This is a genomic window from Bradyrhizobium sp. USDA 376, from assembly GCF_054063675.1.
The window spans coordinates 8,396,768-8,454,438 of sequence record NZ_JBSSGN010000001.1 but is presented as its reverse complement, the minus strand read 5'-3'; the positions used below and the strand labels follow the sequence as shown (position 1 = coordinate 8,454,438).

Here is a 57,671-nt window from a genome sequence, read left to right as displayed (position 1 = left end):
TTGCCCGAACTCGCGGCGGACTGGCGCGAGACGAGGCCCGCGGCCGATGCGATCGCGTTCCTCCAATACACGTCCGGATCAACCTCGGAGCCGAAGGGCGTTTGCGTCTCTCACGGCAATCTGGCGGCCAACGAGCGCGCGATTGAAGCGGCCGGCGGTGGAACGCCGGACGACGTCTTTGTGAGCTGGCTGCCGCTCTATCACGACATGGGACTGATCGGCGGGCTCCTGAATCCGCTGTTCACTGGCTTTACCGGCGTCCTGATGTCGCCGCGGAATTTCCTCGAGCGGCCGCGACGCTGGCTCGAGGCTATCGACCGTCACGGCGGCACGATGAGCGGTGGCCCTGACTTTGCGTACTCGCTGTGCGCCGACCGCATTTCGGACGAGACGATCGATCGACTGGACCTGAGCCGGTGGAAATTCGCATTCTCGGGGTCCGAGTTCGTCCGCCGGACCACCCTCGAGAAGTTCGGCGACCGGTTCGCGCGGGCCGGGTTCAATCGACGGGCGTTGACAGCCTGCTACGGCCTGGCTGAAGCGACGTTGCTGGTAACGGCCGGCGACATCACCACCGAGACCAACAGCTATACGCTCGACACTGCGGAGCTTGCCGCAGGCCGCGTCGCGAATGCCGGCGAAGGCACCGACCTCGTGGCATGCGGTCGAACCGCTGCAGGTCACGTCACGCGCATCATGCGTGTCGACGGATCGGCCGTGGCCGAGCCGAATGAGGTGGGCGAGATCTGGGTGAGCGGTCCAAGCGTCGCACTTGGATATTGGAACAATCCTGAAGCCACGCACCAAGCCTTTGTCGAGCGGGATGGCGCGCGTTGGCTGCGCACCGGTGACGTAGGCTTCATTCGCGACGGCGCCCTTGTCGTAGCTGGGCGTCTCAAAGACCTGCTGATCGTTCGCGGACAGAACGTCTATCCGACTGATGTCGAGCAGGCAGTCGAAGCCGAGGTCGAATCCGTCCGCAGCGGGCGGGTTGCCGCTTTTCCGGTCGAAATGGACGGGCGCGAAGCCATCGGCGTGGCGGCGGAGTTCAGCCGCGCCGTGCTCAAGCGCAGCGACCCGGAAGCGCTCGCACATGCGATCGGCGAAGCCGTACTCCGGCAGGCGCAGGAATATCCGGCCGTGATCGTCCTGCTGAACCCGCAGGCGATGCCGCTGACCACGAGCGGCAAGCTGCAGCGGTCGGCCTGCGCGGCACGCCTCGCCGACAATACGCTCGACAGCTTTATGGTGTTCGAAAGAGGCCGTCGCCGCGGCGGAGCATCCCTGACGGCGCCGGCGACAAATACCGAACGTGCCGTCGCGTCGATCTGGTGTGACGCGCTTGGGGTTGCGGTGGTCCATCGCGAGGACGACTTCTTCGTGCTGGGCGGAAATTCGATCGCGGCCGGTCAGGTCGCTGCTGCGATCCGCGACCGCTTGAACGTGGAAGTGGAGCTGCGCACGTTCTTCGACGCGCCGACGCTCGCAGTCTTCGCCGGCCGGATCGATGCCCTGGCGGGGACCGGTGCCGGGCGAGCGCTGCCGCCGATCCCGTGGGCCGCCTCGGCCGATCGTGCGACGCTGTCGCACGCGCAGGAGCGGCTGTGGTTCCTCTGGAACATGGATCCGGCCGGGACAGCGTACACTGTTGCAAGCACGGTCCGCCTGAAGGGGCAGCTTGATCATGCCGTTCTGTCTCGCGCTCTCGGCGAGATCGTCCGTCGTCACGAGATATTGCGCACCACATTCACCGCCAGGGACGGTCGTGGAACGCAGCTCGTCCACGATGTCATGGGCATTGGCATCCGACACGAGGATCTCCGCTCTTTTTCCGCGCGGGAACGCGCCGAGCGCGCGGAGATGCTCAAGCGAGCCGCGCTCGGCAGGCCGTTCGATCTCACGAACGGGCCGCTGCTGCGCGCGGTTCTGCTTCAGCTCGCGGACGATGCTCATGAATTGCTGCTGCTTGCCCATCACATCATCGTCGATGGTTGGTCGCTCGACGTGTTGCTCGAAGAGCTGGCCGCGCTCTATCGCAGCGGCATCGGTCAGGGCGCGGGCGCGCCGCCGATTCCGGCGATTCAATACGCGGACTTCGCGGCCTGGCAGCGAAACTGGCTCGCTGGAGGCGAGGGCGATCGGCAGCTCGCGTATTGGCGCGCCAAGCTCGGCGATGTTCATCCGGTGCTGGCGCTGCCGCATGATCGGCCTCGCCCGGCGCTCCAGAGCCATGCCGGCGATACGGTCAGTCTTGCGATCGACGGCGCACTCGCTGTCCGGCTCCGGGAGATCGCGGCAAAGCAGCGCGTCAGCGTCTTCATGCTGCTGCTCGGCGCATATCAGGTGCTGCTCCATCGCTACACCGGCCAAAACGATCTGCGCGTCGGCGTGCCGATCGCAGGGCGTCGGCATACGCAGCTCGAACGGCTGATCGGATGTTTCGTCAATACGCTGGTGCTGCGGGCTGAGATTGCAGGCGAAGCGAGCTTCCCGAGCCTGCTGCAGCAGGTCAAGGAATCGGTGGTCGAGGCGCTGTCTCATCAGGATCTTCCGTTCGAAACGCTGGTCGACAGCCTCAGACCCGAACGCAGCGGCGGCCACAATCCGCTGTTCCAGGCGAAGTTCAACTACATGACGATGCCGGGCGGGTTCGCCGGCGTCGAAGGGCTCACCGCCGAAATCGACATCATCGATCTCGCGGGTTCGCATTTCGATCTCGCGCTCGACGTCATCGATGGCGCCGTCGGCATGAAGGTGACGTTCAACTACGCCACCGATCTGTTTGACCATTCGACCATCGCACGGCTGGCGGTGCAGTTCGGTTCGATGCTGCGCCAGATCGCCGACAATGCCGAACGGCGGATATCGGACTTCGTCATCGACGATGGGCACCGGCAGACTGTGCCGAAGCAGGCCGCGGCGTTCGGCTTCACCGATGTAGTCAACCTTCACCGTGCGGCGACCGCAGATCGACAGACCGCCATGGCCATCCGCTGCGGCCGGGAGCAATTGACCTTTGCTGATCTCGAGCAGCGGTCGAACCGTGTCGCGCGTGCCCTCATCGCCAAGGGCGTGGCGCGCGAGATACCGGTCGCGCTGTGGATCGAGCGCTCGCCGGCCTTTGTCGTCGCCTTGCTCGGTGTGCTGAAGGCCGGCGGCGCTTACGTTCCGCTGGATCCGAAATGGCCGTTGGAGCGCATTCGTCGCATCCTGACGGACGGCGGCATCGACATCGTACTGGCGGCGGATGAGAAATTGTCGAACGCGCGTGGGCTCGGCTGCCTGGTGCTCGATGCGAAGGCGGAGGCCGCGTGCGAGGAGGCATCGAGCCTGCCGGTCGGCACGGCGATCCACCCGGAGCAGGCCGCCTACGTTATCTATACCTCGGGTTCGACCGGCGTACCGAAGGGAGTCAGCGTCTCGCACGGCGCCTTGGCCAATTACGTGCAGGCTCTGCTGCAGCGCCTGGAGCCGCGTCCGTCGGCGAACATGGCGATGGTCTCGACGGTGGCGGCTGATCTCGGTCACACCGTCCTGTTCGGCGCGCTCGCGTCCGGCCGGACGCTGCATCTGCTACCTCCGGAGGCCGTGTTCGATGCGGATGCGTTCGCGCAAGCCATGCGCGAGGGCGAGGTCGACATTCTCAAGATCGTGCCGAGCCATCTGCGAGGGCTGCTTCACGCCTCGCGCTCGGCCGACCTTCTACCCCGCGAGACGCTCATTCTTGGGGGAGAGGCTTGCGACCAGGCACTGCTGGACGAAGTATGGCGCTTGCGTCCGGAATGCCGGGTTCTGAATCACTACGGGCCAACGGAAACGACCGTCGGTGTGGTGACGCATGAATGCGCGGCTGAACGCGACAACAACCCGGTGCCGATTGGACTGCCACTTGCCAATTTGCGCGCCCATATCCTGGATGATGCGCTGAACGAAGTGCCGATCGGGGTCACCGGCGAACTCTATATCGGCGGAGCCGGGCTGGCGCGGGGCTATCGCGGTGCAGCGGACCTGACTGCGGAACGCTTCGTGCCGGATCCGTTCGGGGAAGCAGGCGAGCGCCTCTACCGAACCGGGGATCGCGTCCGCTGCGATGGGGCGGGCCGGTTGATATTCCTGGGCCGTTCCGATGACCAGATCAAGTTGCGCGGCTATCGCATCGAGCTCGGCGAGATCGGGCGCGTCATCAAGGCGCTGCCGGGGATCGATGATGCCGTGGTCGTTCAGCACGCGATCGGGGCGAGTGCCGAGCGCCAGGAGCTGGTTGCCTATTGTGTGCCCGAGAGCGGCAGTGATCTGCAGGCCGCTACAATCAAGCAACATCTGGCTGCGATCGTTCCGGACTATATGGTGCCGTCGCACGTCGTCATCTTGGCGCGACTGCCGCTGACGCCCAACGGAAAGGTCGATCGTCGCGCGTTGCCGGAGCCTGCTGACGAGACGTCTGGCGGCTATTCCGCGCCTGCGGGCAATATTGAAGTTACGATCGCGGCGGTCTGGTGCGAGGTGCTCGGTCGCGAGCGTGTGGGCCGCAATGACAACTTCTTCGAGCTCGGCGGCGATTCCATCCTCAGCCTTCAGATCATCGCCCGCCTGCGCAAGCGCGGCATCCGGCTGACACCGAAGCAGATCTTCAGCCAGCAGACGGTTGCCGGACTGGCGACGGTCGCCGTCATGTCGACGGCGGCAACCGCGAAAAGAGAGAAGCGGGGCACGAAGACCTCGACCGACCGCGATGTTGAACCTGGCATGCGTCACCTGATGCCGATTCAGGCTCGCTTCTTCGCCGAGGATATCGACAACCGAGATCACTGGAATCAGGCGGTGCTGCTGCTGCCCCAGATGCAAGTCGACTGGGAGACGCTGCGGCGCGCGCTCGCAGCGATCGTGGAGCATCACGATGCGTTGCGCCTGCGGTTCAAGCAAGTGGATGGCGCCTGGCGGGCGGAGCTGGGCCCTGCGCCGGTGCCATCTGAATTGTTGTGGATGCATGCGGACGTCGGTGGTGCGACGGAGATCGCCGGGTTCGCCCGCGCCGCGCAGGAAAGCCTTTCGCTGTCTTCGGGGCCGCTGCTGCGCGCCGTCGGCATGGATCTCGTGGACGGCAGCCAACGGCTGCTGCTTGCGATCCATCATCTCGTTGTCGATGGCGTATCCTGGCGTATCCTGCTGGAAGACCTGGCTTCGGCCTATGACCAGCTGCAATGCGGCAGTCCCGTCACGCTGCCTCCGAAGAGCGACTCCTATGCTTCGTGGAGCGAGCGGCTGCATGCCTATGCTGCGACCGCGGAGATTGAGGCCGAATTGCCCCACTGGTGCGATTGCGGTGCCGGCGCGCGCTTGCCGTGTGACGATGACCATGGCGGCGTCGATCGCGTCGGTGACGGCGGCGAGGTGTCGTTGGTGTTCGATGCCGACCTGACGTCGCGACTGCTCGAACAGGCGCCCTCTGCCTATCGGACCCAGGTCAATGACCTCTTGCTGGCCGGTCTCGCGCGTGCGGCGTCGCGCTGGAGCCAGCACGACGAGGTCACGGTGGAGCTCGAAGGCCACGGCCGCGAGGACATTTTCCCGGACGCGGATGTATCGCGTACCGTCGGCTGGTTCACGACGGCATTCCCGGTCCGGCTGAAAGCTGCGGCCGCCGACGAAGCCACGCTGATCAAGGCGGTCAAGGAAAGGCTTCGCGCGATTCCGTATCGCGGCCTCGGTTATGGCGTACTGCGTCATCTCGGCTCCGAGCGGCAGCGCCATGCCCTGGCGCAATTGGTGGAGCCCCAGATCGTCTTCAATTATCTCGGCCGCTTCGACGCGAGCGTCGGCGCCACCCAGCGCTTCACCTTCGTACCGGAGAGTGCAGGTCCCTCGCGCAGCGCCACGGCGCCCATGCGCGGCTGGCTGAACGTCACCGGGCTCGTGCGTGAGGGCCGGCTCGAATTGTCTTTCGGTTACGGACGCAAGCGCTACCGGCGCGCCCACGGTCGAGCGACTGGCGGCACATTACGAGGATGCGCTGCGCGAACTGGTCGCGCATTGCTGCAACGGAGCGTTCGGCCTTACGCCATCGGATGTCGCATTGTCCGGGCTCGGTCAGGCCGATCTCGATCGGCTCGCGACGACCCTGGATCTTCGCGGCATCGAGGACATCTATCCGCTCTCGCCGATGCAGCAAGGCATGCTGTTCCATGCACTGCGTGATGGTGCCAACGATGCTTATGTGAATCAGGTCGGGCTCGAGCTGTTCGGCGTCGATACCGGCAAGCTGCGGGCCGCGTGGCAGGCGGTCAGCGACCGGCATGCCGCGCTGCGGACCGGGTTTGTCTGGCAGAACCTGTCGGGCGCAGCGCAGCAGGTGGTGCATCGCCATGTGACGGTGCCGTTCGCCGAAGAGGATTGGCGCGATGGATCGCGCATGGATTTGGAAGCCGCACTGGCCGAGACATCCCGGCGTGACCGCGAAAAGCGCTTCGACGTTTCACAGCCGCCCCTGCAGCGCATTCGCTTGATTCGCCTCGACGACGACCGTCACTGGCTGATCTGGACTCATCATCACATCTTCGTCGACGGCTGGAGCTCCGCCCGGCTGGTTGCGCAGGTGTTGCAGCATGTGGGCGACCGTGTATTGCCGGCCGTGCAGGGCAGCTATCGTGACTACATTGCATGGCTGCAAAGCCGCGATCGCGAGAGCGCCGAGAGGTTCTGGCACGAGGCGCTGGCAGAGCTCGAAACGCCGACGCTGCTCGCGAACGCGGTGGCGACCCGCAAGACCGTCGGGTCCGAGGGGCACGCCAGTGTCGAGCTTGCGGTAGAGGCGGCGCTGACCGAGCGGCTGAAGTCGTTCGCAAAGCACGAACGGGTGACGCTCAATACGCTCATACAGGGGGCGTGGGCGCAATTGCTGCGCAGACATTCGGGGCAGTCCGCGGTCTGCTTCGGCGTGACCATATCGGGTCGTCCGGCCGAATTGCCCGGCTCAGAGGAGATGGTGGGCCTCTTCATCAACACGCTTGCCATCGTCGATGCGCCGAACCCGCAGGCCATCGTCGGTGATTGGCTGCGCCAGTTGCAGGAACAGAATCTGGCTCTGCGCGAGTACGGCTGGACCCCGCTCTACGAAATTCAGCGCCTCGCCGGCCGTGCCGGGCAGCCGCTGTTCGACAGCATCCTGGTGTTCGAGAACTATCCGATCGACGAGGGGCTATTGCGGGGCATGGAAGGCGGCCCGCGGCTGGGGCGTGTGGCGCACTTGACGCCAACGAACTACGCTCTGGCGGTTGCGGTGTTCGCCGCAAGCGACAGGCTGAACATCGAATTCAACTATGACCCGTGCCGGTTCGAGGAGGCGGCCATCCTGCGTCTTCGCGACGTTCTGCACGGCCTGCTGGAGCGGATCGTAGCGAATGCGGAGCGTGTGCTCGGTGATCTCGAATCGGCAGCCGATCAAGACGCGCGACGAATTCTCGAATGGAGCGGTGCAGTGCAGCTGTCGTCGGCATCTTCCTGTGCCGACGTCGTGACGCATATCGAAGCGCAGGCCGCGCAGGCGCCGTCCGCGGTTGCCATCGTATGGGGCGACCAGCGCATCTGCTACGGCGAGTTGAACACGCGGGCCAACGCGCTCGCACGGCGCCTCCGCCTCTGGAATCTCGGCCCGGATCGGTTGGTCGGCATTGCCCTGACGCGAAGCCCGGAGATGATCATTGCGCTGCTCGCGGTCCTGAAGGCTGGTGGCGCCTATCTGCCGCTTGATCCGGATTATCCGACCGAGCGGCTTGCCTACATGTTGCGTGACAGCGGCGCGGCGTTGGTCCTGACACAGGGCGTGCTGCTCGAGCCGCTCGCGCCGGTGCTGCGCGAAGCCGGGATCGAGGCGCTCTGCATTGACGAGCCATCGCCGTCCGCCGGGGATCACAGCGGTAACTTGGACGTCGAAATCCATCCGGACAGCCTGGCCTATGTCATCTACACCTCGGGGTCGACTGGACTGCCGAAGGGCGTGGCCGTTTCGCGCGGGCCGCTTGCCATGCATTGCGAAGCGGTTGGCCGGCTGTACCGCACGACATCCCGCGACCGCGAGTTCCAGACGGCGTCGATCAATTTCGATATTGCCCACGAGCGATGGCTGGTGCCGCTGATGACGGGCGGGGCGCTGGTGCTCCCCTCGAAGCCCGGCCTCTTGATCGACGATCTCGTCAGCGAGATCGCGCGCAATTCGGTGACTTCGATCTTTCTTCCGCCGGCCTATGCGGATCAATTGAGCGCGGCCTTGCGGCAGGGTGGGCGCAGGCTTGCGATCAGGGCTTGTATCGTCGGTGGCGAAGCGTGGTCCGATACCGGGATCAGGGCATTCCGCGAGGCCGCCGATGTCGATCTTCTGGTCAACGCTTACGGCCCGACCGAGACGGTGATCGCTCCAACGGCGTGGATCGTCGATGACGCCGTGTTGACATCTGGCCAGCCCGCGCCAATTGGACGGCCCGTCGGTGCGAGGTCCGTACACATCCTCGATTCCGACCTCAACATCGTTCCCGTTGGTGTCACCGGCGAGCTGTTCATCGGTGGTGTTGGCCAGGCCCGCGGCTATCTGAACCGAGAGGCACTGACCGCGGAGCGGTTCGTGCCCGATCCATTCAGCGATAGCGGCACGCGCCTCTATCGCACCGGCGATCTCGCGCGCTGGCGCGACGACGGCGTGATCGAATATGCCGGCCGCGCAGACCGGCAGGTGAAGATCCGTGGCTTCCGCATCGAGCTCGGCGAGATCGAGGCGCGTCTGCTCGAGCAGCACGGCGTCCGTGCGGCGGCCGTGGTGGCCGGTGAAGGCAGGACCGGGCGCCAGTTGTTCGCCTATGCGAGCGGTGAGCCCACGCTCGACGGCGACGCCTTGCGCGACGCGCTGTCTGCCATTCTGCCGGATTACATGGTGCCATCGACGGTCATGGTGCTGGAGCAACTGCCGCTCACGCCCAACGGGAAGATTGATCGGCGGGCACTGCCGGCGCCGGGCGAGGATGCGCTGACGCGCGGCTCCTATGAGGCACCCGAAGATGAGATCGAACTCGCACTGGCGGGGATCTGGGCGGAGTTGCTCGACGTCGACCAGGTCGGACGCAACGATCACTTCTTCGAGCTTGGCGGACATTCCTTGCTTGCCGTGCGGGTGCTCAGCCGGGTGTCGCAGGAGATCGGTGTGTCGATCGCGGTCTCGGATCTGTTCGCTCATCCCGATCTCGCGTCATTCGCACGCGTCGTGTCGATCAGGTTGATCGAGCAGGAATTTGACGTCGATGAGCTCCAGGAACTGGTCGGAGCGGAGCAGTGAGCATGGCTGACACGGCAAAGCCGAGTTTGCGAGATCTGGATTCCGCGCAGATGAGAAAGCTCGTCTCGCTGGCCAGGGACCGCGGCCGGAATGCCGACAGAAGCGGCGCTGCGGCGATTCCTTTGGTGGCGCGGGACGGATCTCTGGAGATGTCCTTCGCGCAGCAACGGCTTTGGCTGCTGGCGCAACTCGATGGTGCCAATTCCAGCTATCACATTCGCGGAGCATTGCGGCTTTCGGGCGAACTCGATGTCGAAGTGCTGCGTCGGAGCATCGGCCGTCTGTTCGCGCGCCACGAAGCGCTGCGCAGTGTCTTTCGCATGGTCGACGGACAGCCGTGCGTGATGCTGCTGCCCGCTCATGAATGCGTGCCGCTGCTCGAACAAGATCTGCGCGGCCGGAGCGACCGCGAGCAGGAGCTCGCGCGTCTCTGCCGCGAGGAGGCCGCTACGCCGTTCGATCTGACCGCAGGACCATTGATCCGCGGCCGCCTGATCCGGACGGCGGAGAGGGAATATCTCTTCCTGCTCACCCAGCATCACATCGTTTCCGACGGCTGGTCGATCGGCGTGCTCGTGCGTGAGCTGGGTTCTCTCTACCAGGCTTTTGCCGCCGGCAAGGACGATCCGTTACCCGCGTTGGCAATCCAGTATCCGGACTATGCCGCCTGGCAGCGACATTGGCTATCGGGCGAGCGATTGCAGCGGCAGGTCGACTATTGGCGACAGGCGCTCGCAGATCCCCCTGCCGTGCTCGAATTGCCGACCGACCGGCCGCGTCCGCCGATCAGGTCGCTCGCCGGCGCATCCTTGCCGGTCGAGGTCGATGCAGAGCTCGCATCCGGCATCCGGCGACTGAGCCAGTCGCATCGCACCAGCACTTTCATGACGGTGCTCGCGGCTTGGGCGGCGGTGTTGTCGAGGCTCTCCGGGCAGACGGATATCGTGATCGGAACGCCGACGGCTAACCGGAACAGGCCGGAGATCGAGGGCCTGATCGGATTCTTCGTCAACATGCTGGCGGTCCGCGTCGATCTCTCGGCCGAACCCAGCGTCACTGAACTGCTCCGCCGCGTGCGCGCCGTGGCGCTCGCGGCGCAGGATCATCAGGATCTCCCGTTTGAGCAGGTCGTCGAGATCACTCAGGCGCCGCGACGGCTGGAGCAGACGCCGGTCTTTCAAGTCGTGTTCGCCTGGCAGAGCAACGAGGCGGGGACGCTCGAGCTGCCCGGCCTCAAGGTCGAGGCTGCCGATATCCCGCTCCAGCAGGTCAAGTTCGATCTCGAGCTTGGTCTGGGCGAGATGGACGGACGTATCGTCGGCTGCCTGAACTATGCGACCGAGCTGTTCGACGAGGCGACGATCACGCGCCACCGGGACTATCTGTTGTCCTTGCTGCGGGCCATGGTTGCAGATGCGGACCAGGTGGTCGATCGGATCGATATCGTTGGTGCCGAGGAGCGCAGGCGCTTTCTCGACACGTGGAACGAGACCACCACACCCTTTCCGTCCGAAAGCTGCATTCACGACTTGTTTGCGGAGCAAGTGAGAAGGGCGCCTGACGCCATCGCTCTGGTCTACGAGGATGTTCGTCTGAGCTATGGCGAACTCGATGCCAAAGCGAGCCGGCTTGGGCGGCGCTTGACGGCTCTGGGTGTGGCGCCGGACCAGCCCGTCGCAATCTGCTTGCCCCGTGGTATTGCCATGGTAGTGAGCCTGCTGGCCGTGCTGAAGACGGGCGGTGCCTATCTGCCGCTCGATCCCGCCTATCCGGCGGAGCGGCTGCGTCAGATTGTCGACGACGCCAGGCCGAAAGTGCTGATCGCTGACGACGCGCGACGCGCGATAGTCTCGGATGGGACCTGTGAGATCGTCGATCCGGAAGCGAACGCATCCACCGTCACGGGGCAGGCGGCATCGGATCCGAGTGATCCCGTCAAAGGACTTACCTCGCGAAGCCTCGCTTACATCATCTACACCTCCGGCTCGACCGGTCGACCGAAGGGGGTGATGGTCGAGCACCGCGGCCTGGTGAATCTGGCGTTGGCGCAGCGGACGCTGTTCGACGTCAATTCGAACAGTCGCGTCGTGCAGTTTGCCTCGTTCAGTTTCGATGCCAGCATCTGGGAAATCGTCATGGCGCTGTGCTCGGGCGCCGCGCTGTTTCTGGCTGGCACGAGAGAGCATCAGGACACGTCGGCATTGCTCGGCTACCTCGCGGACAACGCGATCACGCATGCGACCTTGCCGCCGGCGATGCTGCACGGGCGCACCGACCTCGATCGCCTGGCCTCGCTGCGGGTCCTCGTCCTGGCCGGTGAATTGCCCAAGGCCGAGCTGATCAAGGGAGTGCCTGCCGGCGTTGCCGTCTTCAACGGTTACGGGCCGACGGAAGCAACGGTCTGCGCCACGAGCTGGCTGCGGCCGCCGGGCTTTGTTGGCGACGCTGCCCCGATCGGTCGTCCGCTGCCGAATGCGCGAATCTATCTTCTGGACCAGTTCGGTGCGCCCGTTCCGCTCGGCGCGGTCGGCGAAATCTACATTGGCGGAGTCGGGGTTGCGCGCGGCTATCTCAACCGCGCCGACCTGACGGCGGAGCGCTTCGTGCGCGATCCCTTCCACGGCGATGCTGCTGCGCGGATGTATCGCACCGGCGATCTCGGGCGCTATCTGCCGGATGGCAATATCGCGTTTCTCGGCCGCAATGACCAGCAGGTCAAAATCCGCGGTTTCCGGATCGAGCTCGGTGAGATCGAGTTTCGGCTCAACGCGCACGCCGACGTGACCGATTCAATTGTGCTGGTGCTCCTGGATCATGGTGGTGACGCACGGCTGGTCGCCTATGTGGCCGCGCGTCGCGACGGCGGCGCGTGGCTCGATGCCGGTGAATTTGCCGGCGCGATGCGCGATCATCTGCGTGCGTGCCTGCCGGACTACATGGTGCCGTCGGCTTTCGTGCGCCTCGACGCACTGCCGCTCACGCCGAACGGCAAGGTCGACCGCAAGGCGCTGCCGGCGCCGGAGGACGATGCATTTGCGCGACGCCGCTTCGAGCCGCCGCGAGGCGATGTCGAGCAGATCGTCGCGAATGTCTGGGCCGAGCTTTTGGGCGTTGACCGGATTGGACGCAGCGACCATTTCTTCGAGCTCGGTGGCCACTCGCTGCTCGCGGTCCGCATGCTGGAGCGGTTGCAGCGGCACGCGCTCAGAGCGGACGCCCGCATGCTGTTCGCAAAGCCGGTGCTGGCGGACTTTGCTGCGAGCCTCGGTGACGGCGGGGAAGCCGACGTTCCGGTCAACCGGATCACCCGGCAGACCACAGCGATTGTGCCCGAATTGTTGCCGTTGATCGCGCTAACCCAATCCGACATCGACAGCATCGTGGCCGGAGTTCCCGGCGGCGTCGCCAACATCCAGGACATCTACGGCCTGTCGCCGCTCCAGGATGGTATCCTCTTTCACCACCTGTTGTCGAAGGAGGGCGATCCATATCTGCTGGTCGGCCGGATGGCATTTGCCAGCCGCGACCTGCTCGATGGCTATCTCGACGCGGTCCGGCAGGTGATCGAGCGCCACGACATTCTGCGCACGTCCATCGTGTGGAACGGTCTGTCCACGCCGGCACAGGTGGTTTGGCGGCAGGCGTCCTTGGTTGTCAGCGAGGTCGTGCTGGATGGCGATGGCCCTGCGGATGAAGAGCTCGCGCGACGGTTCGATCCACGTTTCCATCGGATCGACCTTGGTCAGCCACCGCTGCTGCGATTTGCGGCCGCCGCCGATCCCAAGGGAGGACGCTGGCTGCTCCTGATCCTGCTGCATCACCTGATCGGCGACCACTCTACGCTGGAGGTGATGCACGACGAGGTTGGGAAGATCTTGTCCGGGCGGAGACACGCGTTGCCGCCGCCATATCCGTTCCGGAATCTGGTGGCGCAGTCGCGCGGATCGGCGGCGGCCGCGGAACATGAGCGCTTCTTCCGAGGCATGCTCGCCGACATTGATGAGCCGACCACGCCGTTTGGGCTGGACCGGGTGCACGGGGACGGCGGCGGCATTGTGGAAGCCCGGCGGATCCTGCCCGAAGGCTTGAACGCAAGGCTTCGTGCGCAGGGGCGGCGGCTGGGCGTCAGCCTCGCCAGCCTTTGCCATGTTGCCTGGGGACAGGTAGTGGCGCGAGCCAGCGGACGCGAGCAGGTCGTGTTTGGGACTGTCCTGTTCGGACGCATGCGAGCCGGTGCCGGCGGCGATCGCACCATGGGCTTGTTCATCAACACCTTGCCGCTGCGGCTCGACCTCGATGACACGGCGGTTGAGGACAGTGTTCGCGATGCGCATAGGCGGCTGAGCGAACTGATGGCGCACGAGCACGCCTCGCTGGCGCTTGCGCAACGATGCAGCGGCGTCGCGGCGCCGGCGCCGCTGTTCAGCGCGATCCTGAACTACCGGCACAATGCGATGCCGGCCGATTTGACCGCCGACAGGGACGGCTCCGGCATCGAATGGCTCGGTGGCGAGGAGCGCACCAACTATCCCCTGATGCTGGCCGTCGAGGATTATGGCCACGCGCTTGGCCTGACCGCCCAGATCGTCCGTCCGTTCTCGGCCGATCATATCTGCGGCTTGATGCAGCAGGCACTCGATCAATTGGCCGAGATGCTGGAACATGCGCCGCGCGCGCCGGTCCGGCAGCTCGACATCCTGCCTGTCGAGGAGCGCCAGCTTTTGCTGAGGGCGTGGAATCGGACGCAGGCGCAATATTCGGGAGAGGTGTCGTTCGTCGCACAATTCGAGACGCAGGTCCGGAAGTCACCGGAAGCGATTGCGCTGGTGGTCGGCGAGACGGAGCTGAGTTACGCGGCGCTGAATGCGCGTGCCAACCGCCTGGCGCGGCGATTGCGCGATCGCGGCGTCGGGACCGACATCGTGGTCGGGCTGGCGCTCGAGCGGGGCGTCGAGATGCTGGTCGCACTGCTGGCCGTGCTGAAGGCCGGCGGGGCCTATCTGCCGCTCGATCCGGATTATCCGCCCGAGCGGCTCGCGCACATGCTGCGCGACAGCGGCACGGCGCTGGTGCTGACGCAGAAGGGGCTGCGCGATCAGTTCGCCGCCGTGCTGGAGGAGACCGGGGCCGAGGCCTGGCTGCTCGACGCGCAGGACCATGACGGCGGCGCTGCCGGCAATCTCGATGTCGCGGTTCATGGCGAGAGCCTCGCCTATGTGATCTACACCTCGGGCTCGACCGGCCTGCCCAAGGGCGTGATGGTCCGCCACGACGCCGTGACCAATTTCCTGGCGACCATGGCGGAGCGGCCCGGCATGAGGGCCGACGACCGCGTGCTCGGCCTGACCTCATTATCCTTTGACATCGCGGTCCTGGAGCTGTGGCTGCCACTGACGATCGGCGCCTGCGTGGTGCTGGCGGATCGTGCCGCTGCGCACGATCCGACCAAGCTCAAGGCGATCGTGGAGCGGCACGGCGTGTCCCTGATCCAGGCGACGCCATCGACCTGGCGGATGCTGCTCGATCACGACGGTCCTTCGCTGCCGGCGAGCTGCCGGGTGCTGTGCGGCGGCGAGGCGCTGCCGGCGGATCTGGCGCGGCGGCTGGTGGGGCAGGCCGGCGAGGTCTGGAACCTGTATGGCCCGACCGAGACCACGGTGTGGTCGGCGCGCCACCGGCTCGATGCGGCGGACGATCGTCCGCTGCTGGGCGGTCCGATCGGCAACACCACGCTGCACATTCTCGATGGCGATCTCAATCTGGCGCCGGTCGGCGTCGCCGGCGAGCTCTATATCGGCGGTCACGGATTGGCACGCGGCTATTGGCGGCGTGGCGCACTGACGGCCGAGCGCTTCATCCCCGATCCGTTCGGCCCACCGGGCGCGCGGCTGTACCGCACCGGCGACGTGGCGCGGTGGCGATCCGACGGCGTGCTCGACTATGTCGGTCGCGCCGACCACCAGGTGAAGATCCGCGGCTTCCGCATCGAGCTCGGCGAGATCGAGGCGTGGCTTCTGGCACAGGATGGTGTACGCGCGGCCGTGGTGGTCGCGCACGAAGCCGGCGTTGGCCGCCAGCTGGTCGGCTATGTCAGCGGCGAAGCGCTGGACGGGGCGGCGCTCAAGGCGGCACTATCTTCGGTGCTGCCGGATTACATGGTGCCGGCGCGGATCGTGGTGCTGGAGCGTCTGCCGCTGACGCCGAACGGCAAGATCGATCGCAAGGCGCTGCCGGCGCCGGATCAGCTCGCGACTTCTCTCGAGCATGTCGCGCCGCGCACGCCGGCCGAGGCGGCGCTGGCTGCGATCTGGGCCGACCTGCTGCGCCAGCCCAACATCGGCGTCACCGACAATTTCTTCGAGCTCGGCGGAGATTCCATCATCTCGCTGCAAATGGTGAGTCGCGCGCGGCGCGAAGGTTTGCTCATCGAGCCACGCGACGTGTTCCGGCATCAGACCATCGAGGCGCTGATTGCGTTGTCCCGCGATGTCGACTCCGACAAGGACGCCCCGGCATCGGGACGCGGCTCGCTCGCGGGGCTGTCCGCCGAGCAGCTCGAACGGCTTGGTCTGGACTGGAGCCGCATCGAGGACGTCTACCCCCTGTCCCCGATGCAGCAGGGCATGCTGTTTCACAGCCTGCGCGATGCCGGCAGCGGCGTCTATGTCAACCAGGTCAGTGTCGAGATCCGGGGCCTCGATCCGGAACGTCTCGGCGCAGCCTGGCGCGAGGTGAGCGCGCGCCACCAGATGCTCCGGACCGGCTTCCTGTGGCGCGAGCTGTCCGGCTCTCCGTTGCAAGCCGTCTATCGGGACGCCGTCGTGCCGTTCGAGCAAGAGGATTGGCGCGGGCAGACGATCGGCGACGAACGGATTGCGGCTGCCCTTGCTGATGAGCGCGCCGCCGAGTTCGATCTCCAGGTGCCGCCGCTACAGCGGGTGCGGCTGCTGCGACTTCAGGATGACCTGTATCGGTTGATCTGGACCTATCATCATATCCTGATGGACGGCTGGAGCTCGGCCAGGTTCGTCGGAGAAGCCCTGGAATGCTATTACGGCGGCACGCCTGCTGCGAACGCGACGCGCTACCGCGACTACATCGCCTGGCTGCTGGCGCAGGATGCCGGGGCAGCCGAAGCCTTCTGGCGCGAGCAGCTCGGGAGCTTCGTCCAGCCGACGCAGCTTGCCGATGCCTTCGGCGCTCGCCGCCATCAGGCATCGGGCCATGAACGCTGTTACACACGTCTCGGAGAGACGGCGACCGCGGAGCTGAAGGCATTTGCACGCCGCGAGCGGATCACGTTGAACACCATCGTCCAGGGCGTGTGGGCGCTGCTGTTGCAGCGCTATACGGGCCAGAACACCGTGACGTTCGGCGTGACGGTGGCCGGTCGTCCGGCCGGTCTCGACGGATCGCAGCAGATGCTCGGGCTCTTCATCAATACGCTGCCCGTGATCGAAACACTTCCGCCCGCGAACTCCATCGGAGAGTGGCTGCGCGCGCTGCAGGATCGCAATTCGGCGATCCGGGATTACGAGCACACGCCGCTCTATGACATCCAGGGCTGGGCCGGCCGCGCCGGCCAGACGATGTTCGATAGCATCATCGTATTCGAGAACTATCCGATCGAACGCAGCATGCACCGCGGCGGCGGAGCGTTGCAGTTCAGCGGCTTGAGGAATGTCGACGTGACGAACTATCCGATGGACCTGTCGGTGCTCGTCGAAGACACGCTTCAGGTCGAATACACCTATATGCCGAGCCATCTTACGGCAGGGCAAGCGGCGCAGATCAAGGCGCAGTTCGAGCATTTGCTGGCGGAGCTGACACGGGACGCCGCCGCTCTGCTCGGCAGCATCGATTCCGTCACGGAAGTCGACGCCGCCCTTGCGGATCGTTGCAATCGTAGCGCTACGCAGAGCGCTCCGCTGCCGCCGGTGCACGAAGCGATCGCCGGCCATGCGCGGCGCCATCCGGAGCGGACGGCACTGACCATCGGCGGCACGGTGCTCTCGTTCGGAGACCTCGAGAGCAGGGCCAATCGTCTGGCCCATCACCTGATCGCCCGCGGGCTCGAACCCGAGCAGCGCGTCGGCGTGGTGGTTGAGCGGACTGACATCACGATGATCGCGCTGCTAGCCGTCCTCAAGGCAGGCGGGGCCTACGTTCCGCTCGATCCCGAGCTGCCATCCGAACGGCGTGCCTTTGTCATGCGCGATGCCGCAATCGCGTTCCTGTTGACGGGACGGTTCGAGATCGAGGGCAGCCCGGATGGTGTCGAAACAATCTCGCTGTCCGCGTTCGATTTCGACGCGGGACCCGACCATCCGCCGCAACCCGAGTTGCATCCTGAAAATCTTGCCTATCTGATCTACACCTCGGGCTCGACGGGGACGCCGAAGGGCGTCGCCGTGGCCTATGGGCCGCTGGCCATGCACTGTCACGTCACGGGAGGCCTCTACGAGATCGACGAAGGCTCCTGCGAGCTGCATTTCCTGTCGCTGGCCTTCGACGGGGCCCATGAGCGCTGGCTGACGGTTCTGTCCCGTGGCGCGCGGCTGTTGATGCGTGACGCCGAATTATGGACGCCGGAGCAGACGGTCGAAAACCTGCACGCCCATCGCGTCAGCCATATCGGATTGCCGCCGGCCTATCTCCAGCAGGTCGCGGAGTGCGTCGAGCAGAACGGCAACCCGCCGCCGGTCAAGCTCTACTCGTTCGGGGGCGAGGCGATGCCGAAGGCGGGCTTCGACAAGGTCAGGCGCGTTCTCAAGCCGCGCATTCTGATCAATGGCTATGGCCCGACCGAAACCGTCGTCACGCCGCTGGTCTGGAAGGTCGATGGCGCGTCCGACTGCGACACGCCCTATGCGCCGATCGGCGTGCCGGTCGGTGACCGCCGCGCCTACATTCTCGATGGCGCGCTCGATATCATTCCCGCCGGTGTCGCCGGTGAGCTCTACCTTGGCGGCTTCGGGCTGGCACGCGGCTATCACGGCAAGCCGGGTATGACCGCGGAGCGGTTCGTGCCGGATCCCTTCTCGGCGGTGCCGGGAGCGCGGCTGTACCGTACCGGCGATCTGGCGCGGTGGCGCGAGGACGGCACCGTCGAATACCTCGGCCGCAGCGACGACCAGGTCAAGGTCAACGGCTTCCGGATCGAGCTCGGAGAGATCCAGAGCTCGCTGCTCCGTCACGAGGCGATCGCGCAGGCGGCGGTGGTGGCGGTGCCAAGCGCAGCCGGAAATCAGCTCATTGCCTATGTCGCACCGAAGGCGGCAGGCGACGCCGCGCCCGAGGCGGCCGAGGCGCTGGTCGAGCGCTTGACCGGCTTCCTGAAGCAGATCCTGCCGGCCTATATGGTGCCGGCGCGGATCATGGTGCTGGAGCGGTTGCCGACATTGTCGAGCGGCAAGATCGACCGGCGTGCATTGCCGGCTCCCGACGCGTCGATGCGGAGCTTCGTCGCCCCGCAAGGCCCGGCAGAGATTGCGATGGCTCGCTTGTGGTCCGAAATTCTGAAGGTGCCGCAGGTCGGCGTCACCGACAATTTCTTCGAGCTTGGCGGCAATTCGATTCTGTGCCTCAAGGTCGTGGCGCGGCTCCGTCAGGACAGGGCGTTCGGGATCGAGATCAAGCTGCGCGACCTGCTTCAGAAGCCGACGATCCGTGCGCTGCTCGCCGGCAACGCCGCCGCAGAGTCCGTCGTCGCGCCGGCACCGTCGGCGCTGCTGCCGCTGAATGCCGCGGTTGGCGGTGTGAACCCGGTATTCTGCGTCCATGGTGGTTTCGGCACGGTCTTCGACTATGGGCCGCTGGCGCGCCGCCTCGAAGGGCGGCGGCAGGTGATCGGACTGCAATCGAGAATGCTGGTCGATCCGTCGTGGACCGACGCCTCGCTCGAAGCCATGGCCGTCGACTATGCGGCCGAGATCAGGCGGATGCAGCCGCGCGGCCCCTACAGCCTTGTCGGTTGGTCGCTGGGAGGGCTTCTCGCCAGTCTCGTCGCGGCCGACCTCGAACGCGGGGGTGAGTGCGTCGACTGTCTCGCCATGGTCGACAGCTTCGTGCCCCGGCAGCCGGACGGATCGGGCCGGCAGGAGGCGATTGCTCACTGGGCCGACGATCTCGCCGGATTGCTGTCGGCGGTTCTTCCGAACGCTGCGGCCTCCCGCATCAAGGCGCTGGTCGAAGCAGCGAAACATGCTGACCTGCCGGAGACGCCGGAGAGCATTCGCGATCTGGTCGCAGCTGTTGTGGAGCAGGGCAGAAGCGTGAGGGCAGACGATGCGTCGCTCGGCGCGGACGACCTGTCCGCCGCCTTTGCAGTCGGACGGCATCTCAACAGGCTGGCGCAGAACACCGCGCTGCCGCGCGGCCTCGCAGTCGCGCCGCTCTGTTGGTGGACGTCAGTTCGTCTGGCGCAGCGTGATCGGCTGGAAACGCACTTGCCGACGGCGATCGATCGCGGCGTCGCAGGCGACAACCATTTCACGATCCTGAAGGATGCTGGCCTGCTCGATGAGATCTGCGGTCTGTTCGCGCCGGCGCCGGCGTCGACAATCGTGCAGGATACGGTTCCGGAACCGGCGGAGTGAACTTTTGAGTCTTGATCCAGATATCGCCGCACTGCTCGAGATGGTGCAGGCCGGCACCGAAAGCGGTGCGCGCATTCCGTTTCCGCAATTGACCGCCATGCAGGCGCGGGCCGATTTCGATGCATCCTCGCCGCTGCTCGATGTCGATCCGCCGGCACTTGGCTACGAGCACCGTCTCTCGCTGCCGACGCGGGATGGCGCGATGATCGAGGCACGGCTCTACGCGAGCACGGCGCCGAGCGATCGCAGTCCGATGCCGGTCCTTCTCTATATGCATGGCGGCGGGTTCGTGGTCGGCAGCCTCGATTCGCATCAGCCATTGTGCCGCGGTCTCGCCGAGGACAGCGGCGCAGCCGTGCTGTCGGTCGGCTACAGGCTGGCGCCGGAGCACAAATTTCCGACGGCCTTCGAGGATTCCGTCGATGCGCTCGCCTGGATCGGTCGCGAGGGCCGCGCGATCGGGCTCGATGCGCGCCGCGTTGCCGTCGGCGGCGACAGCGCAGGCGGGACGCTTGCCGCCGCGCTCGCGATCGAGGCGAGGACGAACGGAGGTCTTCCGCAGCCGGTGCTTCAGGTTCTCGCCTATCCTGGCTTAAGCTCGCGGCAGACCTCCGCGTCCTACGAGCGATACGGCTCCGGTCATCTCCTGGAGCGCAGCACCGTCGATTGGTTCCTCCAGCAATATCTCCGCGATGAGTCAGATCGCGACGATTGGCGCTTCGCGCCGCTTGCGGCGAACGATTTATCTGGCCTGGCTCCCGCGTTCGTCGTGCTCGCCGAGTTCGATCCCCTGGTGGATGAGGGGCGCGCCTATGCTGCGCGGTTAGAGGCGGCCGGCGTTCCCGTCGATCTGCACGTCTATCCCGGCATGATCCATGAATTCCTGCGCATGGGGAATGTCGTGGCCGATGCCTTGCAGGCCAGGGCGGCAATCGGGCAGGCGCTGGCAAGGGCGTTTCGCGCCGTCGGCGAAAGAGCGGCTTGATATGGAAATGCAGCGTGAACGAGGGTATGTCATGGCTGTCATCGTCCCGCGGGCTCCCTGCAAGGAGCTCCTGAACCGAATCCCATGAGCACGTTTGTTTCAGACCACAGGCTGTCCCGCCGCGCGCTTCTTGGCGCGGGTGCGGCGATCGGAGGCACGGCACTTGCGGGTGCATGGCCGATGGCATTTGCCCAAACCGGCGGATCGCAATCCGGCCCACGAATTGCCGCGCTCGGCTGGGCCTGCGCCCAGACGATACTGGCGCTCGGCGTCGTGCCGTTGGTGATTCCGGAGATCGAGCGCTATGGCCGGCTCGTCGTCGAGCCGCCCGTTCCGTCCGGGGTGCAGGAGATCGGTCTGCGGTCGGAGCCAAATCTCGAGCTGCTACAGAGCTTCGCGCCCGACATCATCGTCATCGATCCCAGCATCGCGGCCGCCGTACCCCGGCTCAAGCTGATCGCGCCGGTCGAGATGTTCACGATCTTCAGACCCGGCGGGCGTCCTCTCGACACGGCACGCCGTTCGACGATGGAGCTTGCGAAGCGTCTCGGGGTGCAGACGGCGTGCGAAGCCTATTTCGCGCGTTTCGATGTCGCCATGGCCGGGTATCGGGAGCAGCTCCGCGATCGCGGCGGCAAGCCGCTTTATCTCGTCAGCGAGATCGCGCGCAACCGCGCGCTCGTGTTCGGTCCGAACAGCCTCTATCAGGAGGTGCTCGATCAGTTCGGATTGAAGAATGCCTGGACCGGACAGAGCGGTCCATGGGGATATACCAGCGTGGGGCTGGAAGTGCTCGCCGCGGTTCCCGACGCGCGCCTGGTCCTGATGACCTCGCGGGTCGCCGACGTCGAGGCCTTGCTGAAGGCAAGCCCGGTGCTCCGGACCCTGCCGTCTCTTCGGTCGCATCGACTGACGGTTCTGGACAATCAGTTCTTCTATGGTGGCGTGCCGGCGGCCGAACGTTTCGCCCGTCTTCTCGCCGAACGGCTGCCGCGGGAAAGCCATGAGCAAGGTTGAGGCACTGCCGGCCCGGTCCGGCTTCGGCATGCATCCGGCGATGCTGATCGGGTTGTTGGTGGCGGCCGCCGTCGCACTCACCTGGCGGAATCTATCGGGATATTTGCCCGCGACCGCGTGGTTGCCGGTGTTGTGGCGGCCCGAGGTCACCGATCCGCAGCAGATGCTCGTGCACTACACCGTGTTTCCGCGCATTGCGGTGGCGCTGCTGGCCGGCGCGGCCCTCGGCCTCGCCGGCACCGTCTCTCAGCAGGTGCTGCGCAATCCGCTCGCGGAGCCGAGCACCATCGGTGTGCTGAACGGCGCCTATCTTGCGCTGGCCGTGACGACCCTGTGGGCGCCGTCGCTGCTGGTCTTCGGCCGGGAGTGGATTGCGCTGTTCGGCGGGTTTGCTGCGTTCCTGTGCGTGTTCGGGCTGACCTGGAAACGTGCGCTGTCGCCTGTCGTCCTCGTGCTCGCCGGACTGATCGTCAGCTATTACTGCGCTGTGACGACCCAGGCTCTGGTGCTGCTCAACCACGAATATCTGATCGGTCTGTTCATCTGGGGCGCCGGTTTCCTCAACCAGCAGGATTGGAGCAACGTCACGTTCCTGGCACCGCGGCTCCTGATTTCGATCGTGCTGATTGCGGCGATGGTTCGTCCGCTGACCCTGCTCGGCTTCGACGACGAGACCGCGCGCAATCTGGGGCTCGGATTGACGAGAGCCCGGGTCTTCGCGCTTGTCATCGCGATCGCCCTCAGCGCGTCGGTCGTCAGCGTGGTCGGGGTCATGGGATTTGTCGGCCTGTCCGCGCCGGCCATCGTCATGCTCTCGGGTGCGCGCCGTTTTCGCGACCGGCTGATCTGGGCGCCTCTTTGCGGTGCCCTGCTGCTGTGGCTGACGGATCAGCTCGTGCTGTTGATCCCGCCCGGTTATCGCGAAATGCCGGCCGGTGCGGTGACGGCCCTGATTGGCGCGCCGATGCTGCTCGTGTTGCTGCCACGGCTGCGGGCCGCCATGCCGATGGGAAACCTCACGCCATCCGCTCCGCCACGTCTCGATCACCCCTGGCGCGTGATCCTGTTCGCTCTCGTCTTGCTCCTGCTCGTCGTCTGGATCGCACTCGCGCTCGGCGTCGGCTCCGACGGCTGGCGCTGGAACGGTCTGTCCGGCTTGCAGGAATTCTGGCCGTGGCGCTGGCCGCGCGTGGTGTCGGCACTGGCAGCAGGCGCGACGCTGGCGGTCGCCGGCACGCTGCTGCAACGGATGACCGGAAATCCGATGGCGGCACCGGAGGTCATGGGCATCAGCTATGGCGCCGCGATGGGCGTGATCGTTCTGCTCTATCTCTTTCCCGCTCACACACGGCTGGCGCAGATTGCGGCGGCGGGAATCGGCGCCTTCATCGTGCTGGCGCTGGTGCTGCTGTTCAGCCGGCGGTCCGAGTTCAGTCCGGAGCGCGTGCTGCTGGCCGGCGTCGCCATGAGCGCGGCGTTCGGCGCGATCATCGCCATGGCGCTGGCGACCGGTGATCCGCGTATCGGTACGCTGCTGTCGCTGCTGACAGGATCGCTCTACCAGATTGGTCCGGCCGAGGCCGCGGTCCTTGCCGCGGCGGCGCTCATTCTGCTGATCATGGTGCCGATGCTATCCCGTTGGCTCGACATCCTGCCGCTCGGACCGGCGACCTCGCGTTCGGTCGGCATCTCGTTGGCACGGAGCCGCATCATCATCATGCTGCTGACGGCGTTGCTGACGGCAACGGCGACGCTGATGGTGGGTCTTCTGAGTTTGGTTGGCTTCATCGCGCCGCACATGGCGCGGATGATGGGCGCGCAACGCGCCCTTCATCAGGCGGCACTGGCCGCTTTGATCGGGGCGATCCTGATGGTCACGGCGGATTGGGCCGGACGCATGGTGATCTTTCCGTTCCAGATGCCGGCCGGCATCTTCGCTATGATGCTCGCCGGACCCTATCTCATCTGGCTGCTACGGCCGCAGCGCGGCTGACTGCGACCCAGGCGATACTCTCACCGCGCGAAGCTGATGAGATGGCCGTGGTCCGGCGACGGCATCACGCCCATCGGGATGCCGTAGATGGTTTCGAGCTCGGCCGGCGTCATGATCTTGTCCGGTGTGCCGCGGGCAATCAGCTTCCCGGAATGGAGCGCGATGATCTCGTCGCAGAAGCGGGCGGCCATGTTGACGTCGTGGAGCACGACGACCACGCCTAGATTGCGTTCGCGGGCGAGCTGCCTGACCAGCGACAGCACCTCGATCTGATGGGCGATGTCCAGCGCCGAGGTCGGCTCGTCGAGCAGCAGGCATTCGGCATCCTGCGCAACCAGCATTGCGATCCAGACCCGCTGGCGCTCGCCGCCGGACAGCGTATCGACCAGCCGGTCCGCAAACGGCTCGATATGGGTCAACGCCATGGCGTTTGCGACTTTCTCGCGGTCGGTGTCGCCGAACCGGCCGAGCGCGCCGTGCCAGGGATAGCGGCCGAGTGCGACCAGCTCCTTGACCAGCATGCCGGCGGCGGGCGGCGTTTGCTGCGGCAGATAGGCGACCTTGCGGGCATAGTCCCGATCGCTCCACGCGCGCAGCGTGCGGCCTTCGAAACGAATCGTTCCCGACGAGCTTGGCTGCTGGCGCGCCAACAATTTCAGCAAGGTCGATTTGCCGGAGCCGTTATGCCCGATCAGCCCGACGACGCTGCGTGCGGGAAGGGACAAGGTGAGCGGTTCGAGCAGCGCGCGCCCGGCCACCGCGAAACCGACCTGGTCGAGTTCGAACAACGAGGCGGGCACATCGGGCCGGGCCTGCGTGATGCTGGTCGGCAAGGCGAGCGTCGTTTCGCCCGTCTGCGCGTGTTGGAACGTCATGGTTGGCGCAGGCTCCAATAGGCGACGGCCAGATGCTGATCGCGGGAGAGCTTTTGCTCGTCGCGCAAGTGGTTTCGCAGGGCCTTCAGCGCCTGCGCCTCGCATGCGACCCAGGCGAAGACCTCCCGATGGTCGGGCCATCGCACCGCCTTGACAGCGTCGACCAGGAGCTGGGTCGTCCCGGCCGGACGGCCCTCGCGATGCAGCCAGCGGATCGCTACGCCGCGCGGCGCAACCAGCGGAACTTCCTCGCGTCGATCGGCGACCTCGATGAAGGCCTCACCCGCCGCCGTCGACGGCAGTGTCTCGAGAATCCGCGCGATGGCGGGCAGGGCGGTTTCGTCGCCCGCCAACAGCAACCAGCGTGCCGGACGAATGCCTCGGCCCAGCGGGCCGGCCATGCCGCAGATGGCGCCCGCCTTCGCGTCGACGGCGAACGCTGAACCCGGCCCGGCGTGATCGTGGACCACGAAATCGATATCGATCTCGCGGCTCTCCAGGTCGATGCGGCGGATCGTGTAATAGCGGGTGACGGGCCTGCGGTCGGGCTCAGGCCACAGGATTCGTCCGTCAGGAGCGGGCCACGGCCATTCGGGCTTGGCGAGGCCTTCGGGCGGAAAGTACAGCCGCACGTGCAGGTCGTCGTCGTTCACGAAGCGGGCGATGTCGTCGCCGGTGAAGGTCAGCCGGCGCATGTGCGGAGTCAGGGTGATCGCGGCCTTCAGCCGCACCTCACGGAAATTGGCCAGCATGCCGCCGTTGGATTCATGACCGGACCAAACGATGGTCGGGGCAATGTCGCCCGCGAACTCGATCACATGCGAGGCGACGACCGAGCGCAGCATTTCCAGATTGCCCTTGTCGTTGGCTTCGACGCGGATCTTGAGTGCTTCGGCCTCGACGGCGAGGGAACTGGTACCGAACGGCAGTTTCGCCACCATGAGTCCGTCCCGGTCCTCGAAGGCGATGTCATGCTCGGCCAGATGATCGATCATCCGCGCAGCGAGACCGGCGGCATCGGGAAGCGCGATGCGGGTTTCGGAGATAAGCAAGTCCAAAGTCATTCTCCACCGGGCCTGTCCGATGCTGGCCTGCAAGCGCTACGATGTCCGGATGTCGCGGCCTGGCACGGCGCTGGATCAAAATCCTGTTCGCTCGCCGGCTGCGATGCAAAAGCGGTACTACCCGCATCATATTAAAGGCATGGTCGATCCCAAATTAGAATCCATCGAAAGAGCAGAGAAAATAAGCGCTGGAGTTGCGGTGCTGCCATCATGTATTCGCATCACATCGGCACGGCTTGTTTGACCATACAGGTTCGCTTCAGGTCTCCTCCAGCGCGGCTCTCATCATGAACTCACGAAGCGGCCTGACGGCGCAGATCCTGCACCTCCTGCGGCCTTACTGGCCGCTCGTGCTCGGCGGCATCGTTCTGGGTCTGGTTGGCGGCGCCAGCGTCGCGGCGTTGCTCGCGGTCGTCAATCACGGGCTCTATGCCACGCAGGCCGACGTCGTAACGCTGCTTCTCGCCTTCGCCGGCCTGTGCCTCCTGATCCTGATCGGTTCCATCGGTGCCGATGTCAGCGCCAATTACGTCGGACAGCGGATCATCGCCGAGCTTCGCAAGTCGCTGGCCGCCAGGATACTGGCCGCGCCGATCGATCAGCTCGAAATCTACCGGACGCATCGCCTGATCCCGGTTCTTACGCAGGACGTCGACACGATCAGTGATTTCGCGTTCTTCTTTTCGTCCTTTTTCGTGTCGCTCGTGATCGCACTCGGCTGCATGGTTTACCTGGCGGTGCTGTCGTGGCCGCTTTTCCTGATCACGGGAGCCGTCATCGTCCTGGGGTCGCTGGCGCATGGATATGCAAGGACCCGAGGCGTTCACGGCTTCAGCGCCGCGCGGGATTCGGAGGATCAGCTGCACAAGCAGTACCGCGCGATCGCAGAGGGCGCCAAGGAGCTGCGTCTCAATCGCGTCCGCCGGCGGCGGGTCTATATCGAGCAACTCCAGAAGACCGTCGACCGGATCAGCTCGGTGCAGATCAGGTCGATCAATCTGTTTGTGACGGCGCGGGCATTCGGCACGATGTTGTTCTTCGTCGTGATCGGCGTAGCGCTGACCTTGCGTCCGTTCCTGTGGCCCGACAGCCCTGCTGCGGTGTCCAGTGGCTTTGTGCTGGTGCTGCTCTATATGCGCGGCCCCATTGATCAGGTCATCGGTATCCTGCCGGCGCTTGGCCGCGCTCAGGTCGCGATGCACCGCATTGCGGAGCTCTCGGAGCAGTTCTCGACCCCCGAGCACGACCTGCTGGTCACTGCCCCCGCTGCGCCGGGCAAGGCTACGATCGAGTCCATCGAGCTCCGCGGCGTAACCTACGCCTTTCGCGCCGTACCGGGCAGTGACCCCTTTGTCCTTGGGCCGGTCGATCTGCTTGTTCGTCAGGGGGACATCGTCTTCATCGTGGGGCAGAATGGCAGCGGAAAGACGACCCTCATCAAGCTGTTGCTGGGTCTATATGCTCCGCACGGCGGCACGGTGCTTCGCGACGGACTGCCCGTCTTGACGGAGACACGGGACGACTACCGACAGCTCTTCACGACGATTTTTTCCGACTACTATCTGTTCGAGGATCTCATTCGTGGAGAAGGCGTGGTTCCTGATGTCGCGGAGCGCTACCTCCAGCGGTTGGAGGTCGCGCACAAGGTCTCGGTCGAGAACGGCGTGTTTACGACGACGGACCTGTCGACCGGACAGCGCAAGCGATTGGCGCTGATGAATGCATGGCTCGAGGAAAGACCCGTCCTCGTGTTCGACGAGTGGGCCGCGGATCAGGATCCGGCCTTCCGACACATCTTCTACACGGAGCTGCTGCCTGATCTGAAGCGTCTCGGAAAGACGATCATCGTGATTTCACACGATGATCGCTATTTCGGGATCGCGGATCATCTGGTGCGGCTGCGCGACGGCAAGATCGTCGCAAGTGAGGCGATCGCCGATAACGTCGCTGGCGCTTCCGCAGTTCCAACCGGCGCGCCGCTTTAGACCCATTGTAGCGAGGTGCGGGTACTTTTTGTCGCACGCAGACGACAATATCCGATCCCGTTTTGCGACGGGCCGTCAGGTTTGTAGAGAATCTAATCTGCGTGTGCGTGCATTACTTGTCAGCCTGTAGGCGAGTGATCTACACCACGCGTCAACGATGATCGAGATGCGAGGGCCGGATGAACAAGGCTTCGGATTCCGGGACCGGACCTCGTGCGTTTCCGGTCGGCCCATATTCCGCTCTGACCGTTTTCCAGGAGGGAGATCGCCTTCGCGTCGTCGCCGACGACGTGACGGCGTTGGAACTGCGTCTGCGGGAGCGGGTCGATCACCTCGAGGTCATGAATGCGTCGGACGACCGTGAGCTTGCGATACGCGCGGTGTCGGCGTCTGCCGAGGCGCTGTTCGCCTGGCGGCCGGGTGCTGATCGGCTCGTTCTGGATTTCGTCGGTGGAGCATCGCCTGCACGGGAGCTGATGGATAGCGGCCTCGCCGTCATGTCGGAGGGACAGCTGGTGCTGCTTCCCGAATTGGTCATGCAGCGACGGGACAATTGGCTGGTGAATCCCGGACGACCGCCATGGCCGCAACTCCACGTCATGACGGACGGCAAGCGACATCCGCGGCGCGCCGCAAAACCGACGGGCAAAGTGTATGGCCGGTTCATTCCCTGGCTGTCGGAGGTCATCTCGTTTCGCGTGGCCGACCTCGAGAATGATCTCCATTTGCTGCATCGCTGGATGAATGACTCCCGAGTCGATGCGTTCTGGAACGAGGCGGGCGATCTCGATAAGCATCGACGATATCTGGCCGGCATCCTGGCTGATCCTCACATGCTGCCACTCATAGGCTGCTTCGGTGATGAGCCGTTTGGCTATTTCGAGCTCTACTGGGCCAAGGAAAATCGCATCGCGCCGTTCTATGATGCCGGCGACTACGATCGGGGATGGCACGTGGTCGTGGGCGAGGACGCCTTTCGCGGCCGTCGTTACATCAGCGCGTGGCTGCCCTCGCTGATGCACTACATGTTCCTCGACGATTGCCGTACCCAGCGGATCGTCGGAGAGCCGGCGGCAGCGCATTCCCAGCAGCTTCGCAATCTCGAGCTCTCGGGGTTTGCGAAGATCAAGAATTTCGACTTTCCCCACAAGCGCGCGACCCTGGTGGTGCTGTTGCGCGAACGCTTCTTCGGCGATCGGCTCTGGCTTCCGGTGGCCGCCGGCCCGGCGGTCTCGTCCTAAAGCGCGAGCGGAGCGCGGCTTCATGTCTCATCAACTTGCGATCGAGCACGACGTCATCGGCGTCGGATTCGGGCCTTCCAACTTGGCACTCGCCATCGCATTGGACGAATGTGCGAAGCGATCGCGCCTGAAATGCGCGCCGTTGTTCGTGGAGAAGCAGCCGCACTTCACCTGGCATGGCGGCATGCTGCTTCCAGGCAGCGACATGCAGATATCGTTTCTCAAGGATCTGGTCTCGTTGCGCGATCCGACCAGTCCCTTCACCTTCGTGAATTATCTGCACAAGCGCGGTCGCTTGCTGGAGTTCATCAACTGCCGGACTTTCCATCCGAGCCGCGTCGAGTTCAATGATTACCTTCAGTGGGTGGCGGGCCATTTCAAGTCGCAGGCCGCTTACGGCGAAACCATCGTCGCCATCGAGCCGGTGACGGCCGGGCAGACGGTGACGTCGTTGCGCGTGCATTCACGGTCGCCCGCCGGCGGAGAGACCGTGCGCCTCGCACGAAATCTCGTGGTCGCCGTGGGAGGCCAGCCGTATGTCCCTCAGGCGTTTCTCAAGGCCGCTGACGATCGCAGGCTGCTGCATTCCAGCCGCTATCTCGACCTGATCGAGCGGGTCGTCCCGCGCGATCGAGCCGTGCGCGTTGCCGTCGTTGGCGGCGGACAGAGCGCGACAGAGGTGACGGTCGACCTCCATGGCAGATGTCCCGAGGCGCACATCGATCTGATCTTCCGCGGCCATGCTCTCAAGCCGTCCGACAGCAGCCCCTTCGTCAACGAGATCTTCAACCCGGACTATACCGACTTTGTCTACGAGCAGCCTGCCGAGCGGCGGGATGCGATCGTCCGTAATTTCCGGAACACGAACTACGCCGTGGTCGATTCCGATCTGCTGGACCAGCTGTACCGACTGCTCTACCAGCAACGCGTTGGTGGCGACGCAAGAATCGTGTTGCGTCCCCGCAGCGAGATTACGAATGTGGATGCGAAACCGGACGGTATCGAAGTCGGTCTGGTAGACAAATTCCGTGGCGAAAGCCGTCGTTCGACTTATGACGTCGTCGTGCTGGCGACGGGATATGACAGGGAAACACCGCATAAGTTTCTTGAGCCGGTCCGGCGCTACGTTCGCGATGCGGCGCTGGATCGCAATTACCGGCTCGTGACCAGTCCGGCGTTCCGTCCGCAGATCCACCTCCAGGGATATTCGGAATCCTCTCACGGCTTGAGCGATACGCTGCTGTCGGTTCTTGCCGTGCGTTCCCAGGAGATTGCCGAGTCCCTGCTCTCGACAATTTCGCGCCGCGAACTCATCGCCTAGCTCGCGGCGATGACGTGCCATTGCTCTGCCGGACCAAGTGCATCCGGCACGGCAAGCACGGCCGGGGACGGTCCCGCATCGACGGTCAATGTGTGCGGTGAAACAGCAAAGCCGACGCCTGCGGCCTTGAGGATTGCTTCCTTCAACGTCCAGTAGCGAAGAAAGAGACGGGATCGCAGGGCTTCGGGCGTTCTTGCGAGCGTCCTGCGTTCCTCCGACGACAAGGTGATTTCGACCATCTCGTCCAGATCGGAAATTTCCCGAAGCGGCTCGATATCCACTCCGATCGGCATGTATGCCGCTGCAGCGGCGACAGCGCCTCTGGCATGGCTCAAGCTGAAGTCGAGGCCTGTGGGGGCATCAACGAGCCGGGGTTTACCCAGCGGGGATGTTTCAAATTGCACCCGGTCGGCTGCCCGCCCCGCCAGGGCTCCCAACAGGAGGCGCGCGCCGGCGTGTGCGACAAGATAGCTCATTCGATCTTCCACGTGGAGAAATCGCTCCAGACGCCGGGCTTCGTCCGCGTCGAGCAGCATCCTGGCTTCGTCGACACCGGGTGTTGCGTTCTTGCCGAACGCCCCGCTTCGCAATCCATGCGTCGCGCCCAGCCACAAGAAGATTACCCGTGGATTTTGCAACTCGGTTGAACCTCGAATGCACGGTCCGGGCAGGGAGATCAGACGAAATTCACGGAGCGGAACTGCAGATTTGACGGCGATCGACCAAGCGAAGTTCTTGCTCGCAAGCCGAGCCGATAACGAACTTGCAAATGGTCTGTGTTCCGCGTCCAGCTGCGTCACCCCGTTCATTCGCGATGGCTGATAGGCACAATCTGACGCGTTCCGATGGCGTTTTGGAGCTTCCTCGATCTAGAACTTGTCTAATCGAGATCAACCGTAACGTGTGCACCCGGGACAACACCGAGCGGCTCTGCTAGACGTATTCTTAGAACGATCTTTGGAATGTTTGCAGGTTGGGGGTGGAATTGACCGTCAGGAAGGCTCTCGCTCTCGCGCAAAGCCACAGCCCTCTGCCGGAGCGAATTGCCGTCGTATTGGTTCACAGTCCTCTTGCGGCATTGATCGGCAGAGATCCATCGACGCGCATGAACTATCTCCTCGAAATTGCGTCCCTCCATACCAGGGCTGAGCTACTTGCGCAGCCGGGCTTGGGACGTTCGGGAGTGCGCCGGATCGAGAAGTGGATGTCCTCTCAAGGACATCGCGTTCGCGATGTCGGCGAAAGTCTCGATAGCGTCATCTGTCGCTTTGCCTTCCGGCATCCTTCCGTCCGGAAAGGTAGTCGTCGTTGCCTTTCCTTGTCGGCAATCGCCTCGGTATCGGAAGAGCGCTTGCGCGAAGCAGCTCCGTAAAATTTGTTGCCCGTCTTGCTACGCGATCACTGCCAGTTGCCATAAATCCAGACCACCATTGCAAGGCTCTGCTGGTGCAGCGGCTTTTTCGTTTCTTGACGAAGAGCAAACTGCACCTCGTACAGCGCGCAGCCCCGATGGTGCAGGCCGATCCTGTGCTCGTTGTAAAATAGGATACTAAAGCGAGCAAAACGGACAATTTGCTCTGCCCGTCGTGGCAGGTAGCGCTTGCTGTAGAACCAGAATCGGGCTTTTCGGGGCGGCGGGCGATTCGTTCTCCGCTACGAACGTCGTCGTCTTGCCCCGGCCTTATAGCATCGGCTCGAACTGGCAGTGCACGAGCATCTCGGAGACCGACGCGTTGTTCGGCAGCATGAGTGCAGTTTCCACCAGGCGGGCGATGTCGCCCGGTTGGCTCATCTCGTGGCGCGGGATCTCGTCGTCGTTCAGCGTCATGTCGGTGGCAACGTAGCCCGGGCAGATCACCGTCGCCCTGATGCCGGCTGCGCGCCCCTCGCGGCGAATGCCGTGGGTGAGTGCGACCACGGCGAACTTGGTCATGGCGTAGCCGACGTTGCTTCCCACGCGCTTTCCGGCGAGGGATCCCAGATTGATGACCCGGCCGTGACCGCAGACGGCCAGATGGGGAAGGGTGGCTCTGACGAGACGCAGGGGACCCTTGACGTTCACGCGCCACATCTCATCCAGCTCGTTCTCGCCCTCGTCGGAGACACGCACCTTTGGATTGATGCCGGCTGCGTTGACGATGGCATCGACGCCGCCCCACCGCGCGACCGTTGCGTTGACCCAGGAGACCGGGCTCTTGGCGTCCTCGGCATCATAACGGTGCGTCATGAGCCTCTCGGTCTCGGCGAGGCGACTCGGATCGCGAAGCCCAGCCGATACGCGGAAGCCCGACGCCAGCAGCCGGTCGACGACGGCGCGCCCGATGCCGCGCGAAGCCCCAGAGACCATGACGATCCGATTGCCGACTTCCAACATCCTAGTCCGTCTCCCATGGCTGAGCGAAGAGCATCGCAAAATGTAAGGGGATACGCGCGGCGACGAGTAAGAGAAATTCACTCTGCCTGCATCGGGTGTGCTTATGGCTCGCGCGCCCGACGACTTTCGGCCCGGATATTGGATGTCCTTATGAGGGCAGAACAAATCCGCTGTATGCGTGCGCCAAGCTCCGCACGTAACTTTCCGCCGCTCTGGCTGACTGCAAGAGAGCCTTGCGGATGGGATTTTCGGACTACCGAACGGCGTTGGTGACGGGCGCGTCCTCAGGTATCGGGGCTGCGACGGTTCGGCGCCTCCGCGCCGAGGGGCTCGAGGTCCATGCACTGGCGCGGGACGTTCGCCGGCTGGCCAGCCTGTCGGCCGAGACCGGATGCCACACATCTGCGGTCGATGTGAACGATCTCGAGGCCCTGGAACGCCTTGCCAGCTCGGCCGAATTCGATGTTCTCGTCAACAATGCCGGCCAGTCGCGGCGCGGCAATATCCTGGAGATGGCATCAGATGATGTCGACACGCTGGTCGACGTCAATCTGCGCGCGGTCGTGCACCTGACGCGGCTGATTGCACCGGGCATGGCGAGGCGCAACCGCGGCCACGTGGTCAACGTCTCCTCGATCGCGGGCCATTACGCCTTCGGCGAGAACGCCACCACATTCAATTCATCCGTGGCCTATCACGCGACGAAGGCGGGCATTCATTCGCTGTCGCAGCAATTGCGCGTCGACTTCTACGGGACCTGCGTTCGTGTCACCGAAGTCTCGCCCGGGCGCGTGGCGACCAGCATCTTCCAGAACCAGAACGCCGCTGACGATCCGGATGCCCGCTTCGTCGGGGCGTTCGAGACCCTCCAGTCCGAGGACATCGCGGATGCCATTGCGTTCGCGGTGGGATCCCCGGCGCGGATGAACGTCGCGATGATCGAGGTCGTTCCCACGTTCCAGGTCGTCGGCGAATTGCGTTTCGCGAGCCGATCCGAGGCCGCACGTTTGAAAGACATCAGAAGTGGAGCTGACAATGCCTGAACTCGCTAACCGCCTCAAGACCGTGAAGGTGTCGGCCTCGGCGGCGATGACGGATAAGGCGCGCGAGCTCCGTGACGCGGGTGTCAAGATCGTTGGCCTGTCGTCCGGCGAGCCCGATTTTCCGACGCCGCCGCATGCGATCGATGCCGCACATCGGGCCGCCCTCGCAGGCGATACCAAATATCCGGCGCAGCCGGGGACCGTCGCGCTGCGGACCGCGGTCCAGCGCAAATTCAAGCGCGAGAACAATCTCGACTACGCCCTCGACGAGATCCTGATCGCCAATGGCGGCAAGCAGATCATCTTCAACGCGCTGTTTGCGACCTGCAATCCCGGCGACGAGGTCGTCATTCCGGCGCCGGGCTGGATCACCTATGCGGACATCGTTCTTCTGGCGGAGGCGACGCCCATCGCGGTGCCTTGCCCGGAGAACAACCAGTTCAAGCTTCGGCCGGCGGACCTGGAGGCTGCGATCACGCCCCGGACGAAATGGTTGATCCTGAATTTTCCCAACAATCCGACTGGCGCTGCCTGTACGCGCGAGGAAATGCGCGCGATCGCCGACGTCATGCTGAAACACCCCGACGTCTGGATTCTCACCGACGACATCTATGAACATCTTACCTATGATGGTTTCGAGTTCTGCACCATCGCGGAGGTCGAGCCGAAGCTGATGAATCGCGTCGTGACCGTGAACGGCGCGTCCAAGGCCTACGCCATGACCGGCTGGCGGGTCGGCTATTGCGGCGGTCCCAGGGACCTGATCGCGGCGATGAACAATGTCCACGGCCAGGCGACCGGCGGAATCTGCACGCTGAGCCAGGCAGCGGCCGTCGCCGTCCTGGACGGGCCGCAGGACTACCTCAAGGAGCGCGCCGACATCTATCGCGATCGGCGCGATCTGGTGGTCAAGCTCCTCAATCAGATTCCGGGCATCACCTGCCACAAGCCCCAAGGGGCCTTCTACGTGTTTCCGAACATCGCCGGCTGCATCGGCAAGACCACAAAGGGCGGACGCCGGCTGGACAGCGATGCCGACTTCATCTCGGCTCTGCTGGAAGAACAGCATGTCGCGGCCGTACCGGGCGGCGCCTACGGCATGAGCCCGTACTTCCGGATCTCCTACGCGACCGATACCGAATCGCTGAAGGAAGGCTGCCGCCGGATCGCGAGCTTCTGCGAAAGCCTGCGCTGACCGGCCGTCGATATGTCAGGGGGCTTGGCCCTCGGCGGAGAACGAAAGATGCAGCGAGCGGCATTCGTCGGTCAAGATCGGAGCAGTATGCCGAACCAATTGTCATAATCCTTCCTGATGCCCCTAAACGAAGATGTTCTTGGTCCTGTAGGATGCCGACGCATAAGCTTTATGCAAAGAGGGGTATTGCCTTGGTATCGCGCAGTCGAGGACGGCCAGCGATGACCACCAGCGACGAGGCGGTGGCAGTCTTAGGTGTTCAAGCTCCACCGGCAACCCGGCGGGCATCGCGGTGGCGCCTGGTGTTGCCTGTCGGGCTCCTGGCCATCCCGATGCTGGCGTTCCTGACGTATTTCTTCTTCTATCCGGCGCTGGGGCTGCTGCTCTCGAGCATCCAGACACAGGACAGCCGCGGCATCATCGGCCGTCCGTTCACGCTTGCGCACTACGCCCGTCTGATCAACGTCGAGCTCTATGCACGCGTGCTCTGGACGACGCTGCGGATCAGCATCATCACTTCGGTGCTTGCGACAGTGCTCGCCTATCCGGTCGCGCTGGTGATGGTCAAGAGCCGTCCGATGGTCACGCGCATCATCACCCTGATCGTCATCGCCCCTCTGATCGTGAGCGTGGTGGTTCGCGGATATGGCTGGCAGCTCGTGCTCCAGAACGGTCCGAAGGGAATGCTGAACTGGATTCTAATGACGCTGCATATCGTCGATGCCCCGATATCGGTCCTCTACACCGAGGCCGCCGTCGTCATCGGGTCGCTGCACGTGTTCTTCCCGATGATGGTTTTGCCACTGGCGTCAGCGCTCGGCAAGATCGATCCCAACCTCGAAGATGCAGCTCGCATGCTGGGCGCCCCGTGGTGGAGGGTGTTTCTCCGGGTGACGCTGCCTTTGAGCATGCCCGGCTTCGTCGCGGGCTTTACCCTGGTCTTTTCGCTCACCGCCGGCTCCTTCGTCATTCCGGCGATCCTGGGCGGCGCCTCGGCGGTCATGCTCGGCAATCTGATCGAGCAGCAGATCTTCGTCGTCTACGACTGGCCGTTCGGCGCCGCGATCGCCGTCGTTCTCGTTGGCCTCGTCCTTGCGGTGAACGGCGTCTCGATGTGGCTTCTGGAAGGCCGGCGTCTCAGGAGGGCCGAGTGATGGACGAGCGGTTTTCCGGTTTTGGCGCCTTCATCCTCTATACCATCACCGCCGGCATGATGCTGTTCATCCTGGCGCCGTTGCTCCTCGTCATGGCGGTGTCGGTCTCCGATTCCTATTTCGTGACGTTCCCGCCGCAGGGCTTCACGCTGAAATGGTATGCCAAGGTTCTGCAGGACCGCGACTTCCTCGAGGCGATGAGGCTGAGCATCCTCCTCGCGCTCGGCACCACGGCGGGCTCGCTCCTGCTCGGCGTGCCCGCGGCCTTCGCGCTGGTGCGCGGCCATTTCTTCGGTCTGGCGGCGATCAAGGGATTCCTGCTGTCGCCGCTGATTTTCCCGGCGCTGGTCACGGGCCTCGCGCTGCTTCAGGTTCTGACCAAGCTCGGCTCGCAGGATGCGCGGCTCAACCTCCTGATCGGACACGTGGTCGTGACGTCGCCCTATGTCATCCGCACCGTCGTCACCAGCCTTCAGCTTGTGGATGAGAACCTGGAGGATGCCGCGCGCACCCTCGGCGCAAACCGGCTGACCACCTTCTGGCGCGTGACGCTGCCGCAGATCGCCTCGGGCGTCGCCGCCGGCGGGCTGTTCGCCTTCATGGTGTCCTTCGACAATTACCCGGTCACGATGTGGCTGGCGAACTCGGAATACTCGCCCGTGCCGCTCGTCCTGATGCGGCAACTGGTCAACGTCTTTGACCCTTCTGTACCGGCGATGTCGACGATCATCATCCTGATGGCGATGGTCGGCGTGCTGCTGCTGGAGAAACTGGTCGGCCTTCGCCGCGCGCTGGCTGCCTGATGTGCATTGGTAGATGGAGATTGGACCCATGAAGCTGACACGTAGGACTCTCATTAAAGCCGGTGCATCCGCGGTTGCCTTCCCGACGATCATCAGCCGGTCGTGGGCGCAGGACGCCAAGCAACTGCATGTCGGCGTCTACAACTCCGCGCTGGGCAAGCTGATCCAGAAGGAGGTCATTCCCAAGTTCGAGGCCGAGTACAAGTGCCGCGTCTTCACGATCGAAGGCGCGACGCTGTCCAACATCGCCGCTCTGCGCGCGACCCGCGACACGCCGCGCTTCAGCATGATGATGATGGACGATGTCGGTATCCCTCAGGCCAAGCAGGAAGGGCTGATCGACAAGCTCGACGCCGCCAAGATTCCAAATCTCGCAAAGGTCTATCCGCGCTATCTCTTCGAAGAAGATTATGGTGTTGGCTTCTCGATCTCGAGCGCGGCCATGTTCATCAATCCGCAGGTGACGAAGCCGCTCGAGAGCTATGAGCAGATCTTCGAGGCGAAATATCGCAAGCAGATCCTGCTGAACACGCCCAAGAACACCCAGAGCGTGCTGATGCTCATCGTGGCGACGGCGCTCACGACCGGCAAGCCGCTGAAGGAGGCGCAGTATCTGGTCGATAGCGGCTGGGACAAGCTCGCTGCTCTCAAGCCCAACGTCCTGACGATCTACGATAGCGAGGCGCAGGTGCTCCAGGTGGCCCAGGGCCAGGCGACGATCGGCGGCATCGAATATTCGAAGGCGATTTATCCGCACACGGCCAAGGGCATGCCGATCGACATGACCTTCCCGAAGGAAGGCGCCTTCACCGGCATCAACAGCATGACGCTGGTCAAGAATGCGCCCGAGCCGGAGCTCGCGTGTGCCCTGATCAACCGCATTCTGGAGCCCTCGGTCGCCAAGATGCTGTCCGAACAGACCCTCAGCGCGCCCTCGGTGGGCGGCATCGACTTCAAACCGGAGACGGCCAAGTTCCTGGCCTATCCCGACACCAAGGCGACCGATCTCGGACTGTTCACGCCGGATTGGAAGTTCATCGTTCCGCGCCGCGGTCCGTGGCTGGAGCGCTATAATCAGGTGTTCACGAGCTAGGACAGGCTGCCATGAGGTCTTCCGAAGTCAGGCTTGACCGCCTCAGCAAGGAATATAACCGCACCGTTGCGGTCGACGACGTCTCGCTTACGATCGAGCCCGGCCACATGGTGGCGCTGCTCGGTCCGAGCGGATGCGGCAAGACGACCTGCCTGCGTATGATCGCGGGGCTGATCCGCCCGACATCCGGCGATGTCTTCGTGAACGACAGGAGGATGACCGGCGTTCCCGTGCATCGCCGCAACGTCGGGATGCTGTTTCAGAACTACGCGTTGTTTCCTCATCTGACTGTCGAGGAGAACATCGCCTTCGGCCTGGAGATGCGCGGGATATCCAAGGCCGATGCCGCAAGAAAGGTGGCCGAGGCGCTCAGCCTCGTGCAGCTCTCCAGCTTCGGCAAGCGCTATCCGGCGCAGCTCTCCGGCGGCCAGCAGCAGCGTGTCGCATTGGGGCGCGCCCTGGTGATCGAGCCGGCCATGCTGCTGCTCGACGAGCCGCTCGGGGCGCTCGACAAGGGGCTTCGCGAGAGCATGCAGGTCGAGCTGCGCGCCCTTCAGCGCAGGCTCGGTCTGACCACCGTCATGGTGACCCACGACCAGGACGAAGCCCTGACGATGGCCGACAAGATCGTGGTTATGCGCGATGGCAAGCTCGAGCAGGTCGGCTCGGCGACCGAAATCTACCAGCGACCGGCCTCGAAATTCGTCGCGCAGTTCATCGGCGCGTCAAATCTGTTTCATGGGCCTGTCGAGCAGCGCAATGGAAGTGGAGCGGTCATTCGCGTCTCGCCCGAATTGAGCCTGCAGGTCGACCAGATCCCACAAGCGGCAAGCGACGTGATGGTCTCGATCAGGCCCGAGGCGATCGTGGTCGAGCGTGTTGGCCAGAGCCCGGCGGCGCAACGCGCCAACAGCGTGACGGCGCGCGTCGATCAGGCCATCTATCGCGGGTTCGTCAGTCATTACTATCTCAAGACGCCGAGCGGCGGGCAGATCATCGTATTCGAGCAGAACCAGTCGCAGCAGGCCGGCCTCCGATACGCGGTGGGCGAGGAGGTCGTGGCGCGGTGGGAGTCGCCCAGCAATCACGTCATTGCGCGTCACTGAAGCCGGAGGCGCGCGGCGTCCTACGGGCAATCGACATCCCTTATACCCGCAGACGAACATCGTCTTGGATCGGCTTGCGCCGCTTGGCTAGATCTAGGGGAGGCAGCGCCACGGGCGTGCGACCAGCGAGGCCCTTTTGTCGATTAATCAGCCCAACGCTCCTTTTGTCGGCACGATCGAGAAAAGCCCGAAGATCAGTCTGATCGGCACGCTTGCGATGCTGGTCGAGGCGCCGGGTGATTTCGACCTGGTGCAGCAGGGCCGTATCTGGGCCCTTGCGGATGCGGTTTCCACCTGGCCCAACGTCCAGGAGGCCGTCATCGGCGTCACCAATGTGATGCTCGTGTTCGGGCAGCCGCCGGAGGATATCGACATGCTCGGCGCTTCGATCGTCGAACTGTGGCATCGTGTCCCGAGCCGCAAGGCCGACGGCAAGCTGATCGAGATTCCCGTGGTCTATGGCGGCGAGCTCGGCTTTGATTTGCCGGCGATTGCGAAGCGCTCCGGATTGTCCGAGAGTGACGTCATCAGGATCCATAGCGAAGGCGAATACACCGTCTGTGCGGTCGCGAGCTCGCCGGGGTTCGGCTATCTCCACGGCCTCGATCCGCGCATCTACATGCCGCGCAAATCCGTGCCCTCCCTCAACATGCGGGCAGGCTCGGTGACGATCGGCGGGATGCAGACCGGCGTCGCTGTGCTGACAAGTCCCAACGGATGGAATGCCATCGGCTGGGCGTCGGTCACCATGTTCGATCCGAGGTCTGAACAGTGCTCGCTGATGCTTCCGGGCGACCGTGTCAAATTCAGGATCGATCGGATCGAGCTGTGATCGAGATCCTCACCAGCCCCGCCTTCAACACCATCCAGGACCTGGGCCGCCACGGCGCGCGTCGTTTCGGAGTGAGCACGTCGGGCGCCATGGATCCCGTCGCGCTCGCCGCCGGCAATGCGCTGCTTGGCAATGACGATAATGCGGCCGGCATCGAGATCCAGACCTTTCCGTTCCGCCTGCGCTTTTCGGCCGACACCGCATTTGCGCTCACCGGCGCCGATCACGACTCGACGCTGGCGGGATTGGCCGTTCGCCCGTGGTGGTGCACGCAGGCGAAGGCAGGCGACATTCTCGCGATCACCGCACCACGGCGCGGGGCGCGGGTCTACGCGACATTCGGCGGCGGCATCGATGTTCCGCGCGTGCTGGGCTCGCGCAGCACGCATCTGCGCGGCGGCTTCGGCGGGCTCGAGGGCCGTACCTTGCATGCGGGCGATGTCGTGCCGATCGGAAGTTCGTCGGGCGGGAGCGACGGCCGCTTCGACTTCGGCGTCGCGCCGCCGGATGTCGCGATCGCGGGCGCCGCTCCAGCGGATGACCGTGTGCTGCGGATACGCGTCATGCGGGCCGGCGAGTACGACCTGTTTTCGGACGCGATGCAGGCGACATTCTGGTCGACGCGATGGAAGATCAGCGCCCAGAGCGATCGGGGCGGCTACCGTCTCACCGGCGGCAAGCTGACATTGGACGCGCCGATCGAGATGCGCTCGCACGGTGTGGTGGCCGGCGTCGTGCAGGTGCCGCCGGCCGGCGAGCCGATCATCCAGATGAGCGATGCCAATACGGCCGGTGGCTATCCGAAGATGGCGGCCGTGATCCAGGCTGATCTCTGGCGCCTCGGCCAAGCGACGCCGGGATCGGTCATCGCCTTCAGTGAGGTGAGCTACCAGGACGCGGTCGCGGCCATGGCTCCCGTCAACGATTACCTCGCGAAGTTGCGAGCGACCGCGGATCTCTATCGAGCGCTTTGAGTGGACGTCAACAATAACAAGAGCAGGGTACGAACATGAAAATCGGCATCAATTCGGACATGGGCGAAGGCTTCGGCAATTATCGCATCTGCGACGACGAGGCGCTGATGGGCATCATCTCGTCAGCCAACGTGGCGTGCGGTTTCCACGCTGGCGATCCCATCATCATGGATCGCATGGTTCGTCTGGCCAAGCAGAAGGGGGTCGAGGTCGGCGCCCATCCGGGCCTGCCTGACCTGCTCGGATTTGGCCGCCGCGTGATCCAGATGGACGCCGCCGAGCTCGAGAAGCACATGGTCTATCAGATCGGCGCCTTGCAGGCGATCGCGGCCAATGCGGGCCACCGCGTGACCCATGTCAGCTTCCACGCCGCGATGGGCAATATGGTCAATGCCGACCCCGACATGGCCGATGTCGTCGCCCGTGCGATTGCGACCATCAATCGCGATTTCATCGTGTTCTCGCAGCCTGATGTCGAGATCGTGCGCGCCGCGCGCAAGGTGGGCCTGCGCATCCTGACGCTGTTCCTGGCTGATCGCGCCTATGACGAGCACGGCCATCTGGTGTCCCGCAAGCTTCCCAACTCGGTCATCACCTCGACCGAGGCCGTGGCCGAGCGGGTCAAGCGCTTCCTCGACAGCGGCACTGTGCAGACGATCGAGGGCAAGTCGATTAAGGTCGAGGCACGCTCGATCCTGATTCACAGCGACACGCCAGGATCAGTCAACCTCGCCGGCACGGTGCGCCGCGTGATCGAGCAGGGCGGCGGCGAAGTCACGCCTGCGACCGTTCTGCTCAATTGATCGGGCTGCTCCCGGTGAGCGGGCGGATGCGCACAATCGGTGTGCCGTAGCCGACCGTTGCGCCAGGCTCCGCGATCACGGCGTCGACGGTGCCGGCGGCCGGCGCCACGATGGGCGCATACAAGAGCCCGATCTTGACGACGCCGACGATCGCGCCGGCCTCGATGCGCTGGCCCTGTACGACGAACGGCTTGTCCCGCCAGGGATGAGCCGCAAGGAAATGCCCCGCGACGTCGGCTTTGGCAATGACGGAATGGTCTGCAGCGGGAGTGGCAAGCGTCGGTGATTCAGCCAATCGCGGGCGCACGTCGACGACGAGTTTCAGGGACTGGCCCGGCTCCTCGATTTCGATCGTGTCGACGCCGGACCTTTCGAGGATCTGCGCCAGACGCGCGATGTCGGTCAGCTTGATCGGCATGTTCTGGTCTCCTCGACAAGGCGTACATTGGTTTTGAGCCGATCGAGATAGGCCGACATCTCGGCTTCGGCTGCCAGCGCATCGGTATAAGCAGTTTGCTCGAACCGCAGCTTGCTGCCGAGCCGCGCCTGCCCGACGCGCCACAGATCGGCGCGGATCACGGTTGCGATCTTCGGGTAGCCGCCGGACGTCTGCGCGTCGCGCATCTGGATGATCGGCTGCCCGTTCGGCGGAATCTGGATGACGCCGGGGACGATGCCGTGCGAGCGCTTCTCGATCGGCGCCTTCGGCTTCACGACTGGGCCTTTCAGGCGGTAGCCGTAACGGTTGCTCTGTGGCGTGATCTTCCAGCTGCTGGACCAGAACAGCGCCTGCGTGGCGGCGTCGAACCCGTCATACTCGCCGGCAATCACGACCCTGACGATGGTCTCGTCCGCGGCGGCGTTCGGCCGTGCGAGCGTGATTTCGGCCGGCTCGACCCCGAGCTCCCCGATGGTCGCAGTCGATGCGGCGCAGGGCAGGATGTCGCCGGGCTGGAGCGGCCGTCCGTGCCAGCCGCCGAACTCGCCGCGAAACTGCGTGCTGCGCGAGCCAAGCACCGCGGGCACGTCGATGCCGCCGCCGATGGTCAGATAGAGTCGTGCGCCGCGGGGCATCGCCTTGATGGTGAGAATATCTCCGGTACGGGCGTGCGACCGCCACCATGGCGGGATCACGCGTCCTGCGATCTCGGCGGCGACGCCGGCGCCGGTGAGCGCAAAGGCCATGTCCCGGTCGAAACGAAGCTTGAACGGCAGCATCGGGATTTCGATGCCGGCAGCGTTCTCGTCGTTGCCGAGAAGGATGTTGCCGGCACGCAGCGCGACATCGTCCATCGCACCCGACGTGCCGACCCCGAAGCGATACTGGTCGAAGCGGCCGATATCCTGGACGCTGGCGGGCCCTGTGACTGACAGGATCTCGATCACCGGATCACCCGTTCGATCTCGAAGCGGATCGTGTCGCCCGGTGTGAGCGCAGCAGGCGTCGGCCAGGACGGATCGAAGAACGTCCAGCGCGTATGCCCGATGGCGTGCCAGCCGCTCGGCCCGGGCGAGGCGGAGACGCCGGTCTGCGATCCGCCGATCGACACCGAGCCGCCCGCGGAGCGTTGCAGCGGCGTCTGCCGTCGCGGCATGGTGATGCGCGGGTCCATGCCGCCGAGATAGCAATAACCGGGATGGCTGCCGAGCGCGAACACCGTGTAGAGCGGCGCGGCGTGGATCGAGACCACGTCGTCGACGGACAGGCCGCAATGATCGGCGACGGACTGAAGAGACGATCCGATCTCGCCGCCATAGGTGACAGGCAGCCTGATCTCGCGGCCGCCGATCGCGAGGCCTTCCGCCGCGTCCCAGCCGTCGTTGAGCGCTTCGATCAGAGTGTCGAGCTCGCGAGGAGCGGTCTCGAAAGTCAGCATCATGTTGGTGATGCCGGGAATGGCCTCGCGGATTCCCGGCCATTTCGACGCAGTGGCCGCCAGTGCCCAGATGCGCCGCTGGTGCTGCAGGTCGAACGCGCCGGGCGCCTCGAACAGGAGGGCCGATGTCCCGAGCAGGCTGATGCGTGGTCGGTCCGGGGTCGTCATTGCGCGGCTACCCGCGCGTTCATCCAGTGCTCGAGGTGATGGATGTCGTAGCCGCCGCGGCAGAACGCGGGATCGCCGAGGATCGCCTGATGCAACGGCACATTGGTTCGGATGCCTTCGACGCGCAGCTCGGACAAGGCGACGCGCGCACGCGCCAGAGCTTCCTCGCGGGTGCCGCCGTGGACGATGAGCTTTCCGATCAGCGAGTCATAGTGACGGGGAACGGTGGCGCTGGCGGTGATATGCGAATCGACGCGGATGCCGATGCCGCCGGGCACGTCCCAGCGCGTCACCGTGCCGGGCGAGGGCGCGAAAGTGGTGGGGTCTTCGGCATTGATGCGGAATTCAACGGCATGGCCGACACGGGCGATGTCGCCTTGCGCGATGCCCAACGGCTCGCCTTGGGCGATGCGGATCTGCGCCTTGACGATGTCGATCCCCGTCGTCACCTCGGTGACGGGATGCTCGACCTGGACGCGCGTGTTCATCTCGATGAAGAAGAACTGCCCGTCCTCGTAGAGGAATTCGAACGTGCCGGCGCCGCGATAGCCGATCCGCCGGCAGGCCTCGACGCAGCTCGCGCCCACCCGCTCGATCAGCGCGCGATCGATGCCGGGCGCGGGAGCTTCCTCGACCACCTTCTGGTTCCTGCGCTGGAGCGAGCAGTCACGGTCGCCGAGCCAGAGATGGTTGTCGTGCTGGTCGCACAGCACCTGGATCTCGATATGGCGCGGTTGTTCGAGGAATTTCTCGATGTAGACCGCAGCGTTCTTGAAGGCTTTGCTGGCTTCCGCGCGAGTCAGCGCCAGCGCCTCGTCCAGCACGGCCTCGCTGCGCACGATCCGCATGCCGCGTCCGCCGCCGCCGCCGGCGGCCTTGATGATGACGGGGTATCCGATGTCCCGCGCGATCGCGCGCACCTCGGCCGGATCATCGGGCAGGGCGCTGTCCGGCCCGGGCACGCAAGGCACGCCCGCCGTCCGCATCGCACGCTTGGCCGCGACCTTGTCGCCCATGGTCCGGATACAATCCGCCGGCGGGCCGATGAAGGTGAGGCCGGCGCGCGCGACCCGATCGGCGAACTCTGCACTCTCCGAGAGGAAGCCGTAACCCGGGTGGATCGCCTGGGCGCCGCTAACCTCGGCTGCGAGCAGGATCGCCGCAACGTTGAGATAGGTGCTCGCCGGCGCCGGCCCGATGCAGAGCGCCTGGTCTGCGAGCGCGACATAGCGCGCGTCGCGGTCCGCTTCCGAGTGGATGACGACCGTCTTGAGACCCATCGTCCGACAGGCGCGCTGGATGCGAAGCGCGATCTCGCCGCGATTGGCGATCAGGACCTTGTCGAACATCAGGATGAACCCGCAGGACCGATCCGGAACAGGGCCTGACCGGCTGCGATCTCCTCACCGTTCTCCGCGAGGATCGCGAGCACGATACCTGGCGCCTCGGCGGCGATGTCGATGAAGGTCTTCATTGCCTCGATGATGCAGATCTTCTGCCCGGCCGCGATCCGCGCGCCGACCTCGACCAGCGGCGGCTCGTCCGGCGCAGCAGCCCGGTAAAAGATGCCATGCATCGGTGCCGGCACGACGATGTCGGCGGTGACCTCGGGAGCAGGGCGTTCCTGGTGATCCAGAGCAGGGACCTCAACCTCGACCCGGTTTGCAGGCTGAGCCGGGACCGCAGATGCTCCGCGCTTGAGGATGCGGATGCGGGTTCCGTCCTGCGTGAGCTCCAGCTCTGCGATGGAGGAGCGCGTGACGAGATCGACGAGTTGTTCGATTTTGGCGAGGTCCACAGTCACGCTCCGCGTTGACGGCCCGCCGAGTTCGGGGCGTTCATGTATCACTCGGCCGGCGGCCGGCTCTTCTGTGCAAAATTGAGGCCGCCGACGACCTGCTGGGTCGGCAGGACTTCCATGAAGGCGACATTCATGCGCGCCGGCGACCCAACCGCGAACGCGATCGAATTGGCGATGTCCTCGGGCTGAAGTGAATCATAGTCGTCGAAGAAGCGGCGCTTCGCTTCGGCCAGATCACCGAGCAGCCGGCCGAAAACCTCGGTCTCGACCCGGGCCGGCGATATCTCGGTGACGCGAACCCTGGTCCCGTAGAGATCGACGCGCAGTTGCTGCGACAGCGAGTGAATGCCGGCTTTCGTGGCATGATACACGGTGTTGCCGCCGCCAAACGCGTAATGGCCGGCGATCGAGGAGATGTTGACGACATGGCCGCGGTCGCGGCGCGCCATGCCCGGAACGATCAACCGCGTCAGATGCAGGACCGCGCGCAAATTGACGTCGATGAGGGCGTCGACATCCTCGGGCGTGGTGTCCAGGATATTGCCGCGCCGGGACTGGCCGGCGTTGTTGACCAGGACATCGAACTCGGCCGACTTCGCCAAGGCCGCAAGCGCATCGAGGTCGCTGATGTCGACGGCGCAGGCGCGGCAGCCGGTCTCCGCGGACAGGGCGCTCAGGCGAGCGGCGTCGCGGGCCACGGCGTAGACTTCGAGCCCTTCCGCACTCAGGCGGCGAACCGTCGCAGCCCCTATTCCGGAGGATGCGCCCGTCACCAGGGCCGTCCGATAGTCCGAAAATCCCATCCGCGAGGGCTCCTCTGCTACCGTCCAACCCGCTGGTGGCGTCGGCTGCAACGCAAGCGGCGGACGAGTTCAGCACTAGCTATAGGCCCCTCAGGTTCCCGGTGGTAAGAACAATTCCTTCTGATCCCATAGCTTCAGCCTATTGCTGCTGCACTGCTCCCTGACTGGAGACGCCGTATTGGATACGAAACGTTTGGAGGCCTTCATCAAGGTCGTGGATCTCGGCAGCATGACGAGCGCGGCGAAGGTGCTGAATGTCGCTCAGCCGGCCCTGAGCCAGCACATTGCGAGCCTGGAGGCGGACTTCAAGTGCAAGCTGCTCGACCGCAGCGCCCGCGGGGTCAAGCCCACCGAAGCCGGACGAATCCTCTACCGCTATGCCAAGTCGATCCAGCGGCAGATCGAAGAGGCGAGGCGCACCATTCTGGACAACAAGCCGGAGCTGACCGGCAACGTCACGATCGGTCTGGCCCCGCTCAGCTCGGCGGCATTGCTGGCGACCCCGCTGCTGATGCAGGTGCGCGAACGCTATCCCGGCATCGTGCCGCACATTTACGACAGCTCCGGAGTCATGCTCAGCGAGATGATGCTGAAGGGGAGCATGGATATGGCTGTCCTCTACGGCGAGCGCCCGGTGACCGGTCTCGATTACAAGCCGCTGATGCGCGAGTACTTCTATCTTGTGGCGCCCCGCAGCATGTATTCGGAGCAGATGCCTTCGGAGGACGTTTCGGCGGCGGAGGTCGCGCAATTCGACCTGCTTCTTCCATATCGGGAATCCTTCCTGCGGCAGACGGTAGAGCGGGTCTGCGCCGAGGTCGGACTCCGCCCGCGCATCGTCGCCGAGATCCATTCCCAATCGACCCTCTCTTCGGCGATTGCAGCCGGAGTGGGGGCGGCAGTGCTGCCGATGTCGATCGCAAAGGAGTTGCCGAACCTCGACGAACTCTGCATTCGACGGATCAACGCTCCGTCGGCCTCGCAGCAAATGTCGCTATGCATCTCCGATAACGCTGCGTTGTCCGATGCCGCATTCGCCGTCTACAAGATCCTGCTCGAGATCATCGTCAAGACCTGGGGGCCGTTCGATGTCCAGCTCGTCTCGGCTGCAATCGCAACGGGCGGCCCAACGTCGCCTCTGGACGGGCCGAGGGACGAGCCATAACGAAACACGATGCGGCAATCTTAAAATCTGAATTTGCCGCCCGAGGGCGGTTGGTTATGGAGGTGTAACGGAGATCGCGACCGCAAGGAGGTTATCATGGTGCATGTGATCAGGACATTCGATCGGCCCGCCGCCGAGCTTGTCGAGCGCATCAAGAAGTTTCCTCCGTCCACCCTTCACGAGGCGCAGGGACGATCGGGCGCGCTGACTTCCCGTATCAAGCCGATCTATTCCGGGATGCGGGCCTGCGGACCGGCGCTGACTGTGAGCTGCCATCCGGCCGACAACATGATGCTGATCACGGCGATTTCGCTGGCGCAGCCAGGCGACGTGCTCGTGGTGAGCGCCGGCGATCATCCCGAGCAGGGTGGCTTCGGCGAGGTGCTGGCGACGGCCTGCGTCGCCAAGGGCATCGTCGGCCTGGTCACGGATGCCGGCGTTCGCGACGGCCTTGCGGTGCGCGACACCGGTTTCAACGTCTTCTCCTACGGCCTCTGCATGAAGGGCACGGTCAAGGAGACGCTCGGCACCATCAATCAACCGATCGTCATCGGCGGCATCGCCGTCCGCCCCGGCGATATCGTGAGTGCCGATGACGACGGCGTCGTGATCGTGCCGAAGGAGAACATCGCCGACGTCTGCGCCAAGTCGGCGGCGCGCGAGGACAAGGAAGCCGGCGTGATGAAGGCCCTCAAGGCCGGGGGTGACATCCTCGAACTGTCCGGCATCGGCAAGGTGCTGGAGTCCAAGGGCTGCACCTTCGCCTGAGCGGACAAGCGCCGCACGTACGCATGGGAGATCAGGTGTCAGCCATTCTCGGCTCGGGCGAGCATCGCTACCGCGTCGTCGACAATTGGGCGAAGCTGCCGGACGGCTGGCAGCTCACCGACGTCGCCTCCGTCGCGGTCGACAGCAAGGATCGTATCTACGTTTTCAACCGCGGCGTCCATCCAATGGTGGTGTTCGACCGCGATGGCAATTTCCTGCGCAGCTGGGGTGAGGGGCTTTTCTCCCGCGCCCACGGCCTGCATATCGATGCCGACGACAATCTCTACTGCACCGACGACGGCGACCATACGGTGCGTAAATGCACGACCGACGGCAAGGTGCTGCTGACAATCGGAGTCCCCGAAAAGCCCGCGCCGTTCATGAGCGGCGATCCCTTCCATCGCTGCACCCACACGGCTTTGTCACCGACGGGCGAGATCTACGTATCCGACGGCTACGGCAACGCCCGCATCCACAAATTCACGCCGGACGGCAAGCTGATCAAGAGCTGGGGCGCGCCGGGCACCGATCCTGGCCAGTTCAACATCGTGCACAATATCGTCGCTGATGCCGACGGCTGGGTCTATGTTGCCGACCGCGAGAACCATCGCGTGCAGGTGTTCGACGGCAACGGCAAATACGAGACGCAGTGGAACAATCTGCACCGGCCGTGCGCACTCTGCTGTTGCGGTGGCGGCAAGAGCCCCACCTTCGTCATTGGCGAACTCGGCCCCGCCATGCCCGTCAACCGCAAGGTGCCCAATCTCGGCCCGCGGCTGTCGATCGTCGACGCCAAGGGCAAGCGCATCGCGCGACTTGGCGGCGAGGATGGGCCCGGTCTTGCGAGCGGCAAGTTCCTCGCGCCGCATGGTATCGCGCTGGATTCCAGAGGCGACATGTATGTCGGCGAGGTCGGCGTCACCGACTGGAAGACGAATTTCCCGGATGAGGAGATGCCGGCCGTCGTCCGCACCACGCGTTGCCTGCAGAAGCTAGAGCGAGTGGTGGACGGCCCTCGCTAGAGGCGAACCTCGAAGGATGGCGCGGCATTTACTCCGTCATCAGGGCTGGCACCGGCAGCGCCGTGATCGACTTGATCTTCTCCATCGCGAAGCGCGAGGTGACGTTCTTGAGCGGGACGGCGTGGATCAGCTTCTTGTAGAACACGTCGTAGCTCGACATGTCCGGAATGACGACGCGCAGCATGTAGTCGACGTCGCCGGCCATCCGGTAGAATTCCATCACCTCGGGCATGGCGCTGACCGCCGCGGCAAAGCGCTTCAGCCAGGCGTCGGAGTGATCGGAGCTTTCCACGGATACGAACACAGAAAGACCGAGGCCGATCTTGTTCTGGTCGACCAGCGCGACGCGCTTCAGGATCACGCCGTCGGCTTCCAGCCGCTGAATGCGCTTCCAGCAGGGCGTGGACGACAGGCCGACGCGATCGCCGATCTCCGCCACCGAGAGCGAGGCGTCCTCCTGAAGCACCGTGAGGATCTTGCGGTCGATGGCATCCAGGCGGCGGCCGGTCTCGGCGAGCTGCAGCGCAGCGTCGGTCATTGTTTGATTACCCTTGTGTCAATGGAAAGCTCGGGGCCGGCGCCTGGGCGGCCTTTTTCAGCCGTGAGGCCCGAACAGAAAGATCTCGTAAAGGTCGTCCTGATGGCCGCCCTGGTCATCGTTCGGGCCGCCCGTCTGCGGCCGCAGTGAGCGCCGGAACCAGCTGCGTGCCTGTTCGAGCCAGCTGGCGATGCCTAGATGCAGCGAGACGAGATAGCTCATGTTCACTCCGGACAACGTTGTAGGGCGAGAACCCGGCAAGGCTATCACGGGCGACAAGACGTTGAACATCGCCTGGCGTGGGCGACGATCAGTTTGGTTGGATCGTGCTGAAGCCGTCATCTGTCCGAGCAGAAAATTCCATGGCGTCGTTTCGCAAGGAACGATTTTCATGCGGTACACCGGGCGCGGGAAGGTTGGATCAGTCGTTTGTGAGCAGCGCGAGCACGTCGGCGTGCCGCAGGCGCGGGGTGGAGCCGGCGTTCAGCGGTCTGCGGCAGGAGTCCGACACCATGGGCAGCACAGGCATGCCCATGCTGCCGAACGATGCATACAGCACGCTCCGGTCGGCGCGCGCGTGCAAATGCGCCCCCGTCATGATGCCGAGCACGAACAGGAACGCGATCAGCAGGACCAGCGGCAGGATCAAAGCCTCATGCCTGCCGATGCGATCCGTCACTGCTCTTGCGTCGATCGCCCGCTCGGCAGGAGAACGAAGGCCGGTCCATTCCAGGGTGAATTCGAACATGCTGGCGCCGCGTCTCACTGTTGTTCCGCGATCCCTCACTTCATGTAGTCGGGCAAGGTGAACCCGTCATAGAACCGGTCGGCTCGGATTGCCGTCTTGAACGTCGGAGACTTGTAGCCGGCGACGATGTCCTGGGCCCATTCGGCGTTGGCGTTGGCCTTCTTCACCGCGAGCACGTTGATGTAGGGCGTCGTCATCCTCTCGAGCGCAAAGGCGTTGGTCAGCTTCAGGCCGCTGAAGATCGCGAAATTGCCCTGGATGGCGGCGAAATCGACGTCGTCGAGCGCGCGCGGCGCCTGTGCGGCCTCGAGCGGCACGAGCTTGATTCCGCCGGGATTCTTGATGACGTCGAGCTCGGTGACGTCGACCGGCTTGCTGTCGCGGATCTCGATCAGGCCGAGATCGCGCAGCACCCACAGCGCGCGCTGCAGGTTGACCGGATCGTTCGGCACCGCGACGCTGGAGCCGGACTTGATCGGCGTGCCCAGCGGGTGCTTCTTCGAATAGAGGCCCATTGGCGGTGTCGGGACGTGGACGATGCCGACTAGATCGGTCTTCTGGCGCTCGTTGTAGGAGTCGAGGAAGACCGTATGCTGCATCACATTGGCATCGATCTCGGCCTTGAACACCGCGTTGTTGGCTTCAAGACCGGTCGAGAACTCGACATAGCGGACCTTGTAGCCCTTCTTCTTCAGCTCGGGCTCGACGCCGATCTTGAATTCGTCAATGTACGGTCCCGGCACGAAACCGACCCGCAGCTCAGGCTTGGCGGGTTGCTGGGCCAAAGAGTCTCCGGCAGCGAAGGGAGAAAGAGCCAAAAAGCCGGAGAGGAGGAACAACGCTGTCTTCATGTTTTCTTACTGATCTCAAGTTTCGATGGGAGTACGGATGCGGTGTCAGGCGATCGCCTGGACCGCGTTGGAGTAGATGCTGGCGGGCCGGGCGAGGCCGTAATGCTCACGCAGCGTCGTGCCGGTGTAGTCCTCGCGGAACAGGCCGCGCTCGCGCAGGATCGGAACGACCTGCTCGGCAAAGACATCGAAGCCGCCGGGCAGGCAGGGCGGCATGACATTGAAGCCGTCCGCCGCGCCAGCCTCGAACCAGGTCTGGATGTTGTCGGCGATCTTTTCCGGTGTGCCGGCAATGACCCAGTGGCCGCGCGCGCCGGCGAGGCGCTGCACCAGCTGGCGGATCGTCGGCTTCTCGCGATCGAGGATGTCGACCACAAGCTTGAAACGGCTTGCAACGCCGCGCGCGCTCGCGGTGTCGATCAAATGGCGCGGAACGGGACCGTCGAGATCGTAGCCGGTGAGATCGAGGCCGATCATCTGGCGCAGCTGGGTCAGGGAATATTCCGGCTGGATCAGCTCGTTGAACTCGTCCTGGAGCCGATCGGCCTCACCTTGCGTGCTGCCGATGAAAGGGCTGATGCCAGGCAGAATCTTGATCTCGTCGGGACCGCGGTCGAAAGTGCGGGCCTGGCGCTTGATGTCCGCATAGAAGGCCTTGGCCGAGTCTAATGTCTGGTGCGCGGTGAAGATCGCCTCTGCGAACCGGGCGGCGAAGGCGCGGCCGTCGTCGGAGGAGCCAGCCTGCACATAGACCGGCCGGCCCTGCGGCGTGCGCGAGATGTTCAGCGGGCCGCGCACGCGAAAATGCTTGCCGACATGGTCGAGCGTGTGGATCTTGCTGGTATCGGCGAAGATGCCCGAGATGGGATCGTTGACGAGTGCGTCGTCCTCCCAGCTGTCCCAGAGCCGCGAGATCACGTCGAGATACTCGCGGGCGCGCTCGTAGCGTTCGTGATGAGGGGGGTGCTCCGGCAGACCAAAATTCTGCGCGGCCTGTGGCGCGCTGGTCGTCACGATGTTCCAGCCGGCGCGGCCTCGGCTCAGATGGTCGAGCGAGGCGAACAGGCGCGCGAGGTTGTAGGGCTCGGTGTAAGTGGTCGACGCGGTTGCGATCAGGCCGATGCGCTTCGTCACTGCGGCAATCGCAGCCAGCCAAGTGATCGGCTCGAAGCGAAAGCGCTGGGCGTAGCGGACATTGTCGGCGAGGGCTGGCCCGTCGGCGAAGAAGATCGCATCGAACTTGCTGGCCTCGGCCCGTTGCGCCAGCTCCTGGTAAAAGGTGATGTCGAGGATGCGCTCCGCCGACGATCCCTTGTAACGCCACGCAGCTTCATGATGGCCGCCGGGATAGATGAAGAGATTGAGAACAAGCTGCCGTTGGATGCTCATGTTCGATTGTCCAAATGCGTTGACCGGATGGGAGCGCTGAGGAGCTTGCCGTGGTGAAACTGGAGGATGCCTGCCTGCTCGTAGGTGCGTGCAAGCTCTGGCGTGTCCCGTTCGAGGCTGATGACGCCGGCGGTCGACATCGTGGCTTTCCAAAATCTCCAACGAGCCGTCGTGACGGCTTGATCGAGACGAACTCTATGTTGTCGGGGTGAGAAAAGTCGATGAAATGGATTTGCGTTGTTCGGTGCGACGCGAGCATGAATCTAGCGGCGGGAACGCATCAAGTAGATGATGTCGCGAACCGATCGTCTCAACTGAAAGTCGACGTGCGAGCGAATGTCCTGTCGCCCCTCCTGGCTTGCTCCGCGCTGTCGACGAAAATCTTTCAACACGCTGTGACCTCGCGGTGGGTTCGTTGTCCGGGCCGCCAAACAAAGCCGATTCCATTTTATTGACTGAGTGTCGCTGGCTTCTACGATTTGGTCGCATCTGATGCGGACAAATCCGGGTGCAACATGTTTCAGTCTGATATCGACGACGCGGCTCGCGAGACCTTGCGTCTGATCGGTCCAGATCCGCAGAACTGGGTCCCGGATCGTCACGGGGTCGATCATAACGTCGCCATCATCGGGGGCGGGCAATCCGGAAGCGCTCCGCGTTCGATGCCGCGGCGGTTGCGCTGGAGGCCGGGGCGAGGGAGGTGCACCTCTTCGCACGCCGCGACAAGATTGCTTCGGAGGCCGTGATCAGGACGCGCGGATATCCCGGAGCCTACGACAATTACGGAGCGCTGCCGGACGCGGTCCGCTGGCATCAGGCCATCCGCTTCCGTCGCGCCGGGTCGACGCCGCCGCCCGACGCCATCGCGCGCGCCGTCAAGTTCCCCAACTTCCATCTTCATCTGGCGGCGCCGTGGACCTCGGCCAAGCCGTTCGGGCGACGGTTGCTTGCAACCACGCCGCAGGGCGATATCGCATTCGATTTCGTCATCGCTGGTACGGGCTATCAGGTCGATCTCCCAAAGCGACCGGAATTGGCTGCCTTCTCCAACGAGATCCTGTTATGGCGCGACCGCTATTCTCCGGCCGCGGACGAGCAGGATGATGCCCTGGGCGCGCATCCTTATCTCGGCGCGGGTCATGAATTCCTGGAGAAGGAGCCCGGTCGAGCGCCTTACTTGCGGAACATCCACGTGTTCAATCCCGCGGCGTTCGTCAGCTTCGGTCTGCCGATTGGAGACGTGCCGAGCTTCAAGCGCGATATTCCGGGCGTCGTCGCGCGGATCAGCAGGGATCTGTTCCTTGCCGACCTTGCGGCGCATGAGGCCCGGATCAACGGGCCGATCGCCGACGACTTCGAGCCGTCGCTTTATGCGTCGGCCGTCTGGCGTTCGCCGAACATCGTCGCGGCAGAATAGAGCAGAGCGCAAGTCGCAACTGGACACGCCATGACCGCAGATGCGTCTGTTTCTCAACTGCCGCCAACTTTGGAAGCTATTTCCGAAGCCCTTGAGTTAGCATCGTGTGACTGAACAAGAGGCTGCATTGATGCAGCCTCCAAGGAAAGGTCCCGCCAGACGCGATTGCCGCCAGAGCAGATGGCAGTCTCGCAAGAGGATCGATCGCAACATCACTGCCTTTCACTCCGCCGTCGCAACAGCGATCGGCGAACGGCGGAGCCTTGTCCAAATGGATCGCGGTCTCGGGGAAGATGACATGACTGACGGAATCACCATCGACAACGTCATTCCGCGTGCGGATATCGTCAAGCGATCGGCCCGCATCGGTGCCGAAATCAGGAACATCAGGCTTTCGGGCGATCTTCCGGATCGGACGATTGCGGCGATCAACCAGGTGCTGCTCGAGCACAAGGTCATCTTCTTCCGTGACCAGAATCATCTCGACGATGCCGAGCAGGAGCGTTTTGCCCATCGGCTCGGCAAGCTGGTGCCGCATCCGACGGTCGGCGCCACCAAGGGCACGGCTTCGATCCTCGAACTCGACTCTGCGCGGGGAGGCGGGCGCGCCGACCAGTGGCACACCGACGTCACGTTCGTCGACGCTTATCCGAAGATCTCGGTTCTGCGCGGCGTCGTGATCCCCGAATTCGGCGGCGACACGATCTGGTCGAATACGGCTGCGGCCTATCTCGACCTGCCCGCGCCGCTGCGCAAGCTCGCGGACGAGCTCTGGGCTGTGCACAGCAATGCCTATGACTATGCGGTCAAGACCCGCGCCAGCGAGGCCGACCGGAAGCAATTCGAGGAGGTCTTCACGGCGACGGTCTACGAGACCGAGCATCCCGTCGTCCGCGTCCATCCCGAAACCGGCGAACGTACGCTGGTGCTCGGCAATTTCGTCCAGCGCTTCGTCGGCCTGTCGAAATACGATAGCCAGAAGCTGTTTGATCTCTTCCAGTCGCACATCACCGCGCCGGAGAACACCGTGCGCTGGAGCTGGCGGCAAGGGGACGTGGTCATCTGGGACAATCGCGCGACCCAGCATTACGCCGTCAACGACTATGGCGACCAGCACCGCGTGGTCCGGCGCGCTACCATCGATGGCGAAGTGCCGGTCAGCATCGACGGCCGGAGCAGCGTCACTCGGATCAAGGTGACGAAGCCGCAGGCGAAGGCCGCCTGAGGCGAGCAAGGAGAGAACACAATGAGAATCGCAATCTCCGCTCTGCGCCGGCTGGTTGCCGGGCTGCGTGCAAGAGGCCGGCAACTTGGCCTCGCCGTCCTTGGCCTGACGGGGCTCGTCGGCAGTGCTGTGGCCGAGCCGCAGCTCGAGAAGACCGAGATCCGCTATCAGGGCTGGGCCGGGCAGGTCACCTTTATCGAGCTGGCCGACGATCTCGGCTATCTCGCGCCGCTGAAGCTCAAATGGGTCGGCAACACTATCAGCGGACCGCAGGACATCCAGACCGTCGTCACCGGCGATATCGACATCGGTGGCGCTTTCTACGGCGCGATCATCAAGCTGATCGCCGCCAAGGCGCCGATCAAGGCGGTGGTCGGCTATTACGGCTCGGACGACAACACCTACAGCGGCTACTACGTGAAGGAGGATAGTCCGATCAAGACCGCGCGGGACCTGATCGGCAAGAAGGCCGCGGTCAATACGCTGGGAGCGCACCATGAATTCGTGCTGCGCGAGTACCTGGCTCGCAACGGCCTGACGCCGGCGGAGGCGAAGCAGGTGACGCTGGTTGCGATCCCGCCGGTCACCGGTGAGCAGGCGCTGCGGCAGGGGCAGGTCGAGCTTAGCACGCTCGGCGGCGTCCTGCGTGACAAGGCACTCGAGCGCGGCGGCATTCGGCGGCTGTTTGCGGATACGGACGTCTTCGGGAACTTCACCGGAGGGGCCTATGTGCTGCGGGACAAGTTCATCAAGGACAATCCGAACACGTCCCGCAAGCTGATCGAAGGCGTGTCTCGTGCCATCGACTGGGCTCAGTCAACGCCGCCGGAGGAGGTCCGCGCCCGCTTCGAACGCATCGTCGCGGATCGCAAGCGCAACGAGGACGCCACCCCGATCAAGTACTGGAAGAGCACGGGCGTCGCGACCAAGGGCGGCGTGATCGGCGATGCCGAGCTCCAGGTCTGGATCGACTGGCTGGTCAAGGATGGCTTGCTGAAGCAGGACCAGCTCAAGCCGTCGGATCTCTACACAAACGCGTTCAACTATTTTCGCCCGGGCAAGACCGCGGAGGCCAAATGACCACGGCCAAGATCCGCTTCGAGCATGTGCGCAAGGAATTCCTGGTCCGCGGCAAGGATGGCGGGCCGGTGCAGCGCTTCACCGCCCTGGAGGACATCACGCTGGACGTTCGGGCCGGCGAGTTCCTTGCGCTGGTCGGCCCGAGCGGCTGCGGCAAGTCGACCCTGCTGGACCTGCTCGGCGGCCTGACGACGCCGAGCAGCGGTCGCATCCTGCTCGATGGCAAGGTCATCGAGGGTCCGGCGCGCGACCGCGGCATCGTGTTCCAGCGATATGCGCTGTTTCCATGGCGCACGGCCGCGCAGAATGTCGAGTTCGGGCTCGACATTGCCGGCCTGAAAGCCAGGGAGCGGCGGGAGAGGGCGTTGTACTATCTCGATCTGGTCGGTCTGTCCGGCTTTGCCGATCGTTATCCGCATGAGCTCTCCGGCGGCATGAAACAGCGCGTCGCGATCGCCCGCAGCCTTGCCTACGATCCGGAGGTGCTGCTGATGGACGAGCCGTTTGCGGCGCTTGATGCCCAGACGCGGGAGACTCTCCAGGGAGAGCTGCTGCGGATCTGGCGCAGCACGGGAAAAACCATCCTGTTCATCACGCACGGCATCGATGAGGCCGTCGTCCTCGGCCAGCGGGTTGCGGTGATGACCTCGCGTCCCGGCCGCATCAAGCAGATCGTCGACATCCCCGAGGAGCTGCATAGCGAGACCGAAGACGTCCGCTCGCTGCCAGAATTCGGGCATGTCAGGCATGAGGTGTGGTCCCTGCTCCGCGACGAGGTATTGAAGGTGCAAGGCTCTCAGGTGGCGGCATCGAGCGGCGAGCGGGGCGCAAAGGCGAAGGAGCTGGCCCATGTCTAATCTGGAGATCCTGACGCTCCTGGAGTTGGCCGAGGGCAGTCCCAAGGACCGGGCCAGACAACGCGCCGGCGCGCTCTCCGCGGCAGCGGGAGGCCTCGTGCGATGGTTCAGCGCCATCGGGCAGCGATCGCTGCTGCTGCTGTTGTTCCTGACCGTCTGGGAGGCCGCCCCGCGGCTCGGGCTGGTC

The 57,671-nt window shown here is 64.4% G+C and carries 42 protein-coding genes (2 of these 42 running past the window's edge); 26 read left to right on the top strand and 16 right to left on the bottom strand.

Annotation, left to right across the window (positions count from 1 at the left end):
• The 6 genes from ACVJ19_RS39760 to fhuB all read left to right on the top strand — a co-directional run.
• Positions 1-6,195 carry the 3' portion of an amino acid adenylation domain-containing protein gene (locus ACVJ19_RS39760; protein ID WP_456739507.1) on the top strand. It extends 426 nt beyond the left edge of the window, so only the last 6,195 of its 6,621 coding nucleotides appear in the window; its start codon lies beyond the left edge, outside the window; its stop codon occupies positions 6,193-6,195.
• A complete protein-coding gene (locus tag ACVJ19_RS39755; protein ID WP_456739534.1) occupies positions 6,161-9,319 on the top strand; it encodes an amino acid adenylation domain-containing protein in 3,159 nt (1,052 codons plus the stop codon). Before ACVJ19_RS39760 ends, ACVJ19_RS39755 begins: the two co-directional genes overlap by 35 nt.
• Before the next feature lie 2 nt (positions 9,320-9,321).
• On the top strand, positions 9,322-19,917 hold the full coding sequence (locus tag ACVJ19_RS39750; RefSeq protein WP_453954487.1) for an amino acid adenylation domain-containing protein: 10,596 nt from the start codon (positions 9,322-9,324) through the stop codon (positions 19,915-19,917).
• 4 nt (positions 19,918-19,921) lie between these two features.
• The gene (locus ACVJ19_RS39745; protein ID WP_453954486.1) at positions 19,922-20,902 is read left to right on the top strand and encodes an alpha/beta hydrolase; all 981 of its coding nucleotides are present in this window, start codon (positions 19,922-19,924) and stop codon (positions 20,900-20,902) included.
• 180 nt (positions 20,903-21,082) lie between these two features.
• Complete coding sequence (locus tag ACVJ19_RS39740) at positions 21,083-21,919, top strand: ABC transporter substrate-binding protein (protein WP_453954485.1); 837 nt, start codon at positions 21,083-21,085, stop codon at positions 21,917-21,919.
• Entirely contained in the window at positions 21,906-23,912 is a 2,007-nt protein-coding gene (gene fhuB / locus ACVJ19_RS39735; protein ID WP_453954484.1) for a Fe(3+)-hydroxamate ABC transporter permease FhuB, read from the top strand. Before ACVJ19_RS39740 ends, fhuB begins: the two co-directional genes overlap by 14 nt.
• Before the next feature lie 20 nt (positions 23,913-23,932).
• On the opposite strand, the gene ACVJ19_RS39730 is transcribed toward fhuB, so the two are convergent.
• On the bottom strand, positions 23,933-24,787 hold the full coding sequence (locus ACVJ19_RS39730) for an ATP-binding cassette domain-containing protein (protein ID WP_453954483.1): 855 nt from the start codon (positions 24,785-24,787) through the stop codon (positions 23,933-23,935).
• On the bottom strand, positions 24,784-25,884 hold the full coding sequence (locus ACVJ19_RS39725; protein WP_453954482.1) for a DUF2218 domain-containing protein: 1,101 nt from the start codon (positions 25,882-25,884) through the stop codon (positions 24,784-24,786). Before ACVJ19_RS39725 ends, ACVJ19_RS39730 begins: the two co-directional genes overlap by 4 nt.
• 254 nt (positions 25,885-26,138) lie before the next feature.
• On the opposite strand from ACVJ19_RS39725, the gene ACVJ19_RS39720 reads away from it, so the two are divergent.
• The 3 genes from ACVJ19_RS39720 to ACVJ19_RS39710 all read left to right on the top strand — a co-directional run bounded on the left by ACVJ19_RS39720 (position 26,139) and on the right by ACVJ19_RS39710 (position 30,398).
• Complete coding sequence (locus tag ACVJ19_RS39720) at positions 26,139-27,836, top strand: cyclic peptide export ABC transporter (protein WP_453954481.1); 1,698 nt, start codon at positions 26,139-26,141, stop codon at positions 27,834-27,836.
• A gap of 179 nt (positions 27,837-28,015) precedes the next feature.
• A complete protein-coding gene (locus tag ACVJ19_RS39715) occupies positions 28,016-29,077 on the top strand; it encodes a GNAT family N-acetyltransferase (protein ID WP_453954479.1) in 1,062 nt (353 codons plus the stop codon).
• Between the two features lie 22 nt (positions 29,078-29,099).
• On the top strand, positions 29,100-30,398 hold the full coding sequence (locus ACVJ19_RS39710; protein ID WP_453954478.1) for a lysine N(6)-hydroxylase/L-ornithine N(5)-oxygenase family protein: 1,299 nt from the start codon (positions 29,100-29,102) through the stop codon (positions 30,396-30,398).
• Here the strand turns inward: ACVJ19_RS39710 and ACVJ19_RS39705 are convergent.
• Together ACVJ19_RS39705 and ACVJ19_RS39700 are read right to left on the bottom strand one after the other, a co-directional pair.
• A complete protein-coding gene (locus ACVJ19_RS39705) occupies positions 30,395-31,198 on the bottom strand; it encodes a 4'-phosphopantetheinyl transferase family protein (RefSeq protein WP_453954477.1) in 804 nt (267 codons plus the stop codon). The two genes, ACVJ19_RS39710 and ACVJ19_RS39705, sit on opposite strands and share 4 nt — an antisense overlap.
• 881 nt (positions 31,199-32,079) lie before the next feature.
• Positions 32,080-32,772 (bottom strand): SDR family NAD(P)-dependent oxidoreductase, encoded by a 693-nt coding sequence (locus ACVJ19_RS39700; RefSeq protein WP_453954476.1) that lies wholly within the window; start codon positions 32,770-32,772, stop codon positions 32,080-32,082.
• A 239-nt stretch (positions 32,773-33,011) separates the two neighbouring features.
• Between ACVJ19_RS39700 and ACVJ19_RS39695 the strand changes: the two genes are divergently transcribed.
• From ACVJ19_RS39695 to ACVJ19_RS39655, 9 genes are all read left to right on the top strand, one after another.
• Complete coding sequence (locus ACVJ19_RS39695; RefSeq protein WP_453954475.1) at positions 33,012-33,815, top strand: SDR family oxidoreductase; 804 nt, start codon at positions 33,012-33,014, stop codon at positions 33,813-33,815.
• Positions 33,808-35,010, top strand: a complete 1,203-nt coding sequence (locus tag ACVJ19_RS39690) for a pyridoxal phosphate-dependent aminotransferase (protein WP_453954474.1) — start codon at positions 33,808-33,810, stop codon at positions 35,008-35,010. Before ACVJ19_RS39695 ends, ACVJ19_RS39690 begins: the two co-directional genes overlap by 8 nt.
• Before the next feature lie 221 nt (positions 35,011-35,231).
• Positions 35,232-36,164, top strand: coding sequence for an ABC transporter permease (locus tag ACVJ19_RS39685; protein WP_453954473.1), 933 nt, complete (start codon positions 35,232-35,234; stop codon positions 36,162-36,164).
• The gene (locus ACVJ19_RS39680; RefSeq protein ID WP_453954472.1) at positions 36,164-36,967 is read left to right on the top strand and encodes an ABC transporter permease; all 804 of its coding nucleotides are present in this window, start codon (positions 36,164-36,166) and stop codon (positions 36,965-36,967) included. Before ACVJ19_RS39685 ends, ACVJ19_RS39680 begins: the two co-directional genes overlap by 1 nt.
• A gap of 28 nt (positions 36,968-36,995) precedes the next feature.
• Positions 36,996-38,060 carry an extracellular solute-binding protein gene (locus ACVJ19_RS39675; RefSeq protein WP_453954471.1) on the top strand — a complete coding sequence of 355 codons (1,065 nt, stop codon included), beginning with the start codon at positions 36,996-36,998 and terminating at the stop codon, positions 38,058-38,060.
• An 11-nt stretch (positions 38,061-38,071) separates the two neighbouring features.
• Entirely contained in the window at positions 38,072-39,166 is a 1,095-nt protein-coding gene (locus ACVJ19_RS39670) for an ABC transporter ATP-binding protein (RefSeq protein ID WP_453954470.1), read from the top strand.
• A gap of 136 nt (positions 39,167-39,302) precedes the next feature.
• Positions 39,303-39,998 (top strand): 5-oxoprolinase subunit PxpB, encoded by a 696-nt coding sequence (pxpB, locus tag ACVJ19_RS39665; protein WP_453954469.1) that lies wholly within the window; start codon positions 39,303-39,305, stop codon positions 39,996-39,998.
• A complete protein-coding gene (locus ACVJ19_RS39660; RefSeq protein WP_453954468.1) occupies positions 39,995-40,972 on the top strand; it encodes a 5-oxoprolinase subunit C family protein in 978 nt (325 codons plus the stop codon). Before pxpB (ACVJ19_RS39665) ends, ACVJ19_RS39660 begins: the two co-directional genes overlap by 4 nt.
• 35 nt (positions 40,973-41,007) lie before the next feature.
• Positions 41,008-41,775, top strand: coding sequence for a 5-oxoprolinase subunit PxpA (locus tag ACVJ19_RS39655; RefSeq protein ID WP_453954467.1), 768 nt, complete (start codon positions 41,008-41,010; stop codon positions 41,773-41,775).
• On the opposite strand, the gene ACVJ19_RS39650 is transcribed toward ACVJ19_RS39655, so the two are convergent.
• The 6 genes from ACVJ19_RS39650 to ACVJ19_RS39625 are packed head-to-tail and all read right to left on the bottom strand — an operon-like array spanning position 41,768 to position 46,424.
• Positions 41,768-42,193, bottom strand: a complete 426-nt coding sequence (locus tag ACVJ19_RS39650; protein WP_453954466.1) for an acetyl-CoA carboxylase biotin carboxyl carrier protein — start codon at positions 42,191-42,193, stop codon at positions 41,768-41,770. The two genes, ACVJ19_RS39655 and ACVJ19_RS39650, sit on opposite strands and share 8 nt — an antisense overlap.
• Positions 42,178-43,161, bottom strand: a complete 984-nt coding sequence (locus ACVJ19_RS39645) for a 5-oxoprolinase subunit C family protein (protein WP_453954465.1) — start codon at positions 43,159-43,161, stop codon at positions 42,178-42,180. The genes ACVJ19_RS39650 and ACVJ19_RS39645 overlap by 16 nt, the downstream gene beginning before the upstream one ends.
• On the bottom strand, positions 43,158-43,820 hold the full coding sequence (gene pxpB / locus ACVJ19_RS39640) for a 5-oxoprolinase subunit PxpB (RefSeq protein ID WP_453954464.1): 663 nt from the start codon (positions 43,818-43,820) through the stop codon (positions 43,158-43,160). Before pxpB (ACVJ19_RS39640) ends, ACVJ19_RS39645 begins: the two co-directional genes overlap by 4 nt.
• Entirely contained in the window at positions 43,817-45,169 is a 1,353-nt protein-coding gene (accC, locus tag ACVJ19_RS39635) for an acetyl-CoA carboxylase biotin carboxylase subunit (RefSeq protein ID WP_453954463.1), read from the bottom strand. Before accC ends, pxpB (ACVJ19_RS39640) begins: the two co-directional genes overlap by 4 nt.
• Positions 45,169-45,618 (bottom strand): acetyl-CoA carboxylase biotin carboxyl carrier protein, encoded by a 450-nt coding sequence (locus tag ACVJ19_RS39630; RefSeq protein WP_453954462.1) that lies wholly within the window; start codon positions 45,616-45,618, stop codon positions 45,169-45,171. The genes accC and ACVJ19_RS39630 overlap by 1 nt, the downstream gene beginning before the upstream one ends.
• 47 nt (positions 45,619-45,665) lie before the next feature.
• Complete coding sequence (locus ACVJ19_RS39625) at positions 45,666-46,424, bottom strand: SDR family oxidoreductase (protein WP_453954461.1); 759 nt, start codon at positions 46,422-46,424, stop codon at positions 45,666-45,668.
• A gap of 142 nt (positions 46,425-46,566) precedes the next feature.
• Here ACVJ19_RS39625 and ACVJ19_RS39620 point away from each other — a divergent pair, with 142 nt between their 5' ends.
• The 3 genes from ACVJ19_RS39620 to ACVJ19_RS39610 all read left to right on the top strand — a co-directional run bounded on the left by ACVJ19_RS39620 (position 46,567) and on the right by ACVJ19_RS39610 (position 49,379).
• Positions 46,567-47,589, top strand: a complete 1,023-nt coding sequence (locus tag ACVJ19_RS39620; protein WP_453954460.1) for a LysR substrate-binding domain-containing protein — start codon at positions 46,567-46,569, stop codon at positions 47,587-47,589.
• A gap of 96 nt (positions 47,590-47,685) precedes the next feature.
• Positions 47,686-48,357: a 4-carboxy-4-hydroxy-2-oxoadipate aldolase/oxaloacetate decarboxylase gene (locus ACVJ19_RS39615; protein ID WP_453954459.1), complete on the top strand. Its 672-nt coding sequence runs from the start codon at positions 47,686-47,688 to the stop codon at positions 48,355-48,357.
• Between the two features lie 35 nt (positions 48,358-48,392).
• Positions 48,393-49,379: a peptidyl-alpha-hydroxyglycine alpha-amidating lyase family protein gene (locus ACVJ19_RS39610; protein ID WP_453954458.1), complete on the top strand. Its 987-nt coding sequence runs from the start codon at positions 48,393-48,395 to the stop codon at positions 49,377-49,379.
• A 28-nt stretch (positions 49,380-49,407) separates the two neighbouring features.
• On the opposite strand, the gene ACVJ19_RS39605 is transcribed toward ACVJ19_RS39610, so the two are convergent.
• From ACVJ19_RS39605 to ACVJ19_RS39580, 6 genes are all read right to left on the bottom strand, one after another.
• Positions 49,408-49,917, bottom strand: coding sequence for an Lrp/AsnC family transcriptional regulator (locus ACVJ19_RS39605; protein ID WP_453954457.1), 510 nt, complete (start codon positions 49,915-49,917; stop codon positions 49,408-49,410).
• 57 nt (positions 49,918-49,974) lie between these two features.
• The gene (locus ACVJ19_RS39600) at positions 49,975-50,139 is read right to left on the bottom strand and encodes a hypothetical protein (protein WP_453954456.1); all 165 of its coding nucleotides are present in this window, start codon (positions 50,137-50,139) and stop codon (positions 49,975-49,977) included.
• A 199-nt stretch (positions 50,140-50,338) separates the two neighbouring features.
• On the bottom strand, positions 50,339-50,665 hold the full coding sequence (locus ACVJ19_RS39595) for a hypothetical protein (RefSeq protein WP_453954454.1): 327 nt from the start codon (positions 50,663-50,665) through the stop codon (positions 50,339-50,341).
• Between the two features lie 35 nt (positions 50,666-50,700).
• A complete protein-coding gene (locus tag ACVJ19_RS39590) occupies positions 50,701-51,516 on the bottom strand; it encodes a MetQ/NlpA family ABC transporter substrate-binding protein (RefSeq protein WP_453954453.1) in 816 nt (271 codons plus the stop codon).
• A 45-nt stretch (positions 51,517-51,561) separates the two neighbouring features.
• Positions 51,562-52,905 (bottom strand): LLM class flavin-dependent oxidoreductase, encoded by a 1,344-nt coding sequence (locus ACVJ19_RS39585; RefSeq protein WP_453954451.1) that lies wholly within the window; start codon positions 52,903-52,905, stop codon positions 51,562-51,564.
• Positions 52,902-53,045 (bottom strand): hypothetical protein, encoded by a 144-nt coding sequence (locus tag ACVJ19_RS39580; protein ID WP_453954450.1) that lies wholly within the window; start codon positions 53,043-53,045, stop codon positions 52,902-52,904. The genes ACVJ19_RS39585 and ACVJ19_RS39580 overlap by 4 nt, the downstream gene beginning before the upstream one ends.
• A gap of 560 nt (positions 53,046-53,605) precedes the next feature.
• Here ACVJ19_RS39580 and ACVJ19_RS39575 point away from each other — a divergent pair.
• From ACVJ19_RS39575 to ACVJ19_RS39555, 5 genes are all read left to right on the top strand, one after another.
• The gene (locus ACVJ19_RS39575; protein ID WP_453954449.1) at positions 53,606-54,322 is read left to right on the top strand and encodes a hypothetical protein; all 717 of its coding nucleotides are present in this window, start codon (positions 53,606-53,608) and stop codon (positions 54,320-54,322) included.
• A 298-nt stretch (positions 54,323-54,620) separates the two neighbouring features.
• Positions 54,621-55,547: a TauD/TfdA dioxygenase family protein gene (locus ACVJ19_RS39570; protein WP_453954448.1), complete on the top strand. Its 927-nt coding sequence runs from the start codon at positions 54,621-54,623 to the stop codon at positions 55,545-55,547.
• A gap of 21 nt (positions 55,548-55,568) precedes the next feature.
• Positions 55,569-56,627, top strand: coding sequence for an ABC transporter substrate-binding protein (locus ACVJ19_RS39565; RefSeq protein WP_453954446.1), 1,059 nt, complete (start codon positions 55,569-55,571; stop codon positions 56,625-56,627).
• A complete protein-coding gene (locus ACVJ19_RS39560) occupies positions 56,624-57,484 on the top strand; it encodes an ABC transporter ATP-binding protein (protein WP_453954445.1) in 861 nt (286 codons plus the stop codon). Before ACVJ19_RS39565 ends, ACVJ19_RS39560 begins: the two co-directional genes overlap by 4 nt.
• Positions 57,477-57,671, top strand: the start of a protein-coding gene (locus tag ACVJ19_RS39555) for an ABC transporter permease (protein WP_453954444.1). The gene runs 411 nt beyond the window's last position; the window shows 195 of its 606 coding nt (coding positions 1-195); it begins with the start codon at positions 57,477-57,479; its stop codon lies off the right edge, out of view. Before ACVJ19_RS39560 ends, ACVJ19_RS39555 begins: the two co-directional genes overlap by 8 nt.

What these genes read in the sequence shown, in the direction of transcription:
- ACVJ19_RS39565 (WP_453954446.1), top strand. Translation starts at nt 55,569, where the DNA reads ATGAGAATCGCAATCTCCGCTCTGCGCCGGCTGGTTGCCGGGCTGCGT.
- ACVJ19_RS39595 (WP_453954454.1), bottom strand. Translation starts at nt 50,665, where the DNA reads ATGTTCGAATTCACCCTGGAATGGACCGGCCTTCGTTCTCCTGCCGAG.
- ACVJ19_RS39695 (WP_453954475.1), top strand. Translation starts at nt 33,012, where the DNA reads ATGGGATTTTCGGACTACCGAACGGCGTTGGTGACGGGCGCGTCCTCA.
- ACVJ19_RS39625 (WP_453954461.1), bottom strand. Translation starts at nt 46,424, where the DNA reads ATGGGATTTTCGGACTATCGGACGGCCCTGGTGACGGGCGCATCCTCC.
- accC (WP_453954463.1), bottom strand. Translation starts at nt 45,169, where the DNA reads ATGTTCGACAAGGTCCTGATCGCCAATCGCGGCGAGATCGCGCTTCGC.
- ACVJ19_RS39750 (WP_453954487.1), top strand. Translation starts at nt 9,322, where the DNA reads ATGGCTGACACGGCAAAGCCGAGTTTGCGAGATCTGGATTCCGCGCAG.
- ACVJ19_RS39570 (WP_453954448.1), top strand. Translation starts at nt 54,621, where the DNA reads ATGACTGACGGAATCACCATCGACAACGTCATTCCGCGTGCGGATATC.
- ACVJ19_RS39675 (WP_453954471.1), top strand. Translation starts at nt 36,996, where the DNA reads ATGAAGCTGACACGTAGGACTCTCATTAAAGCCGGTGCATCCGCGGTT.
- ACVJ19_RS39605 (WP_453954457.1), bottom strand. Translation starts at nt 49,917, where the DNA reads ATGACCGACGCTGCGCTGCAGCTCGCCGAGACCGGCCGCCGCCTGGAT.
- ACVJ19_RS39585 (WP_453954451.1), bottom strand. Translation starts at nt 52,905, where the DNA reads ATGAGCATCCAACGGCAGCTTGTTCTCAATCTCTTCATCTATCCCGGC.
- ACVJ19_RS39560 (WP_453954445.1), top strand. Translation starts at nt 56,624, where the DNA reads ATGACCACGGCCAAGATCCGCTTCGAGCATGTGCGCAAGGAATTCCTG.
- ACVJ19_RS39715 (WP_453954479.1), top strand. Translation starts at nt 28,016, where the DNA reads ATGAACAAGGCTTCGGATTCCGGGACCGGACCTCGTGCGTTTCCGGTC.
- ACVJ19_RS39590 (WP_453954453.1), bottom strand. Translation starts at nt 51,516, where the DNA reads ATGAAGACAGCGTTGTTCCTCCTCTCCGGCTTTTTGGCTCTTTCTCCC.
- ACVJ19_RS39720 (WP_453954481.1), top strand. Translation starts at nt 26,139, where the DNA reads ATGAACTCACGAAGCGGCCTGACGGCGCAGATCCTGCACCTCCTGCGG.
- ACVJ19_RS39690 (WP_453954474.1), top strand. Translation starts at nt 33,808, where the DNA reads ATGCCTGAACTCGCTAACCGCCTCAAGACCGTGAAGGTGTCGGCCTCG.
- ACVJ19_RS39670 (WP_453954470.1), top strand. Translation starts at nt 38,072, where the DNA reads ATGAGGTCTTCCGAAGTCAGGCTTGACCGCCTCAGCAAGGAATATAAC.
- ACVJ19_RS39580 (WP_453954450.1), bottom strand. Translation starts at nt 53,045, where the DNA reads ATGTCGACCGCCGGCGTCATCAGCCTCGAACGGGACACGCCAGAGCTT.
- ACVJ19_RS39680 (WP_453954472.1), top strand. Translation starts at nt 36,164, where the DNA reads ATGGACGAGCGGTTTTCCGGTTTTGGCGCCTTCATCCTCTATACCATC.
- ACVJ19_RS39730 (WP_453954483.1), bottom strand. Translation starts at nt 24,787, where the DNA reads ATGACGTTCCAACACGCGCAGACGGGCGAAACGACGCTCGCCTTGCCG.
- ACVJ19_RS39600 (WP_453954456.1), bottom strand. Translation starts at nt 50,139, where the DNA reads ATGAGCTATCTCGTCTCGCTGCATCTAGGCATCGCCAGCTGGCTCGAA.
- fhuB (WP_453954484.1), top strand. Translation starts at nt 21,906, where the DNA reads ATGAGCAAGGTTGAGGCACTGCCGGCCCGGTCCGGCTTCGGCATGCAT.
- ACVJ19_RS39710 (WP_453954478.1), top strand. Translation starts at nt 29,100, where the DNA reads ATGTCTCATCAACTTGCGATCGAGCACGACGTCATCGGCGTCGGATTC.
- ACVJ19_RS39650 (WP_453954466.1), bottom strand. Translation starts at nt 42,193, where the DNA reads ATGCCGATCAAGCTGACCGACATCGCGCGTCTGGCGCAGATCCTCGAA.
- ACVJ19_RS39700 (WP_453954476.1), bottom strand. Translation starts at nt 32,772, where the DNA reads ATGTTGGAAGTCGGCAATCGGATCGTCATGGTCTCTGGGGCTTCGCGC.
- pxpB (WP_453954464.1), bottom strand. Translation starts at nt 43,820, where the DNA reads ATGACGACCCCGGACCGACCACGCATCAGCCTGCTCGGGACATCGGCC.
- ACVJ19_RS39755 (WP_456739534.1), top strand. Translation starts at nt 6,161, where the DNA reads ATGCAGCAAGGCATGCTGTTCCATGCACTGCGTGATGGTGCCAACGAT.
- ACVJ19_RS39740 (WP_453954485.1), top strand. Translation starts at nt 21,083, where the DNA reads ATGGCATTTGCCCAAACCGGCGGATCGCAATCCGGCCCACGAATTGCC.
- ACVJ19_RS39655 (WP_453954467.1), top strand. Translation starts at nt 41,008, where the DNA reads ATGAAAATCGGCATCAATTCGGACATGGGCGAAGGCTTCGGCAATTAT.
- ACVJ19_RS39685 (WP_453954473.1), top strand. Translation starts at nt 35,232, where the DNA reads ATGACCACCAGCGACGAGGCGGTGGCAGTCTTAGGTGTTCAAGCTCCA.
- ACVJ19_RS39615 (WP_453954459.1), top strand. Translation starts at nt 47,686, where the DNA reads ATGGTGCATGTGATCAGGACATTCGATCGGCCCGCCGCCGAGCTTGTC.